This window comes from Actinomycetospora aurantiaca (assembly GCF_037401875.1).
GTDB classification, from domain to species: domain Bacteria; phylum Actinomycetota; class Actinomycetes; order Mycobacteriales; family Pseudonocardiaceae; genus Actinomycetospora; species Actinomycetospora aurantiaca.
In genome coordinates, this window is record NZ_JBBEGN010000002.1 from 169,138 (window position 1) to 224,950 (window position 55,813).

General features: G+C 74.3%; 59 protein-coding genes (2 of these 59 running past the window's edge). 40 read left to right on the forward strand and 19 right to left on the reverse strand.

Features of this window, described 5'->3' with window-relative positions:
* The 5 genes from WCD74_RS05335 to WCD74_RS05355 form a co-directional block, all read left to right on the forward strand.
* On the forward strand, nucleotides 1–294 hold the 3' portion of the coding sequence (locus WCD74_RS05335; RefSeq protein WP_337693800.1) for an acyl-CoA dehydrogenase family protein. Its footprint begins 1,734 nt before the window's first position; only the last 294 of its 2,028 coding nucleotides appear in the window; its start codon lies off the left edge, out of view; its stop codon occupies nucleotides 292–294.
* 153 nt (nucleotides 295–447) lie between these two features.
* Complete coding sequence (locus tag WCD74_RS05340; RefSeq protein ID WP_337693801.1) at nucleotides 448–909, forward strand: DUF4190 domain-containing protein; 462 nt, start codon at nucleotides 448–450, stop codon at nucleotides 907–909.
* Between the two features lie 413 nt (nucleotides 910–1,322).
* A complete protein-coding gene (locus tag WCD74_RS05345) occupies nucleotides 1,323–2,426 on the forward strand; it encodes a TerC family protein (protein WP_337693802.1) in 1,104 nt (367 codons plus the stop codon).
* 95 nt (nucleotides 2,427–2,521) lie between these two features.
* On the forward strand, nucleotides 2,522–2,995 hold the full coding sequence (locus WCD74_RS05350; protein WP_337693803.1) for a DUF309 domain-containing protein: 474 nt from the start codon (nucleotides 2,522–2,524) through the stop codon (nucleotides 2,993–2,995).
* 69 nt (nucleotides 2,996–3,064) lie between these two features.
* Complete coding sequence (locus tag WCD74_RS05355; protein WP_337693804.1) at nucleotides 3,065–3,604, forward strand: type 1 glutamine amidotransferase domain-containing protein; 540 nt, start codon at nucleotides 3,065–3,067, stop codon at nucleotides 3,602–3,604.
* Here the strand turns inward: WCD74_RS05355 and WCD74_RS05360 are convergent.
* Nucleotides 3,601–4,212, reverse strand: a complete 612-nt coding sequence (locus WCD74_RS05360; protein ID WP_337693805.1) for a TIGR03086 family metal-binding protein — start codon at nucleotides 4,210–4,212, stop codon at nucleotides 3,601–3,603. The genes WCD74_RS05355 and WCD74_RS05360 overlap by 4 nt on opposite strands.
* Before the next feature lie 87 nt (nucleotides 4,213–4,299).
* On the opposite strand from WCD74_RS05360, the gene WCD74_RS05365 reads away from it, so the two are divergent.
* The 5 genes from WCD74_RS05365 (at nucleotide 4,300) to WCD74_RS05385 (ending at nucleotide 8,915) form a co-directional block, all read left to right on the forward strand.
* Nucleotides 4,300–5,310 carry a helix-turn-helix transcriptional regulator gene (locus tag WCD74_RS05365; RefSeq protein ID WP_337693806.1) on the forward strand — a complete coding sequence of 337 codons (1,011 nt, stop codon included), beginning with the start codon at nucleotides 4,300–4,302 and terminating at the stop codon, nucleotides 5,308–5,310.
* A 7-nt stretch (nucleotides 5,311–5,317) separates the two neighbouring features.
* Complete coding sequence (locus WCD74_RS05370) at nucleotides 5,318–6,664, forward strand: lyase family protein (protein WP_337693807.1); 1,347 nt, start codon at nucleotides 5,318–5,320, stop codon at nucleotides 6,662–6,664.
* Nucleotides 6,661–7,062: a 4-carboxymuconolactone decarboxylase gene (gene pcaC, locus WCD74_RS05375; protein ID WP_337693808.1), complete on the forward strand. Its 402-nt coding sequence runs from the start codon at nucleotides 6,661–6,663 to the stop codon at nucleotides 7,060–7,062. Before WCD74_RS05370 ends, pcaC begins: the two co-directional genes overlap by 4 nt.
* A gap of 60 nt (nucleotides 7,063–7,122) precedes the next feature.
* Nucleotides 7,123–7,764 carry a hypothetical protein gene (locus WCD74_RS05380; protein WP_337693809.1) on the forward strand — a complete coding sequence of 214 codons (642 nt, stop codon included), beginning with the start codon at nucleotides 7,123–7,125 and terminating at the stop codon, nucleotides 7,762–7,764.
* An 86-nt stretch (nucleotides 7,765–7,850) separates the two neighbouring features.
* Nucleotides 7,851–8,915, forward strand: coding sequence for a DUF1275 family protein (locus WCD74_RS05385; RefSeq protein ID WP_337693810.1), 1,065 nt, complete (start codon nucleotides 7,851–7,853; stop codon nucleotides 8,913–8,915).
* Between the two features lie 68 nt (nucleotides 8,916–8,983).
* Here the strand turns inward: WCD74_RS05385 and WCD74_RS05390 are convergent, their stop codons facing one another.
* Both WCD74_RS05390 and WCD74_RS05395 read right to left on the reverse strand, forming a co-directional pair.
* The gene (locus WCD74_RS05390; protein WP_337693811.1) at nucleotides 8,984–9,805 is read right to left on the reverse strand and encodes a YceI family protein; all 822 of its coding nucleotides are present in this window, start codon (nucleotides 9,803–9,805) and stop codon (nucleotides 8,984–8,986) included.
* Nucleotides 9,802–10,755 carry an MSCRAMM family protein gene (locus tag WCD74_RS05395; RefSeq protein ID WP_337693812.1) on the reverse strand — a complete coding sequence of 318 codons (954 nt, stop codon included), beginning with the start codon at nucleotides 10,753–10,755 and terminating at the stop codon, nucleotides 9,802–9,804. Before WCD74_RS05395 ends, WCD74_RS05390 begins: the two co-directional genes overlap by 4 nt.
* A 231-nt stretch (nucleotides 10,756–10,986) precedes the next feature.
* Between WCD74_RS05395 and WCD74_RS05400 the strand changes: the two genes are divergently transcribed.
* Complete coding sequence (locus WCD74_RS05400) at nucleotides 10,987–12,288, forward strand: acyl-CoA dehydrogenase family protein (protein ID WP_337693813.1); 1,302 nt, start codon at nucleotides 10,987–10,989, stop codon at nucleotides 12,286–12,288.
* On the opposite strand, the gene WCD74_RS05405 is transcribed toward WCD74_RS05400, so the two are convergent.
* Nucleotides 12,281–13,189, reverse strand: a complete 909-nt coding sequence (locus WCD74_RS05405; protein WP_337693814.1) for a LysR family transcriptional regulator — start codon at nucleotides 13,187–13,189, stop codon at nucleotides 12,281–12,283. The two genes, WCD74_RS05400 and WCD74_RS05405, sit on opposite strands and share 8 nt — an antisense overlap.
* 71 nt (nucleotides 13,190–13,260) lie before the next feature.
* On the opposite strand from WCD74_RS05405, the gene WCD74_RS05410 reads away from it, so the two are divergent.
* Nucleotides 13,261–14,421 carry a TDT family transporter gene (locus WCD74_RS05410; protein ID WP_337693815.1) on the forward strand — a complete coding sequence of 387 codons (1,161 nt, stop codon included), beginning with the start codon at nucleotides 13,261–13,263 and terminating at the stop codon, nucleotides 14,419–14,421.
* A gap of 12 nt (nucleotides 14,422–14,433) precedes the next feature.
* Here WCD74_RS05410 and WCD74_RS05415 read toward each other — a convergent pair whose 3' ends face one another.
* The 7 genes from WCD74_RS05415 to WCD74_RS05445 form a co-directional block, all read right to left on the reverse strand.
* A complete protein-coding gene (locus WCD74_RS05415) occupies nucleotides 14,434–14,829 on the reverse strand; it encodes a type II toxin-antitoxin system VapC family toxin (RefSeq protein ID WP_337693816.1) in 396 nt (131 codons plus the stop codon).
* Entirely contained in the window at nucleotides 14,829–15,098 is a 270-nt protein-coding gene (locus tag WCD74_RS05420) for a type II toxin-antitoxin system Phd/YefM family antitoxin (protein ID WP_337693817.1), read from the reverse strand. The genes WCD74_RS05415 and WCD74_RS05420 overlap by 1 nt, the downstream gene beginning before the upstream one ends.
* Before the next feature lie 34 nt (nucleotides 15,099–15,132).
* Complete coding sequence (locus WCD74_RS05425; RefSeq protein ID WP_337693818.1) at nucleotides 15,133–15,450, reverse strand: DUF202 domain-containing protein; 318 nt, start codon at nucleotides 15,448–15,450, stop codon at nucleotides 15,133–15,135.
* A complete protein-coding gene (locus WCD74_RS05430) occupies nucleotides 15,447–15,824 on the reverse strand; it encodes a YidH family protein (protein ID WP_337693819.1) in 378 nt (125 codons plus the stop codon). Before WCD74_RS05430 ends, WCD74_RS05425 begins: the two co-directional genes overlap by 4 nt.
* A 59-nt stretch (nucleotides 15,825–15,883) precedes the next feature.
* On the reverse strand, nucleotides 15,884–16,459 hold the full coding sequence (locus tag WCD74_RS05435) for a DUF305 domain-containing protein (protein ID WP_337693820.1): 576 nt from the start codon (nucleotides 16,457–16,459) through the stop codon (nucleotides 15,884–15,886).
* A gap of 92 nt (nucleotides 16,460–16,551) precedes the next feature.
* Complete coding sequence (locus WCD74_RS05440; RefSeq protein ID WP_337693821.1) at nucleotides 16,552–16,968, reverse strand: DUF6153 family protein; 417 nt, start codon at nucleotides 16,966–16,968, stop codon at nucleotides 16,552–16,554.
* Nucleotides 16,969–17,011: 43 nt separating this feature from the next.
* Complete coding sequence (locus WCD74_RS05445; protein WP_337693822.1) at nucleotides 17,012–18,070, reverse strand: sulfite oxidase; 1,059 nt, start codon at nucleotides 18,068–18,070, stop codon at nucleotides 17,012–17,014.
* 463 nt (nucleotides 18,071–18,533) lie between these two features.
* Between WCD74_RS05445 and WCD74_RS05450 the strand changes: the two genes are divergently transcribed.
* Together WCD74_RS05450 and WCD74_RS05455 are read left to right on the forward strand one after the other, a co-directional pair.
* Nucleotides 18,534–19,193 (forward strand): hypothetical protein, encoded by a 660-nt coding sequence (locus tag WCD74_RS05450; RefSeq protein WP_337693823.1) that lies wholly within the window; start codon nucleotides 18,534–18,536, stop codon nucleotides 19,191–19,193.
* 24 nt (nucleotides 19,194–19,217) lie between these two features.
* Entirely contained in the window at nucleotides 19,218–19,829 is a 612-nt protein-coding gene (locus WCD74_RS05455) for a flavin reductase family protein (RefSeq protein WP_337693824.1), read from the forward strand.
* On the opposite strand, the gene WCD74_RS05460 is transcribed toward WCD74_RS05455, so the two are convergent.
* On the reverse strand, nucleotides 19,814–20,260 hold the full coding sequence (locus WCD74_RS05460; RefSeq protein WP_337693825.1) for an acyl-CoA thioesterase: 447 nt from the start codon (nucleotides 20,258–20,260) through the stop codon (nucleotides 19,814–19,816). The genes WCD74_RS05455 and WCD74_RS05460 overlap by 16 nt on opposite strands.
* A gap of 30 nt (nucleotides 20,261–20,290) precedes the next feature.
* Between WCD74_RS05460 and WCD74_RS05465 the strand changes: the two genes are divergently transcribed.
* The 3 genes from WCD74_RS05465 (at nucleotide 20,291) to WCD74_RS05475 (ending at nucleotide 23,105) form a co-directional block, all read left to right on the forward strand.
* Nucleotides 20,291–21,346 carry an LLM class F420-dependent oxidoreductase gene (locus WCD74_RS05465; protein WP_337693826.1) on the forward strand — a complete coding sequence of 352 codons (1,056 nt, stop codon included), beginning with the start codon at nucleotides 20,291–20,293 and terminating at the stop codon, nucleotides 21,344–21,346.
* 31 nt (nucleotides 21,347–21,377) lie between these two features.
* Nucleotides 21,378–21,830: a MaoC family dehydratase gene (locus WCD74_RS05470; protein WP_337693827.1), complete on the forward strand. Its 453-nt coding sequence runs from the start codon at nucleotides 21,378–21,380 to the stop codon at nucleotides 21,828–21,830.
* A 63-nt stretch (nucleotides 21,831–21,893) separates the two neighbouring features.
* The gene (locus tag WCD74_RS05475; protein ID WP_337693828.1) at nucleotides 21,894–23,105 is read left to right on the forward strand and encodes an acetyl-CoA C-acetyltransferase; all 1,212 of its coding nucleotides are present in this window, start codon (nucleotides 21,894–21,896) and stop codon (nucleotides 23,103–23,105) included.
* A gap of 154 nt (nucleotides 23,106–23,259) precedes the next feature.
* Here the strand turns inward: WCD74_RS05475 and WCD74_RS05480 are convergent, their stop codons facing one another.
* Nucleotides 23,260–24,057 carry an enoyl-CoA hydratase/isomerase family protein gene (locus WCD74_RS05480; protein WP_337693829.1) on the reverse strand — a complete coding sequence of 266 codons (798 nt, stop codon included), beginning with the start codon at nucleotides 24,055–24,057 and terminating at the stop codon, nucleotides 23,260–23,262.
* Between the two features lie 101 nt (nucleotides 24,058–24,158).
* Here WCD74_RS05480 and WCD74_RS05485 point away from each other — a divergent pair, with 101 nt between their 5' ends.
* Entirely contained in the window at nucleotides 24,159–24,671 is a 513-nt protein-coding gene (locus WCD74_RS05485; protein ID WP_337693830.1) for a MarR family winged helix-turn-helix transcriptional regulator, read from the forward strand.
* Nucleotides 24,668–27,415 carry an MFS transporter gene (locus WCD74_RS05490; RefSeq protein WP_337693831.1) on the forward strand — a complete coding sequence of 916 codons (2,748 nt, stop codon included), beginning with the start codon at nucleotides 24,668–24,670 and terminating at the stop codon, nucleotides 27,413–27,415. The genes WCD74_RS05485 and WCD74_RS05490 overlap by 4 nt, the downstream gene beginning before the upstream one ends.
* Before the next feature lie 51 nt (nucleotides 27,416–27,466).
* On the opposite strand, the gene WCD74_RS05495 is transcribed toward WCD74_RS05490, so the two are convergent.
* Both WCD74_RS05495 and WCD74_RS05500 read right to left on the reverse strand, forming a co-directional pair.
* A complete protein-coding gene (locus WCD74_RS05495) occupies nucleotides 27,467–27,778 on the reverse strand; it encodes a hypothetical protein (protein WP_337693832.1) in 312 nt (103 codons plus the stop codon).
* On the reverse strand, nucleotides 27,775–28,086 hold the full coding sequence (locus WCD74_RS05500; protein WP_337693833.1) for an AbrB/MazE/SpoVT family DNA-binding domain-containing protein: 312 nt from the start codon (nucleotides 28,084–28,086) through the stop codon (nucleotides 27,775–27,777). The genes WCD74_RS05495 and WCD74_RS05500 overlap by 4 nt, the downstream gene beginning before the upstream one ends.
* A 207-nt stretch (nucleotides 28,087–28,293) precedes the next feature.
* Here WCD74_RS05500 and uraD point away from each other — a divergent pair, with 207 nt between their 5' ends.
* Nucleotides 28,294–30,207, forward strand: a complete 1,914-nt coding sequence (gene uraD, locus WCD74_RS05505) for a 2-oxo-4-hydroxy-4-carboxy-5-ureidoimidazoline decarboxylase (RefSeq protein ID WP_337693834.1) — start codon at nucleotides 28,294–28,296, stop codon at nucleotides 30,205–30,207.
* Between the two features lie 2 nt (nucleotides 30,208–30,209).
* Here uraD and WCD74_RS05510 read toward each other — a convergent pair whose 3' ends face one another.
* On the reverse strand, nucleotides 30,210–31,757 hold the full coding sequence (locus WCD74_RS05510) for a PucR family transcriptional regulator (protein WP_337693835.1): 1,548 nt from the start codon (nucleotides 31,755–31,757) through the stop codon (nucleotides 30,210–30,212).
* Between the two features lie 94 nt (nucleotides 31,758–31,851).
* On the opposite strand from WCD74_RS05510, the gene WCD74_RS05515 reads away from it, so the two are divergent.
* Genes WCD74_RS05515 through pucD form a run of 4 tightly spaced genes read left to right on the forward strand, consistent with a single transcriptional unit; the run spans nucleotide 31,852 to nucleotide 36,834 of the window.
* Nucleotides 31,852–32,736: an FAD binding domain-containing protein gene (locus WCD74_RS05515; RefSeq protein ID WP_337693836.1), complete on the forward strand. Its 885-nt coding sequence runs from the start codon at nucleotides 31,852–31,854 to the stop codon at nucleotides 32,734–32,736.
* On the forward strand, nucleotides 32,736–33,212 hold the full coding sequence (locus WCD74_RS05520; protein ID WP_337693837.1) for a (2Fe-2S)-binding protein: 477 nt from the start codon (nucleotides 32,736–32,738) through the stop codon (nucleotides 33,210–33,212). The genes WCD74_RS05515 and WCD74_RS05520 overlap by 1 nt, the downstream gene beginning before the upstream one ends.
* A complete protein-coding gene (locus WCD74_RS05525) occupies nucleotides 33,209–34,549 on the forward strand; it encodes an 8-oxoguanine deaminase (protein ID WP_337693838.1) in 1,341 nt (446 codons plus the stop codon). The genes WCD74_RS05520 and WCD74_RS05525 overlap by 4 nt, the downstream gene beginning before the upstream one ends.
* Nucleotides 34,546–36,834 carry a xanthine dehydrogenase subunit D gene (gene pucD / locus WCD74_RS05530; RefSeq protein WP_337693839.1) on the forward strand — a complete coding sequence of 763 codons (2,289 nt, stop codon included), beginning with the start codon at nucleotides 34,546–34,548 and terminating at the stop codon, nucleotides 36,832–36,834. Before WCD74_RS05525 ends, pucD begins: the two co-directional genes overlap by 4 nt.
* A 16-nt stretch (nucleotides 36,835–36,850) precedes the next feature.
* On the opposite strand, the gene WCD74_RS05535 is transcribed toward pucD, so the two are convergent.
* Nucleotides 36,851–37,342, reverse strand: a complete 492-nt coding sequence (locus WCD74_RS05535) for an inorganic diphosphatase (protein ID WP_337693840.1) — start codon at nucleotides 37,340–37,342, stop codon at nucleotides 36,851–36,853.
* A 144-nt stretch (nucleotides 37,343–37,486) separates the two neighbouring features.
* On the opposite strand from WCD74_RS05535, the gene dacB reads away from it, so the two are divergent.
* The 9 genes from dacB (at nucleotide 37,487) to WCD74_RS05580 (ending at nucleotide 47,092) form a co-directional block, all read left to right on the forward strand.
* Nucleotides 37,487–38,935, forward strand: a complete 1,449-nt coding sequence (gene dacB / locus WCD74_RS05540) for a D-alanyl-D-alanine carboxypeptidase/D-alanyl-D-alanine endopeptidase (protein ID WP_337693841.1) — start codon at nucleotides 37,487–37,489, stop codon at nucleotides 38,933–38,935.
* A gap of 92 nt (nucleotides 38,936–39,027) precedes the next feature.
* Entirely contained in the window at nucleotides 39,028–40,104 is a 1,077-nt protein-coding gene (locus tag WCD74_RS05545) for an Rv3626c family coenzyme F420 biosynthesis-associated protein (protein ID WP_337693842.1), read from the forward strand.
* Nucleotides 40,101–41,063 carry a tRNA lysidine(34) synthetase TilS gene (gene tilS / locus WCD74_RS05550; RefSeq protein ID WP_337693843.1) on the forward strand — a complete coding sequence of 321 codons (963 nt, stop codon included), beginning with the start codon at nucleotides 40,101–40,103 and terminating at the stop codon, nucleotides 41,061–41,063. Before WCD74_RS05545 ends, tilS begins: the two co-directional genes overlap by 4 nt.
* A gap of 21 nt (nucleotides 41,064–41,084) precedes the next feature.
* Nucleotides 41,085–41,639, forward strand: coding sequence for a hypoxanthine phosphoribosyltransferase (hpt, locus tag WCD74_RS05555; protein WP_337693844.1), 555 nt, complete (start codon nucleotides 41,085–41,087; stop codon nucleotides 41,637–41,639).
* A gap of 93 nt (nucleotides 41,640–41,732) precedes the next feature.
* Nucleotides 41,733–43,421: an efflux RND transporter periplasmic adaptor subunit gene (locus tag WCD74_RS05560; RefSeq protein ID WP_337693845.1), complete on the forward strand. Its 1,689-nt coding sequence runs from the start codon at nucleotides 41,733–41,735 to the stop codon at nucleotides 43,419–43,421.
* Between the two features lie 35 nt (nucleotides 43,422–43,456).
* Nucleotides 43,457–44,152 (forward strand): ABC transporter ATP-binding protein, encoded by a 696-nt coding sequence (locus tag WCD74_RS05565; protein WP_337694255.1) that lies wholly within the window; start codon nucleotides 43,457–43,459, stop codon nucleotides 44,150–44,152.
* Complete coding sequence (locus WCD74_RS05570; RefSeq protein WP_337693846.1) at nucleotides 44,149–45,369, forward strand: ABC transporter permease; 1,221 nt, start codon at nucleotides 44,149–44,151, stop codon at nucleotides 45,367–45,369. Before WCD74_RS05565 ends, WCD74_RS05570 begins: the two co-directional genes overlap by 4 nt.
* Nucleotides 45,370–45,381: 12 nt before the next feature.
* Complete coding sequence (locus tag WCD74_RS05575) at nucleotides 45,382–45,975, forward strand: hypothetical protein (protein WP_337693847.1); 594 nt, start codon at nucleotides 45,382–45,384, stop codon at nucleotides 45,973–45,975.
* A 1-nt stretch (nucleotide 45,976) separates the two neighbouring features.
* Nucleotides 45,977–47,092 (forward strand): glycosyltransferase, encoded by a 1,116-nt coding sequence (locus WCD74_RS05580; RefSeq protein ID WP_337693848.1) that lies wholly within the window; start codon nucleotides 45,977–45,979, stop codon nucleotides 47,090–47,092.
* Here the strand turns inward: WCD74_RS05580 and WCD74_RS05585 are convergent.
* Together WCD74_RS05585 and WCD74_RS05590 are read right to left on the reverse strand one after the other, a co-directional pair.
* Entirely contained in the window at nucleotides 47,068–47,844 is a 777-nt protein-coding gene (locus tag WCD74_RS05585; RefSeq protein WP_337693849.1) for a class I SAM-dependent methyltransferase, read from the reverse strand. The two genes, WCD74_RS05580 and WCD74_RS05585, sit on opposite strands and share 25 nt — an antisense overlap.
* 24 nt (nucleotides 47,845–47,868) lie before the next feature.
* A complete protein-coding gene (locus WCD74_RS05590) occupies nucleotides 47,869–48,453 on the reverse strand; it encodes a Clp protease N-terminal domain-containing protein (RefSeq protein ID WP_337693850.1) in 585 nt (194 codons plus the stop codon).
* A 245-nt stretch (nucleotides 48,454–48,698) separates the two neighbouring features.
* On the opposite strand from WCD74_RS05590, the gene WCD74_RS05595 reads away from it, so the two are divergent.
* The 7 genes from WCD74_RS05595 to WCD74_RS05625 form a co-directional block, all read left to right on the forward strand.
* A complete protein-coding gene (locus WCD74_RS05595; protein ID WP_337693851.1) occupies nucleotides 48,699–50,270 on the forward strand; it encodes a helicase HerA-like domain-containing protein in 1,572 nt (523 codons plus the stop codon).
* 135 nt (nucleotides 50,271–50,405) lie between these two features.
* Complete coding sequence (gene ftsH, locus WCD74_RS05600; protein ID WP_337693852.1) at nucleotides 50,406–52,946, forward strand: ATP-dependent zinc metalloprotease FtsH; 2,541 nt, start codon at nucleotides 50,406–50,408, stop codon at nucleotides 52,944–52,946.
* A 122-nt stretch (nucleotides 52,947–53,068) separates the two neighbouring features.
* The gene (folE, locus tag WCD74_RS05605) at nucleotides 53,069–53,659 is read left to right on the forward strand and encodes a GTP cyclohydrolase I FolE (protein WP_337694256.1); all 591 of its coding nucleotides are present in this window, start codon (nucleotides 53,069–53,071) and stop codon (nucleotides 53,657–53,659) included.
* A gap of 45 nt (nucleotides 53,660–53,704) precedes the next feature.
* Nucleotides 53,705–54,526, forward strand: a complete 822-nt coding sequence (folP, locus tag WCD74_RS05610) for a dihydropteroate synthase (RefSeq protein WP_337694257.1) — start codon at nucleotides 53,705–53,707, stop codon at nucleotides 54,524–54,526.
* Nucleotides 54,523–54,933 (forward strand): dihydroneopterin aldolase, encoded by a 411-nt coding sequence (gene folB, locus WCD74_RS05615; protein WP_337693853.1) that lies wholly within the window; start codon nucleotides 54,523–54,525, stop codon nucleotides 54,931–54,933. Before folP ends, folB begins: the two co-directional genes overlap by 4 nt.
* Nucleotides 54,930–55,445, forward strand: coding sequence for a 2-amino-4-hydroxy-6-hydroxymethyldihydropteridine diphosphokinase (gene folK / locus WCD74_RS05620; RefSeq protein WP_337693854.1), 516 nt, complete (start codon nucleotides 54,930–54,932; stop codon nucleotides 55,443–55,445). Before folB ends, folK begins: the two co-directional genes overlap by 4 nt.
* Nucleotides 55,442–55,813: the 5' portion of a DUF3180 domain-containing protein gene (locus WCD74_RS05625; protein ID WP_337693855.1), read on the forward strand. 99 nt of this gene lie beyond the right edge of the window; the window shows 372 of its 471 coding nt (coding positions 1–372); its start codon is at nucleotides 55,442–55,444; its stop codon lies beyond the right edge, outside the window. Before folK ends, WCD74_RS05625 begins: the two co-directional genes overlap by 4 nt.

Below are 55,813 nucleotides of genomic sequence, written 5' to 3' on the forward strand. Positions count from 1 at the left end.
GAGCGCGAGACCGACCCGACGGCGAAGCAGCTCATGCGGTCGGTGTGCGACCTCTACGCCCTGTCGGTCATCGAGGACGACAAGGGGTGGTTCCTCGAGCACGGCCGGATCTCCGCCGCCCGGTCGAAGGCGATCACCGCCGAGATCAACAAGCTGTGCCGGACGCTGCGGCCGCACGCGCGGACGCTGATCGACGCGTTCGGGATCCCGGAGCACTGGATCGGCGCGCCGATCGCCACCGGTGAGGAGACCCGCCGTCAGGACGAGGCGATGGCGCACGCCGACTCGCTGTAGCTCCGGGCCGCTCCGGCCGGTCCATCGCGAGGACGACTGGGCCGGATGGCTCGGACGGGTGGTCCCGGTGGGCCCCCGTCGGGCGGGAACGGTGTGAATCAGGCGTGGCCGGGTAGAAGGTGGGCACCCATCCGACGTGAGAGGACGCCCGACGTGACCGACCCCTACGGCCAGTGGGACTCCGGCGCCCAGGTGATGCCGCCGAAGCCCAAGAACGGGATGGGCACCGCCGCGCTGGTGTTCGGCATCCTCGCCCTGATCACCTGCTGGGTGCCGGTGGTCGGCCTGGTGCTCGGCCTGCTCGCGATCATCTTCGGTGTCATCGGACGCGGCCGGGTCCGCCGCCAGCAGGCCACGAACGGTGGCGTCGCCTTGACCGGACTCTGGCTCGGTGTGATCAGCTTCGTCCTGAACATCATCGCGACGGTGGTCCTGGGCGGGCTGTTCCTCGCCTTCCTCGGGATCGGCGGGGGTGCGACGCTGCAGCAGTACCAGGACTGCGTCGCGAACGCCCCGAACGCGGGCACGCCCGCCCAGGTCCAGGAGGCCTTCGCGCAGTGCCAGCAGCAGTTCAGCTCGCAGCTGCCGAACCTCGGCGGCGGCGAGGGCCAGTAGCTCCCACGCACGTCGACGGGCCCCGGCACCTGGTGGTGCCGGGGCCCGTCGTGTGTCTGGGGTCCGAGCCGGACGATGAGCCGCCTCGCGGCGCGTGGCACACCAGGGCTTCAGCCGAACGATCGTCCCTGGCGGCTCTTATTATTGAGACCCGGGGGCACATGGCGCCCGGCCCGGACACCCGATCCAACCACGACCCGGGACCCGATGTTCCCGGGCCGGACGAGAAATCTCGGCGCCCGGCGTTCCGGTCGGCCCTCCCCGATCGGTGAGGCGTGCAGGTGCGCGCAGGCGGGGGAGCGGGGACAGTTCCCCTCGACGGGTGGCGTGGCGGGCCTCACGGGGTAAAGGGAACTCAAAAGCTTCCCCATCACGTTGGATGAGGGAACTGACTGTGGCCGGAGGAGGCTGAGGTGACCGTCCCGCTTTGGGTCTGGGCTGCGACGGTCGGCGGGATCGCCGTCCTCGTGGCCATCGACATCTGGCACGCGCGCTCACCGCACGAGGTGAGCTTCCGCGAGGCCACCCTGTGGTCGGTCATCTACATCGTCGTGGCCCTGGTCTTCGGCGCCGGCCTGTGGTTCTTCATGGGCGCGCAGTCCGGCATTGAGTACATCTCGGGCTGGCTGGTCGAGAAGAGCCTGTCGGTCGACAACCTCTTCATCTTCGCGGTGATCCTCGCGCAGTTCGCGGTGCCCAAGCGTCACCAGCAGAAGGTGCTGCTGTGGGGCGTCATCGGTGCGCTGGTGATGCGCGCGATCTTCATCCTCATCGGCGCCGCCGTCATCAACGCGTTCAGCTTCGCGTTCGTGATCTTCGGGGCGTTCCTCGTCTACACCGCGATCGGCCTGATCCGGTCGCACGGCGAGGAGCCGAAGGACATGAGCGACAACGTCGCCGTGCGGCTGACACGGCGGTTCGTCACGGTCCACGAGGAGGACACCAAGCCGGGCGACAAGCACGACGGCCAGCTCTGGCGCAAGGTCGGCGGCAAGCTCGGCGTCACGCCGCTGTTCATCACGGTCGCGGTGATCCTCTCGGTCGACCTCGTGTTCGCGCTCGACTCCATCCCGGCGATCTTCGGGATCACGCAGAACTCCTACATCGTCTTCACGGCGAACGCGTTCGCGCTGCTCGGTCTGCGCGCCCTGTACTTCCTGCTGGTCGGCCTGCTGGAGCGGCTGGTCCACCTGTCCTACGGGCTGGCCTTCATCCTCGCCTTCATCGGCGTGAAGCTGGTCCTGCACTGGCTGCACGTCGACATCAACCCGGCGATCCCCGAGGTGCCGACGTGGCTCTCGCTGATCGTCATCGTGGTGACGCTGACGGTCGTGACGATCACCAGCCTCTACTCCACCCGCGGGCTGCCGCCGAAGTCCTCCGAGCAGTCGGAGGAGTCGTCGGACTCCCCGGAGTCCGGGCGGTCCGAGGGCACGACGGAGACCGGGACCTCGGCGGACGGGACCTCGGCGGACGCCGGCGCGGACCTCCCGGCGGACGCCTCCCGGCGCACCTGACGCCACCGACCCACGACCGGGCCGTTCGTCACGCATCACCGTGACGGACGGCCCGCTCGTGTCTCCCCCACCGTCCGGCGTGCCACGGTGGAGGCATGACTGCGAGGGACCGGGACGACGCGGGACGCGCCCGCAACGCACGGCCGCGCGACGCGTCCGGACGACCCCTCCCGCCGGGTGCGGCGGGGGTCGAGCGGGTCGACGAGGACGTGGTCCTCCCGCCGGGCGAGTCGCTCGCGGAGGCGCAGCGCCTGCTCGACGGCGGGTTCCCCTTCCACGCCCACGAGGTGCTGGAGGGGGCGTGGAAATCCGGTCCGGACGACGAGCGCGCCCTCTGGCAGGGGCTCGCCCAGCTCGCGGTGGGGCTGACGCACGCGCAGCGCGACAACCGCCGGGGCGCGGTGTCGCTGCTGCGGCGCGGGGCCGGCAACGTCGTCACGGGGGCGTCCGTGGCCGGCCGCCACGGCGTCGACGCGGAGGGTGTCGTGGCGTGGGCGCAGTCCCGCGCGGACGCCATCGAGGCGGGCGGGGACCTCGTCGCCGGGACGCCCCCACGCCTGGTCCGCTGACCCGTTTCCGGTCCGGCGCGCTCCGGGCACCCGCCGCCGCACATGCTCGAGCGACGATGGAGGAGCCTGATGGCGAACGAACTCTCCGGCAAGCGGATCGCGGTCCTCGCGGCCAGCGGCGTGGAGCAGGTCGAGCTGGAGCAGCCGCGCCGGGTGGCCGAGGACGCGGGTGCGACGACCACGCTGGTCTCGGTGGACACCGGCGAGATCCAGGCGATGAACTCGGACATCAACCCGGCCGACACGTTCTCGGTGGACCGGGCGATCGCTGACGTCTCCGCCGACGACTTCGACGCCCTGATCCTGCCCGGCGGCACCTGCAACCCGGACACGTTGCGCCAGAACGGCGACGTGATCTCCTTCGTGCAGGCGATCGCGGCCGCCGGCAAGCCGATCGCCGCGATCTGCCACGCCCCGTGGACCCTCGTCGAGGCCGACCTGGTGCGCGGCAAGCGGCTCACGTCCTTCCCCAGCCTGCGCACCGACATCCGGAACGCGGGCGGCACGGTGGTCGACGAGGAGGTCGTCGTCGACCAGGGGCTGATCACCAGCCGCAACCCGCACGACCTGGACGCGTTCTGCTCGGCGATCCTGAAGGAGTTCGCCTAGGAGACACGCTCCGGGGCCGTGAACGAGGGCTCGCGGCCCAGCCACCCCACGAGCCGGGCATAGGGCCCGGCGTCGTCGGTGGTGGCGACGGGCGGCCCGAACGGGATCGGGCCGCCCCGCGGCTCGGCGGGCAGCACGCGGCGCGCGGTCTCCTCGACCGCCTCGGCGAGGACCGGGTCGAGCCCCTCGGTGCGCCCGGTGGCCACGGCGAGGTCCCACGCGTGGACCGTGAGCTCCTGGACGTACCCGAACGCGGCGAAGCGGCCCGGCATCGCGCCCCAGGGCACCGTCAGCTCCCGGTCCAGCACGGAGTCGTCCGCACCGTCGAGACCCCACACGCGGTCGACCTCTGCGCGGGCCCGGGCCACCTCGTCGGCGTGCGCGCCCACCGGCACCGAGAGATTCGGGTCGACGTCGGCGAAGTGACCGCCCGCCCCGACGTGGGCGACGCGGCGGTGGACCCCGACGAGGTGGTCGAGAAGGGCGCGGACGTCCCAGTCGGCGCACGGCGTCGGCCGGGCGAGGGCGTCCGGACCGGTGGCGGCCACGAGGTCGCCGATCTGGTCGAGTGCGCGGGTGAGCAGCGGGCGGGGGTCGGGAGCGGACATCGGGGGCCTCCTCGGTTCGGGAACTGCGGGCAGCGTGCACCCCCATACCGGACACCCGCTGTCGGGTTTTCCTGACATCCTCGACGCGTGCGCTCGGACCGACTCCTCGCGATGCTGCTGCTCCTGCAGACGCACGGCCGCCTGCCCGCGCCGGAGATCGCCCGGCGTCTCGAGGTCTCCACGCGCACGGTGCAGCGTGACGTCGAGGCCCTGTCGTCGGCCGGCGTGCCGGTGTACTGCGAGCGGGGCCGCCTGGGCGGGGTGGCGCTGCTCGAGGGCTATCGCACGGACGTGACCGGCATGACCGACGACGAGCTGCGGGCCCTCGTCGCCCTCGGGACGTCCGCGGACGGGGGCGCGCTGGGGCCGGCCCTGGCCTCGGCGTCGCGCAAGCTGCTGGCCGCCCTCCCGGACGCGCGCAGAGACGACGTCGACCGGGCGCGCCGGCGCCTGCTCGTCGAGCACCAGGGGTGGCGCCGGGCCCCGGAGGACCTCCCCGCGCTGCCCGCGCTCGACGCCGCCCTGGTCGCCGACGAACGCGTCCGCCTGCACTACGCCACCGGCGACGCGGAGGTCGCGACGTGGCGCACGGTCGACCCGTACGGCCTCGTCAGCAAGGCCGGCACCTGGTACCTGGTCGCCGCGCACCGGGGACGGCCGAAGATGTACCGCGTCAGCCGGGTGCGGGACGTGGAGCGCACCGGGACCCCGGCCCGCCGTCCGGACGACCGCGACCTGGCCGAGGTGTGGGGCGAGCTGCGCGACCGCCTGCAGGAGCCGACCGACGAGGTGGAGGTCCGGCTCCTCGTCGACCCCGCCTGGGCGCCGACACTGCGCCGGGTGCCGCTCGCGGTGCTGGCCGGCCCGTGGCGGCAGGAGGGCGCCGCGCCGGACGGCCGGGAGCTCCTGGTCGCGCCCTTCCGCTCGGTCATCGCCGCCCGGGCCGGGCTGCTGGGCTACGGCGAGGCGGTCGAGGTGCTGGAGCCCGCGGCGCTGCGCGCGGAGATCGCGGCGGCGGCCGCCCGCGTCGTGGCGATGTACGCCGGCTTCCCGTCAGCGGAAGCACCCTCGCGGGCCGGTCCGGGACGCGCGGGATGATGCGGCCGTGACCGGACCGGGCCTGTTCGACGAGATCCTCGCGCGCGGCGCGACCCGGGAGGCCGTGTCGGACCCGGCCTGGCTCGCGGCCCTGCTCGAGGTCGAGGCGGCGCTCGCGCTCGCGTCGGCCGACGCGGGGGTGCTCGACGATGCGGTCGCCGGGACGATCGCGGCCGCCTGCGCGCCGGACCGGGTCGACGCCGCGGCGCTCGCCGTGGACGCCGCCGCGTCCGGGAACCCGGTCGTGCCGCTGGTCGCGGGGCTCCGCGCCGCTCTGCGTTCCGACGGCGCGGACGACGCGGCCGCGGCCGTGCACCGCGGCGCCACCAGCCAGGACGTGCTGGACACGGCCGCGATGCTCGTCGCCCGGCGGGCGGTCGGGGCCGTGGCTGCCGACCTCGCCGCGGCCGCCGGGTCCGCCGCCGCGCTCGCCGCCGCCCACCGGGACACGCCCGCCGCCGGCCGGACGTTGCTGCAGCAGGCCGCCCCGGTGACCGTCGGCCTGCGGGCCGCCGGGTGGGCTGCCGGCCTGGACGGCGCGGTGGCCGCCCTGCGGCGGTGGCGGCCGGCGGTGCAGCTCGGCGGGGCGGTCGGGACGCTCGCGGCGTTCGCCGGCCACGGCGTCGCCGTCCGCGCCGCGCTCGCCCGGCGGTTGGACCTCGACGAGCCGACCCTCGCGTGGCACACCGAGCGCGGCCGGGTCGCCGAGCTCGCCGGGGTGCTCGGCCGGGCCGGCGCGGCCGTCGGGTCGGTGGCGACGGACCTGGTGCTGCTCGCGCAGACCGAGGTCGGTGAGGTGCGGGAGGACGTGCCCGGCCGCGGCGGGTCGTCGACGCTGCCGCACAAGCGCAACCCCGTGGGCGCCGTGTCGGCGCGGGCCGCCTCGGTCGCCGCGCCGGGCCTGGTGGCGTCCGTGCTCACGGCCGCGTCCGGCCACGAGTACGAGCGCGCCGCCGGACCCTGGCACGCCGAGTGGGCGCCGCTGCGCGAGCTGATCCGGACGACGGGATCGGGCGCGGCGTGGCTCGCGGACTCCCTGGCGAACCTCGTGGTGGAGCCGGGCGCGGTCCGGGCCGCGCTCGACGTCACGAACGGTCTGCTGCTCGCCGAGAACGTCACCACCGCGCTGCGGGGACGGGTGCCGGACCCGAAGACCCTGGTCACCGACGCCGCGTCGGCGGCCCTCGACCGGGGCCGCCCGTTCGCGGAGGTGCTCGCCGAGGCCCTGGAGGGCACCGACGTCACCCGCGCGGAGATCGACGCCGCGCTCGACCCCGCGGCCCACACCGGCGAGTCGGCGGCCCTCGTCGACGCGTTCCTGGCCGCACGATCCGCAACGGAGGACACCCCGTGAGTGCAGAACTCGACCCCGCCGGGCTCGCGACCCGCCGGGAGGTCCTCGGCGACGAGCACGTCGACCGGGCGATCGCGAACACCGACGGGACCACCGAGGAGTTCCAGGCGTTCATCACCCGCTACGCCTGGGACGGCATCTGGAACCGGCCGGGCCTGGACCGCCGGCAGCGCAGCATCGTCACCCTGTCCGTGCTCGCGGCACTGCACCACGACGGCGAGCTGGCGATGCACGTCCGCGCGGCGGTGCGCAACGGGCTGACCCGGGAGGAGATCCGCGAGGTCCTGCTCCAGGTCGGGGTGTACGCCGGGGTCCCGGCCGCGAACCGGGCGTTCGCCGTGGCGCAGCGGGTGCTCGCCGAGATCGGGGACGTCCCGGAGTCCGACGCCCGGTCCTGACGCGGGGGCGAGGCCGACCCCGATACCGTGGGCGGTCACGGCGTGGTCGAGGGGACGAGGGTGCGGGGACTTCTGGCGCGGGTCGCGGTGGCGGCGGCCCTGGTGGTGCTCGCCGCGGGCTGCTCGTCGGACGACACGCTCGCGACGCCCCCGATCCCGACGTTCCCCGGTCCGGGCGCCGCGGCGCCGACCTCGGCCCCGCCGTCGCGCTCGACCCTGGTGCCGACCGACTGCAACCAGATCCTGTCCAAGGACGACCTGCCGAACCTCCTGGGCCTCCCGCTGGGGACCGTCGACGTCCGGTCGCTGCGCGACGTGGCCGCCCCGTCCGTCGGGCGCCTCGAGCGGGTCACGTGCACGTACACCTCGACCGGCGGCGCGGGCGCCGCACCCCAGGGCCAGCAGGTGCTCCGGCTCCTGACCAGCGGCTACAGCACCCCGGACCAGGCGCTCGCGCAGGTGGCGGTGAACAACCAGGTGCTGCAGGGCCAGGGGGTCGCCCCGGTCGCCACCCCGATCGGGGCCGCGCAGGGGACCTTCTTCGCCGACCCGGACGGCCCGATCCTCGTCGTCGCCTACCGGCAGGTGACCGTCAGCCTGACGCTGACCCGCGGCGGCGGGATGTCGACCGACCAGCAGCGCTCGCTGCTCGTCGACCTGGCCCAGCGGGTGCTGCCCGTCCTGGTGCCGTCCGGCTCCTGACCCCGCTCGGTTGCGCGCTACTCCATGACGATACTCACGGTCCCGGGTAACACGGTGTTCAAGAACGATCCGGATGCTCGGGAGGCGTGACCGGATTCGACCATCCCGAACGCCGTCCCGGCCTGCTCTCCGCGGTGACGGTCGTGCTCACGGCCGCGGCCGGGGCCATCGACGTCGTGACGTTCTTCGCCTTCAACCAGGTCTTCGCGTCCACGATGACCGGCAACCTGGTGCTGCTCGGTCTCGGCATCGGCCAGGGTGACTGGTTCCAGTCGCTGGACAACGTCGTCGCGATCACGGGCTACTGCTCCGGGCTCGTCGTCGGGACCCTCGTCTGCGGGGTCGCGATGCGGCGGCTGCCCTGGCGCAACGCGGTGGGGGTCGCGCTGACCGTGGAGCTCGCGCTGCTCGTGGTGCTGGGCGCGTACTGGTACGGCGTCGACGACGAGTCCGCGCCCGGGGAGGTGCGGGTGGTGGTGCTCGTGCTGGGCGCCGGGCTCGCGATGGGGATCCAGGCGGCGGCGATGCGCTACATCGGGCCCGCCGGCACCCCGACGAGCTTCCTGTCCGGCACGGTGACGAACTGGGTCTCGAGCCTCGTCGAGCTGCACAAGCCGTTCTCGTGGAACTGGAACTCGCCGTTGCGCATCGGGATCATCGTCGTGGCGGCGGCCGGGAACGCCGTGGTCCAGGCCGAGTTCCCGGCGTTGGCCTTCGCCGTGCCGGTGCTCCTCGTCGCGGTCGCGATCGTGCTGATGGCCCTCGTGACCCGCGCCAACCACGGCGGGTTGACGGCGGGCGAGCCCGAGTTCGCGCCGGACCCGCGCACCGAGGTCCCCGACGCCGCCGCGACCGAGGACTCCGACACCGCCCTGGACGGCATCGGCCGCCTCTCCGGCCGCGTGATCGACCCGGACGGCGCGCCCAGCCCGGCGGCGGTGACGCTGGTCGACATGGAGGGCCGGCAGGTCGGGCGGGCCCACACCGACCCGGACGGCACCTTCGACGTGGCCCCGCCCGAGGCGGGCGAGTTCGTGCTGATCTGCACGCCGCACCGGATGGGCGGCGGCGCGGCCCGGCCGCGAGCCGTGGTGATCTCCGTCGACGGCCACCCCGTGTCGCACGACGTGGTGCTGGACCCGACCTCGTAGACCCGAGTGCTGCATCCGGCAGGTTCCCGGGCCTCGGACGCTGCCGGGTGTCGCACTCGACGCGGGGGTCAGCCCGGAGCCCGGACCGCCTCGATGTCGATCTCGATCCGGAGCGTGCGGCCGATCGCGAAGATGCCCGCGATCACCGACTGGTTCCACGAGATGTCGAAGTCGTCGCGCGAGAGCTGGGTGGTGGCGGAGAACCCGGCGCGCTCGCCGCCCCACAGGTCGGGGCCGGCGCCGTGGTAGACGACGTCCAGGGCGACCCGGTTGCGGACGCCCTTGAGCGCGAGGTCGCCGATCATCGTCCAGTGGTCCGGGGTGTGCCGCACGATCTCGGTCGAGGTGAAGCCGATGTCGGTGAAGCGCAGCACGTCCAGGAAGTCCGGCGACCGCAGGTGCTCGTCGCGGCGCTCGTCGTCGGTCTCGACGCTGCCCGACTCGATGGCCGCGACCACGTGGGTGTCCTCGAGCGTCGGGCCCATGTCGATGTGCCCGGTGAAGCGACGCAGCCGACCGTGGACCTTCGTGATGCCGAGGTGGAACGCCGAGGCGGCGATGCGCGAGTGCACCGGGTCGATGTCCCAGCGCCCCGGTGCGGGCAGCTCCAGCGCACCGGTGCGGGTGAGCACGACGCGGCCGAGGTCGCCCGCGCCGGGACCGGCCACGGGGCGCGCCGACGGCGTGTGCCCGACCGCCGAGGTGATGACCGTGCACGGACCGGCGGGCAGGTCGTCCATCACGAACCGGCCGTCGTCCGCGACCCCGGTGCCGCCGATCTGCTGACCGGCGGCGTCGATCACGGTGACGACGGCGAACGGGACCGGCCAGCCGTCACTGGTGACGGCGATCCCGCGGACGCGCTGCACCCCGGCCTGCGTGGCGGTCACCGCCGCCCGCCGTCGGCGTCGAACCCGCGGCGATCGGCGGGTCCGTCGGCGCTCGTCGAGTGCCGGCCGTTGTGCCCGTTGGTGTAGGCCCCGGCCGGCACCGCGTCGGCGCCGAAGTCGTCGGAGAACGAGCGGGTGCCGTCGGTCCAGTCGTCGACGGGGCCGAGGGCCGGCGGCGTCAGGGTCAGGGTGACCTCCGTCGGGCGCCCGGTGCCGACCTCGATCTCGCTGGCCACCGGCGCGTAGCCGCTGGCGGTGATCGTGTACGTGCCCGGGGCGACCTCGGGGAAGTCGAACGAGCCGTCCTGGCCGGTCACGGCGGCCCCGACGACGTTGCCGTCCGCGCCGACCAGCGTGGCCAGGGCCTCGGCGACCGGGCGACCACCGGAGGCCGAGCGCACCACGCCGGACAGGCGCAGCTGGCTGACCAGGGCGATGTCGCGGGTGACCCGGCCCTCGCCGGGGACCTGCACGGTCTCGGCGACCGGCGTGGTGTCCGGGGCAGCGGCGGTGAGCGTGTAGGTGCCCTCGTCGAGATCGGCGAAGCGGTACCCGCCGTCGGCGTCGGAGCGGGCGACCGCCACGACCGTGCCGCGCACGTCGGTCAGGGTCAGCACGACGCCCGCGGTCCCGACCAGCCCGCCGTCCCGCGACGCGCCGACGGTGCCCACGAGGGAGGCGCCGCCGCCGGACAGCGACACGTCGTGGCGCAGCGGCCGGTCCGACACCGCCACCAGCGACGCCTTCGGCTGGTGGGTGGACGACGAGCAGATGACGAGGTACGTCCCGCCGGTCGACGGGGTGAGGCGGTAGTCGCCGGACTCGTCGGTGGTGGTGCGGTCGAGCTGGTCGCCCGCGAGGTCGCACAGCGTCAGCGCCGCCCCGGGGAGCGGCCCGCCGTCCCCGCGCGTGATCCGTCCGAAGATCATGATCGGCTGCTGTCCGTCCACCGTCGCACTCCTCAACGCTGCGTCTCCCGGGCGCCCCGACCGCGCTGCGCGCGGCCGCCCCGCCCAACTGTCCCGAAGGCCGTCGGCACCAGCCACACGGATCCCCGAGGACCACCGAGATTTCACTTTCATCGTACAAGCATCTAGCGGAGGACGCCCGGCGTGATCACCGATGGTGTGGACCACGCGCCCGCGTGGCGCAGGGGCGGGCGTCGGAGCACGCTGGTCGACATGGCCGTGACGACACCCGGGACCGACGACCGCTCCGCCATCGCCCCCGCGACCGCCGGGGCCCCGACCGGGACGGCGGACCCGTTCGCGGACCTGCCGCGCCCGCACCTCGAGCTGGACCCGGACGCGCCGCACCTGGCGGACTTCTACTCCTACGGCGAGCTGCTGACCGACGACGAGCGCGCGATCCTGCGCCGGCTCCGGGGCTACCTCGCGAGTGACGTGGCCCCCGTCGTCGATGCCGCGTGGGAGGCCGCGGAGTTCCCGGAGCAGTTCCGCCGCGGCTTCGCCGAGCTCGACCTCGCCGGCCTGCCCTACGGCCTCTCGAAACTCTCCGACCAGCCGGCCCGCCGGGTGCTCATGGGCTTCGTGCACGCCGAGATCGCCCGGGTCGACGCCTCGACGAACAGCTTCTTCGGCGTCCAGTCCGGGCTCGCGATGGGCTCGATCGACGCCTGCGGCACCCCGGAGCAGCGGGAGCGCTGGCTGCCGCCCATGGCGCGCCTCGACCTGGTCGGCGCCTTCGGGCTGACCGAGCCGCACGGCGGATCCGACGTCGCGGGCGGCATGGAGACCACGGCGCGCCGCGAGGGCGACGAGTGGGTGATCGACGGCCACAAGCGCTGGATCGGCAACGGCACCTTCGCCGACGTCCTCGTCATCTGGGCCCGCGACGGCGAGGCGGTGCGCGGCTTCGTCGTCGACCGGGACACCCCCGGGGTGAGCACGGCCAAGATCGAGGGCAAGACGGCGCTGCGGATCACCCAGAACGCCGACATCACGCTCGACGGCGTCCGGGTCCCCGAGGACCGCCGGCTCTCCGGCGGGCAGGGCACGTTCGCCGACACCGGCGGCGTGTTGCGGCGCACCCGCGGCAACGCGTCGTGGGCCTGCGTCGGCGTGCAGATGGCCGCCTACGAGCTCGCCCTGACCTACGCACAGCAGCGCGAGCAGTTCGGCCGGCCGATCGCGGGCTTCCAGATGATCCAGGACGCGCTGGTGCAGATGCTGGGCAACACGACGGCCTCCCTCGGCATGGCCGCCCGCAACGCCCAGCTGATCGACGGCGGGGGCGGCTCCGACGCGCACTCGGCGCTGGCCAAGCAGTTCTGTGCCGACCGCATGCGCGAGTCGGTGGCGCTCGGGCGCCAGATCGTCGGCGGCAACGGGACGATCCTCGCCAACGGCATCGCCCGGTACTTCAACGACGCCGAGGCCCTCTACTCCTACGAGGGGACGCGCGAGATGAACACGCTGATCGTCGGGAAGAAGATCACCGGCCACAGCGCGTTCGTCAGGTAGCTCCTTCCCGACGGCGGGACGCGAGGCGGACGAGCTCGGCCGCCGGTCCGGCGAGCGGGCGACCGCGCGGCCAGACCGCGGCCAGCCGCCGGTCCAGCGACGCCCCGGTGACCGGCACGGCGACCAGGGTGCCCGCGGCGAGCTCGGCGGCCACCGCCAGCGAGCTCAGCACGGCGGGCGCCATGTCGTCGGCGACGGCCGCCTTGATCGCGGTCGTCGACGACAGCTCCAGCACGGGCTCGGCGAGCTCCCCCAGGGCGCGCTCGAGGAACGACCGGGTGCCGGACCCCTGCTCGCGGGACACCAGCGGCGTGGCCGCGAGCCGTGCGGCGTCGACGCCGCGGCGCCGGCGGGCCCAGGGGTGGCCGGGAGCGACGACGAGCGTGAGCCGGTCCCGGGCGACCACCTGTGCGTCCAGTTCGTCCGGTACCGCGGGGCCCTCGACGAACCCGACGTCGGCGCGGTCGGCGAGGACGTCGTCCGCGACGTCGGTGGAGTTGTGCGAGGTCAGCGACACCGAGGTGCCCGGCAGCTCCGAGCGCAGCGCCACCAGCCACCGGGGGAGGAGGTACTCGGCGACGGTGAGGCTCGCGGCGACCCGCAGCCGGCTGGCCTGCTCCGCGCGCAGGGAGGCGACGCCGGCCTCCAGGGCCTCCGCCGCGTCCACGGCGACCCGGGCCCAGTCCGCCACGAGCGCGCCGGTCGCGGTGAGTCGGGTCCCGCGGGGTGAGCGCTCCAGCAGGGTCACGCCGAGCGCCCCCTCCAGGGCGCGGATGCGGGCGGAGACCGCCGCCTGCGAGACGCCGTGGGCCGTCGCCGCCCGCCCCATGCTGCCGAGCGCGGCGACCGACAGCAGGACGTCGTAGGGGCCGAGATCGACCACGCGCGGGCTCAGGGGCACAACCGCAGATTGTGACTCGACGAGGTCGGCGCGCCTACTCGACCACCGCTCGGCGGCGCACGCTCGGAACCATGACAGCGATCGACGAGCGTCCGACGACGACCCGCCCGGTCCCCGGGCGCCCGGCCCACCGGCTCGCCCGGTTCGGGCTGCTCCGGGACCTCGAGCGGCCCCGCGACATGGTCGCGAACCTGGGGCCGAACTGGTACTCGTCGATCATGGGCACCGGCATCGTCGGCGGTGCCGCCGCCACGCTGCCGATTCGGTTCCCCGGGCTGCGCGTCTTCGGCACGGTCGTGTGGGGCCTGGCGGCCGTGCTGCTGGTCCTGCTGACCGCGGCGTGGGCCGTGCACTGGATCCGGCACACCGAGACCGCCCGCGGCCACGCGGCGAACCCGGTGATGGGGCAGTTCTGGGGCGCGGTGGCGATGGGCGTCATGACGGTCGGCGCGGGCGCCGGGTCGCTCGGCGGACCGGTGCTCGGGGAGGGCACCGCGGTCGCCGTCGACTGGGTGCTCTGGAGCGTCGGCACGGCGATCGGGCTCGTGACGACGGCGGCGATCCCCTACCTCATGATCACCCGCGGCGAGGTCGCGGCCGACGGAGCCTTCGGGGGCTGGCTGATGCCCGTCGTGCCCCCGATGGTCTCGGCCGCGAACGGCGCGCTGCTCGTCGGGCACCTCCCGGCCGGCACCGGCAAGGAGACGATGCTCCTGGCCTGCTACGCGATGTTCGGGATCAGCCTCTTCGCGACCCTGGCGATCCTCCCGCAGATCTGGAACAAGCTCGTGGTCCACGGCCAGGGGCCGGCCGCGACCGTGCCGACCATGTGGATCGTCCTCGGCCCGCTCGGGCAGTCGGTGACCGCCGCCAATCTCCTCGGCACCCAGGCCCGGGGCGTCCTGCCCGAGCCCTACGCCACCGGCGCCGAGGTGTTCGGCCTGCTCTATGGCGTGCCGACCTGGGGCTTCGCGATGGTGTGGATGGCGCTCGCCGTGGCGGTCACGGTGCGGACCGCGCGGCAGGGGATGCCGTTCGCGCTGACCTGGTGGAGCTTCACGTTCCCCGTCGGCACCTGCGTCACCGGCACCAGCGCCCTCGCCGCCCGCACGCACCTGCCGGCCTTCGCCTGGGGTGCCCTCGCGCTCTACGTCCTGCTGGTCCTCGCGTGGGCCGTGGTCGCGGCCCGGACCGCGCACGGCAGCGTCGTCCGAGGACACCTGTTCGCGTGACGGGACGCGCGCTCAGTCCGGCGCGGCGACGACGAGACCGTGGGCCCGCGCGTGCTCGGCGAGTCGACGGTCGTACGTCACGAATGCCTGCAGGGCCGGCCCCGCGATCACGGTGGCCGTCGCGAGATGGATCGCGTCGAGGCTCCGGAGATGGTCGCCCTGGAGTGCGGCGGCCGTGGCGCGCACGACGTCGTCGACCTCGCAGCGGTGGAGACGTGCCAGCAGGGCCGGGACGGCGCTGAGGGCGCCCGGGGCGGTCCGCCGGAGTGCTCGGGCGAGTTCGACCTCCGCGATGACCGACGTCAGCCACGGCACCGACGTCCGCTCCGAGAGCCAGTCGCCGAGAGCGTCCGACTCCTGTTCCCGGTGCACCAGCTTCACGAGGGCCGCGGTGTCCAGGTAGAGCATCAGTAGCGCTCGTCCTCGCGCTCGGTCTCGAGGAGTGCGCCGACGTCGGTCGAGGAGATCGGACCCGACGGACGGGGGACGGGACCCGCGAGCGTCGGCGGACGGACCCGTCCGGCCGCGATGAGCTCGGCGAGCTCCGGAGGAGCGACGGGCGAGAGGTGGGCGATCACCCGGCCCCGCTCGGTGACTGCAAGATGTTCTCCGGCCTTCACCCGGCCCAGGATGCCGGACGTGTCCTGGTTGAGCGCTCGGACCGGGACCTCGTTCACGCCATCAATGTACTACGCGAGTAGTACCTTCCTCCTAGACGATCAGCGCGATCCCGCTGAGCACCGCCAGCACCGCCACCGACCACCCGAGCAGCGGCACGGCACGCGACGGCGCGAGCGGCACCGGGAGCGGCGAGTGCCGCAGCGCCCGTGTCCGGCGGCGCCCGTAGACCGCGGTCGCGATCGCGATGAGCAGGGCGAGGGAGGCCGGGATCAGTGCGAGCGTCAGCTGGGCCTGCTGGAGCTCCCGGAACGCGAGCAGCGCCGCGTTGCCCGCCACTCCGAGGGAGGTCCGGCTCCAGGCCAGCCCGGTCCGCTCGGCCTGCAACCCGGCGTCGGACGGCGAGGTCACGTCGCTCCGCGCAGCACGATCAGCACCAGTCCGAAGAGCGCGAGCACCACGAGACCGGCGGCGAGCACCCAGGGAACCCGTTGCACGGGCAGGGGACGGTCACGGCGGATGGCGTTCTCCACGCTGCGCCAGCGCAGCACCCCGGAGGCCGCGGCGACCACGGCCAGCGCCGCGAGCAGGCCGCCGGTCACCGGGCGGGCGCCCGGGATGGTGAACGCCGGCACCAGCTGCACCACCGCCACGCCGGCCGCCAGCAGCGACAGCGACGTCCGCAGCCAGGCGAGGAAGGTCCGCTCGTTGGCGAGCGTGAACCGGTAGTCCGGCTCCCGCTCGTCGTCCGGTCCATCGCTGTGGTCCGCTCCGGCCTCCGCCATGGGGTCTCCTCCGCTCGCGTCGCGGCGGAGTCCACCACCTCGGCGGAGGCCGGGCGCGGTCAGCCCTGCCCGAGCAACGTCTGCATCTGCCCGATCTCGGCCTGCTGGGACGTCACGATGTCCGTGGCGAGCGCCCTGGCACCGGAGTCCTGCCCCTGGGCGAGCTCGACCCGGGACATCTCCACCGCCCCGGTGTGGTGCTCGATCATCATGCCGAGCCAGGCCCGGTCGAACGCGGGACCGGCGAGGGTCTGCAGCTGCTGCATCTGCTGCGGGCCCATCATCCCGCTCATCCCGCTCATCGAGCCTCCCGGAGCGACTCCCCAGGTGCTCAGCATCCGGGTCATCTGCTCGATCTCCGGGCCCTGGGCGCCGCTGATCGAGGCCGCCAGCTGCGTGATCTCCGGGGACGCGGATCGGGTCGCGACGAGATCGGACATCATGATCGCCTGCTGGTGGTGCGGGATCATTCCCTGGACGAACGCCACGTCAGCCGCGTTGTGCGAGCCGTCCGCGACAGCACCGGCCGTCGACGCCGGGGGCGCCGCGGCGGGAATTCCCGGGCCGGAGCAGCCCGCGAGGCCGGCGACGAGAGCGGTGGCGGCCACGAGGCCGCCGAGGACACGGTTGTTCACGATGCGAAGGATCCTTCGAACGCACGCCGGAGCACCCGGCGTGTGGTGGGCGTGGGTCGGCGCCACCGCGCAGAGCACGGCGGTGGGTCGGCCTACAGCCGGAGGACCTGCAGCTGAGCCAGGCGCAGAGGGACGCCGGGTGGTGGTGCACGGTCCGTCGGGACCGCCACGGCACGGGACGTGGCTGCCGGGGTCGCCGCGAGGAGCCGGACGGCGAGTCCGAGGACGAGGGCCAGGGCGGCTGCAGCGAGGACCGCCAGGCACGCGTGCAGCAGGTCGGCGACGCCGTGCCCGTCTCCGCCCTGGTGGACGTGCAGCGGCGCCGTCCCGGACGACCCGGTGTCCGTGTCCGCCGCGACGTGAGCCGTCGCGGCTCCGGGCGTCTCGGGCGCCGACCCCCGGTGCTGGTGGGCCCCCACGAGGTGGTGCATCAGGACGAGGGTGAGGGCGAGCAGGAGGAAGGCCGTCCGGATGCACCATCCTCGCCCGCTCGCGCCTCGACCGGTCACGACGGCGACGGTACCCCCGAGGGGTATGTCGGACCGCATCGTCCTACACGCCGTGCAGCCGCAGCCGCGCCCACGAGTTGTTGACGTAGCCCTTCGGGTTCCAGACCTGCTCGGGGCGCTCGGGCTGCAGGGCAGCCGAGGAGTCCCACGCGCGGGCGAGCAGTTCGACGTCGCCCTGCGGTACCTCGACGGATGCGTGCCAGTGCCGCCACGCCCAGGTGCTCGCCTGCTCGGCGAGGTCGGCCTGGGTCCAGGTCGCCCCGCCGTCGGCGGAGACGTCGACGCGGACGACGGTCCGGTCGCCGCCGGCGAACGCGTAGCCGGACACCCGCGTCGGGCCGGCCGGGACCTCCGACCCGTCGTCGGGGGCCAGGAAGTCGCTGTTGACCGCGACCAGGCCCAGCTCGACCCCCTCGCCCGGGGTGGCCGTCACCTCGGCGTCGGGCGGGAGCAGGCGGTAGGTCGAGGCCTGGAAGAAGTTCGACGACGGGGCGTCGGTCACCCGGACGCGGTGCACCCACTTGACGCTGCGGGCCCCGATGTAGCCCGGGACCACCACACGCAGCGGCGCGCCGTGCACCGCGGGCAGCGCCTCGCCGTTCATCGCCCAGGCGAGCAGGACCTCGGGCATGCCGGCCTTGCGCAGCGGCACCGAGCCGCCGAACTCCTGGGGCGGGTCGGCCTGGTCGCTGACGTCCGCGCCGAGGAACTCGACGTCCGTCGCCGCGTCCTGCACACCCGCGGCCGCCAGCACGTCCGCCAGGGCGACCCCGGTCCACGACGCGGTCGCCGTCGCGGTGGGGCCCCAGGGAGCCTCGCCGGGGATGTCCCGCACGGCGGCCAGCCCCTCGCGGCGGTTGCCCGCGCACTGCAGGGTCGCGGTCTCGGTGCGCTCGGCGAAGCGGTCGCGCAGGTCGTCCAGGGACAGCGAGAGCGGGGTCGAGACCAGCCCGTCCACGCGCAGCCGCCAGGTGCGGGCGTCCACGTCGGGGACCGGCCCGTGGTTGCGGCTGTAGAACGCGTCGACCGGGGTCAGTTCGGAGGTGGCCAGGGCCGACCGCGGCGGTTCCGCGTTGAACGGTTCGACCTCATGGACGGTCATGTCCGCGCGTTTGCCGTACAAGGAACCCTCTCGTGACTCACGGTGTCTGCTAGGTCACAAAGTTCGTCCGATGGCGTGGACTCGGACGGAGCGGGGGAACTCTCCGGGCTCGGATCAGCCCTCCACACCCCCCACACAGGCTCGTTTGCCCAGGTCAGCGAACTCGGAAACGCCCTGTCCGGGTGGGCAGGGCCGCCCGGATCGCCGTGGATGGCCGTCGTAGGGTCTGGCGCCATGACCCAGACGCCGATTTACGACGAAGTCAGGCGTTCCCTCGGTCGGGCCGACCGCTTCTCCGAGCGGCGCTCCTTCCGCGGAGACGACGGCGGCGCCGGCCCGGAGCGGGCCTCCCGGCCGGTCATGCTCCGCGGCTCCGGTGGACGTCATCGACGCTCGGGGGACTGAGCCCGGACCCGGCCCGGCCCGGCGCCGCCCGGGACCGCCGGCCGACGAGCAGGCCACGGTGGTGCTCAGCGAGCGCGCCGGAGCGCCGCCTGCGGAGAAGGGCGGGATGCTGTCGGGTGTCCGGGTCACCGGCGGGGCGTTCGCGGCCACCACGACGGCGGCGGCCGGTGGGTTCCTCGGCGGCGCCGCCGGCACGGTCGTCGGCGCGGCGGTCGCCTCCGTCGTCACGACCGTGGGCGAGGCGGTCTACCAGCGGTCCCTCGAGCGGACCCGGGACCACGTGCGCGGCCGGCTCGACGCGCGTCGCGGCCCGGCGCCCGCCCCCACCGCGGTCCTGCCCGACGGGCCGCCCCCGGACGACTCCCCGACCACGGTGATCAAGCCGGTCGGGGCCGCCCGCAGCCGCGCGAAGATCGCGGCGCTCGTGGCGAGCGGTCTGCTGGTGTTCCTCGTCGCGATGGTGGTGGTCACCGGGATCGAGCGGGTGAAGGGCTCCCCGCTCTCCGGCGGCACCGGGACGAGCGTCGGCGAGGTCATCGGCACCGCGCCCACGACCTCGGCCTCGGCCGCCGAGGACACCGACGGGAACGAGTCCGGCGCGACCACCACCACGACGGCCCCGGAGCGGAGCACCACGACGAGTGCCCCGTCACGGACGACCACGTCCCGCTCGCGCGAGCCCGCGACGACCACCACGCTGGAACCGCCCGCGAACTGACCACCGCAGGAGGACCACGCCGTCGTGCGCACCGACTTCGATCCCGACGAGCTCGGCCCCGGCGCGTTCTACAAGTTCCTCACCGGGGTGGTGGTGCCGCGGCCGATCGCCTGGGTCGCGACCACCTCGGCGGACGGCGTGCACAACCTCGCGCCGCACTCGTTCTTCACCGTGGCCTGCGTGACCCCGCCGATCGTGCAGTTCACGTCGGTCGGCCGGAAGGACTCGCTCGCGAACGTCGAGGCCACCGGCGAGATGACCGTCTCGCTCACCCCGGAGTGGCTGGTCGACGAGGTCAACGCGACCGCGACGAACTTCGAGCACGGCCGCGACGAGTTCGCCGAGGTCGGCCTGGAGCCCGAGCCGGCGCTCCGCGTCCGGCCGCCGCGGGTGGCCCGCTCGCCGGTCGCGCTGGAGTGCGTCCTGCACTCGACGGTGGGGCTGGGTGACTCGACGGTCGTGTTCGGCCGGGTCGTGCACGCCGTGGTCTCCGACGACGTCCTCGTCGACGGCCGGCCCGACGTCGGCCGGCTGAAGCCGCTCGCGCGGCTCGGCGGGTCCCAGTGGTCGACGATCGGCGAGGTGCTCGAGCGGCGCCGGATCGACGTCCGCGACTGGGACTACCCCGGCGACTGAACGATCCGGTCGAAGGCGTCCGGGTCGGCGGCGACCGCGCGCAGCCGGCCGTGCGGGTCGGCGGCGAGCCGGCGGGTGGCGTGGTCGAGCAGGCCCATGACGCCGGTGAGCGTGGCGGCCGTCGCCCCGTCGCGGAGCCGGACGAGCTCGGTGTCCATCCGGAACGACTTCCCGGACCCGAAGCTCGTCGTCGTGACGACCTCGACCTCGTCCCCGACGACCAGCTCGGCGAGGAACCGCACCGTCGTCTCCAGGATCACCGGTCCGATCCCGGCCGCGGACAGCGCGGTGATGTCGACGCCGGCCGACCGCAGCGTCTCCTCCCGGCCGTGCTCGCCGTACTGGTGGTACACGGCGTGGTTGAGGTGGCGGTTGGCGTCGGTCTCGTAGCCGCGCACGGTGATGGTGACTCGATGGCCGGGAGTGCTCACGGGGCCGTGATCGTGGCAGGCTGCCGGATCGTGCGCATCGGGATGGGGATCAACTACGCCGGCGGGTTCGAGGAGACGGTCGCCGAGCTGGCCGAGCACGAGAAGGCCGGTCTCGACATCGTGTTCGTCCCGGAGGCCTACAGCTTCGACGCCGTGAGCCAGCTCGGGTTCATCGCGGCCCGCACGGAACGGGTCGAGATCGCGTCCGGGATCCTGCAGATCTACACCCGGACGCCGACGCTGACCGCGATGACGGCGGCCGGGCTGGACTACGTCTCGGGCGGGCGGTTCACGCTCGGGATCGGGGCCAGCGGCCCGCAGGTGATCGAGGGCTTCCACGGCGTGCCCTACGACGCCCCGCTCGGCCGCACCCGGGAGATCATCGACATCTGCCGGCAGGTGTGGCGCCGCGAGCGCGTCGAGCACCAGGGGAAGCACTACGCGATCCCGCTGCCCGAGGGGGAGGGCACCGGGCTCGGCAAGCCGCTCAAGCTGATCAACCACCCGGTGCGCTCGGAGATCCCGATCCTGGTCGCCGCGCTCGGCCCGAAGAACGTCACGCTCGTGGCCGAGAAGGCGGACGGCTGGCAGCCGATCTTCTTCGTGCCGGAGAAGGCGCACGAGGTGTGGGGCGAGTCCCTCGAGGCCGGGAAGGCGAAGCGGGACCCGTCGTTGGGACCCCTCCAGGTCTTCCTGCAGACCTCGTTCTTCGTCACCGAGGACGACGACGTCGCCTCGCAGATGCTCGACGGGATGCGGAACATGGTCGCCCTCTACGTCGGCGGCATGGGGGCGAAGGGCAAGAACTTCTACAACGACGTCGCCCGCCGCTACGGCTACGACGACGAGGCCGAGACCATCCAGGACCTGTACCTGTCCGGGAAGAAGGACGAGGCGGCGAAGGAGGTCCCCGAGGAGCTGCTGCGGGCGATCTCGCTGATCGGCCCGCGCTCCTACGTCGCGGAGCGGATGGCGGCCTTCGCCGAGGCGGGCGTGACGACGCTGAACATCACACCGCTGGGCGGCACGACGGCGGAGCGGGTCGCGTTGGTCGGGCAGGCCAAGGAGATCGCGGCCGACCTGTAGGCCCCGGACCCACCCCGAGCGAGGAGCACGCATGCGGAAGTTCGCCGACGTCGAGGAGCTGCGGGCGGCGGTGGGGGAGGACCTCGGCACCAGCGAGTGGGTCCTCGTCGATCAGGAGCGGATCAACGTCTTCGCGGACGCCACGGACGACCACCAGTGGATCCACACCGACCCGGATCGCGCGGCGGACGGCCCGTTCGGCCGGACCGTGGCGCACGGGTTCCTGACGGTGGCCCTCATGCCGAAGTTCGGCTGGGACACCTTCGAGGTCAGCGGCGTGTCCATGACGGTGAACTACGGGCTGAACAAGGTCCGCTTCCCCGCGCCCGTGCCGGTGGGCAGCCGCGTCCGGGGGCACTGCCGGCTGGTCGACGTGACCGACGTGGCGAACGGCGTCCAGGCGACGATCGGCGGCACCGTCGAGATCGAGGGCTGGCCGAAGCCGGCCTGCGTCGCCGAGGTGATCCTGCGGTATGTGCTGTAGCTCGTGAGCACTCGTGGTCGCGATGGGCGACCGCAAGTGCTCACGAGCCGGAGGCACAATGGCGTGGTGGATGCCGTCGTCTGTGAACCGGTCCGTACTCCCGTCGGTGGCTTCGGGGGGTCGCTGCGCGACGTCCCGGTGCAGGAGCTGGGGGCGACGGTGATCCGGGAGCTGGTGCGCCGCACCGGGATCACGGCCGAGCAGATCGACGACGTGGTGTTCGGGCACTGCTACCCGACGATGGACGCGCCGGCGATCGGGCGGGTCGCGGCGCTGGACGCCGGGCTGGACGTGACGGTGCCGGGCATCCAGGTCGACCGGCGCTGCGGGTCGGGGCTGCAGGCGGTGCTCTACGCGGCCATGGCGGTCTCGTCGGGCGCGAACGACCTGGTGCTCGCTGGCGGCGCGGAGTCGATGTCGGGCGCGTCGTACTTCACCGACAAGGTCCGGTGGGGCACCAAGGCCGGTGGGTTCGAGATGAAGGACTCGCTGGCCCAGGGTCGGGTGCACGCGGGCGGGGTGAACCACCCGGTGCCCGGCGGGATGATCGAGACCGCGGAGAACGTCCGCAAGAAGTACTCGATTCCTCGCGAGGAGCAGGACCGGCTCGCGGTGCGCAGCCACGAGAAGGCCACGGCGGCGGTCAAGGAGGGTCGCTACGCCGACGAGCTGGTGCCGGTGACGATCCACGGCCGCAAGGGCGACACCGTGGTCGATCAGGACGAGCACATCCGCCCGGACGCGAACCTCGAGTCCCTGGCCAAGCTGCGCCCGATCATGGGCAAGCAGGACCCGGAGGCCACGGTCACCGCGGGGAACGCGTCGGGGCAGAACGACGGCGCGGCGGTCTGCATCGTCACCACCTCGGAGAAGGCGGCCGAGCTGGGGCTGCGGCCGCTGGCGCGGCTGGTGTCGTGGGGTGTGGCGGGGTGCGGTCCGGAGATCATGGGGATCGGCCCGGTCCCGGCGACCGAGAAGGCGCTCGGGCAGGCGGGGCTGTCGCTGGCGGACCTGGACGTCATCGAGCTGAACGAGGCGTTCGCCGCGCAGGCTCTCGGCGTGGGCCGCGAGTGGGGGATCGACCTCGTCGACGACGAGCGGGTCAACCCGAACGGCTCCGGGATCTCGCTGGGTCACCCGGTCGGCGCCACCGGGGTGCGGATCCTGACCACGATGCTGCGCGAGATGGACCGCCGCGAGGCCCGCTACGGGCTGGAGACGATGTGCATCGGCGGTGGTCAGGGGCTCGCGGCGGTGTTCGAGCGGCTGTCGTAGGCCCTGCGCCGGTGCCAGCAATGGACCGTTGCTGACACCTGACGTCAGAAGGGCGCCCCTCGCACATCCTCCGGTGGCGGGCGCCGATGCGTGAGTGGCGCCGTTCGCACACCTGACGTCAGCAACGGTCCATCGCTGACACGGCGGGACGAGGTCAGCGCCCCTGCCACCGCGGCGGACGCTTCTCCCGCGCGGCGAGCCCGCCCTCCGTGGCGTCCTCCGTCGCCCCGGCGACCCGCCGCATCGTCTCGCCGAAGCGGATGGCGTCGGTCTGCGACATCTCCGGGCCCCGGCGCGCGACCTCCTTGATCGCCCGCTGGGCCAGCGGGGCCCCGGCGAGCAGGCGCTGCGCGAAGGCGTCGACGGCCGCGTTCAGCTCCTCGTGCGGCACCACCTGCAGTGCCAGCCCGATCTCCTTCGCCCGGGCGGCCGAGATGGTCTCCCCGGTGAGCAGCAGCTCCATCGCGGGCTGCCAGCCGACGCGGCCGGGCAGCCGCAGTGCGCCGACGATCGTCGGGACGCCGAGCTTGACCTCCGGGTAGCCGAAGGTCGCGCGGTCGGAGGCGATCACGAAGTCGCACCACGTCACCAGCGTCAGCCCGTAGCCCAGGCACAGGCCGTTGACGGCGGCGATCACCGGCTTGTGGATCTCCCACCCCGACTCGAAGGAGTTCACCGTCGGGCGCTCCCAGTACGACCCGGGGAACTCGCCCGCCGGGTTGCGCTCGGAGCCGAAGTCCGCGCCTGCGCTGAAGGCCCGCCCGGCACCCGTCACGACCCCGACCCACGCCTCGTCGTCGGCGGTGAACCGGGCGAACGCCGCGTTCAGCCCGTCACGCATCGCGCCGTCGATCGCGTTCAGCTTGTCGGGACGGTCGTAGGTGATCGTCGCGACGTGCCCGGTGCGGGCGTAGCGGACCCGGTCGTGGAGGCGTTCGTCGACGTCGGCCATGCGCGGGAGCACATCACATCCCCGAACGGGTAGCCCGCGTTGGCGGCGCTGGTGCCCCGGGTGCATAGTTGTACCGAACAAGCGATTGTACGGAGCACGCAATGAATGCACCGATCGGCGAGCGGCCGGTCGCGCCCCTCCCCGCGGGGGTCGACGAACGCTGGAAGCTCTCGGACCGGCTCGGCCTGCAACTGATCCGGCTGATCCGGCACGTCGAGCGCAAGCGCATGACCAAGCCCAAGGACGACGGCGTCGAGCGCGCCGCCTACGTCCTGCTCGCCCGCTTGGTCATCGCCGGGCCGCACCGCTCGAACGCCCTCGCCGAGGCCGTGCACTCCGACCCCTCGACGGTCAGCCGGCAGATCGCCGCGCTGGTCCGGATCGGCTACGTCGAGCGCCGCCCCGACCCCGCCGACGGCCGGGCCTGCCTGCTCGCCGCCACCGACGAGGGCCACCGCGTCTTCGAGGCCAACCGCGATCTCCGCAACCGCTGGATCTCCGACGTCACGAGCGACTGGGACGAAGCCGAGCGCGAGCAGCTCGCCGCCCTGCTCGACCGCTTCACGACGGCGCTCGAGAACCACCACCACGACGCGTCCCAGGAGGACCGATGAGCACGCCGACGGAGACGCAGCGCAGCGGAGCTCGACCATCGAGCTCCGAGGCACAGGCGGCGTCGTCCGCGCCGCCGGGAACGGCGGGCGGGTCCTTCACCCACCGCCAGATCCTGACGATCCTCTCCGGGCTGCTGCTCGGCATGTTCCTGGCCGCGCTGGACCAGAACATCGTCTCCACCTCGATCCGCACCATCGCCGACGACCTCAACGGGCTGAACCTGCAGGCGTGGGCGACGACGGCGTACCTGATCACCGCGACGATCTCCACGCCGCTCTACGGCAAGCTCTCCGACCTCTACGGGCGCAAGCCGTTCTTCCTGTTCGCCATCGGCGTGTTCGTCATCGGGTCGGTGCTGTGCACGATCTCGACGTCGATGTACGAGCTGGCGATCTTCCGCGCCGTCCAGGGTGCGGGCGCGGGTGGCCTGATGAGCCTCGCGCTGACGATCATCGGCGACATCGTTCCGCCGCGGGAGCGGGCCCGCTACCAGGGCTACTTCCTCGCCGTCTTCGGCACGTCCAGCGTCATCGGCCCGGTAGTCGGCGGGTTCTTCGCCGGCGCCGACTCGATCGTCGGGATCACCGGCTGGCGCTGGGTCTTCCTGGTCAACGTGCCGATCGGCATCATCGCCTTCACCGTCGTGTGGCGGGTGCTGAACCTGCCGCACACCCGCCGCGAGCACCGGATCGACTGGCCCGGCGCCTCGGCGCTCGCCGTCGCCCTCGTGCCGCTGCTGATCGTGGCCGAGCAGGGCCAGAGCTGGGGCTGGGGCTCCACCTGGGCGATCGTCTGCTACGTCGTCGGCGCGGTCGGGATCGTCGCGTTCGTGCTGGCCGAGCGGGCCTACGGCGACGACGCCCTGCTCCCGCTGCGGCTGTTCCGCAACGGCGTGTTCAGCCTGACCACGGTCATCGCGATCATCACCGGCGTCGGGATGTTCGGCGGCATCGCGATCGTCCCGCAGTACCTGCAGATCGTCGGCGGCTCCAGCCCGACCGAGGCCGGCCTGGAGATGATCCCGCTGGTCGGCGGCATCATGGTCGCGTCGATCATCTCCGGTCAGCTCACGAGCCGGACCGGGCGCTACAAGGTCTTCCCCGTGATCGGCCTCGGGCTGATGACCCTGGGCATGGTGCTGTTCCACTTCCTGCTGCACGCGGACACGCCGTACTGGCAGGTCGCGATCCTCATGGTCGTCTTCGGCCTCGGGCTCGGGAACTGCATGCAGACCCTGGTGCTGGCCGTGCAGAACGCGGTCCCGGCCTCCGACATGGGCGTCGCGACGGCCTCGGCCACGTTCTTCCGCCAGATGGGCGGGACGCTGGGCGTCTCGGTGTTCCTGTCGATCCTGTTCTCGACGGTCAGCGGCAACATCGCCACGGCCTTCCGGTCCGCCGCCGGCTCGCCGGACTTCCAGGCGGCCCTGGCCGACCCCGCCGTGGCCTCGAACCCGGTGAACGCGGCCGCGGTGAACCCCGCGACGGGTGCCGCGCAGATCACCCAGGACTCGTCGATCCTGCAGCAGATGGACCCGCGCCTGGCGCGGCCCTTCTTCGAGGGCTTCGCGTCCTCGATGGACCTGGTCTTCCTCGTCGCGGCCTGCGTCATCGCGGTCGGCTTCGTGCTGATCTGGTTCCTCAAGGAGGTCCCGCTGCGCACGACGTCGGGCATCCAGGCCCGGCAGGCCGAGGAGTCCGGGCGCGCCGCAGGGCCCGGGAGCGTCGACTCGGCCGCGGAGGTCGACGGACCCGCGCGGGGTGCGCTCGACGTCCCGGCTTCCACCCCGCCGGTCGGTGCCGCCGGCGCGGCGGGCAGCGAGCGGGTGCTGCGGCCCTCGCCCGTCCCCCGGGGCCACGGTCGCCACGAGGCGCCGAGCCCGCGCGGCGACTCGGTCGTCCTCGGACAGCTCTCCGACGGCCCTCTTCCCGACGACCGGTCGGTGCGCTTCTCGGACGACGTCGCCGGCGTCCCCATGGCGCTGCACGCCCTCGACGGCACCGTCGTCGACCGGACGTTCTCCGCCGCCGACGGCTCGTACCGGCTGCACGCCCCGCTGCCCGGGAACTACGTCGTGGTCGCGAACCCGAGCACGTTCAAGCCGCACGCGGAGCTGGTCTCGCTCGACGGCGTCCCGGTGCACCGGCCGCTGGCACTGCGCCGGGCGACGCCGGTGGGCGGCTCCGTCCGGGACACGGTGGACATCCCGGTGGTCGGCGCGACCGTGACGGTGACCGACGCGAGCGGGGGCGTCCGCGCCGTCCGCCGCACCGGCGCCGACGGCTCGTGGGAGTGCCCGGAGCTCGAACCCGGCACCTACACCGTCGCCGTCCTCGCGCCCGGGCGTGAGCCGGTCGCCGAGCGGCTCGTCGTCGCCGAGGCCACCCCGGCCGGGCGGCGCAGCACGCGCCACGACGTCCGCGTACCGGTCGCCCGGCACGCCGTGCGCGGCTGCGTGCGCTCGTCCTCGGGCGCGGCGGTCCCGGAGTCGCTCGTGGTGCTGATGGGCGCCGACGGACGGGTCGTCGCCTCGACGGTGACCGACGGGTCCGGACGCTTCGCGGTGGAGGACCTCGCCGAGGGTCGCTACCTGCTCACCGCGAGCGGGTTCGCGCCGGTGTCCGAGCAGGTCACCGTCGGCGCCGGCCACCCGACCACGGTCGAGCTCGCCGTCGAGCCACCGCGGCCGGCGAGCACGGAGCCCGTCGACGACGCGACCGCCCCGCTGCCCGTGGTGCGCTGACCCCGTCGAGCCGGACGGCCCTCCCGCCATGCGGGAGGGCCGTTCGTCATGTCAGGGGGATCGGAAGACGTCGTGGCCGCCGACGCGTCGCCAACGACACCGGAGCTCACCGTCCACCGTCACGAGTTCGAAGGTGGCCCGGCCGTCCGGGCTGGCGAACGACCACGTCATCTCGAGGACGCCCGGGGCTCCCCGCACGGGCTTGATCCGGAGCGACGCCGGCCAGGGCCGCGACGGGTCCTCGAGATACGCGTCGCACGCGCGGGCGAACTTCTCCTCGACGATCTGGCGGAAGACGGCGAGGTGCACCGGCTTCAACCGACGGACGTCGGCGTCGAAGGCCGGGGTGGTCTCGAACGTCACCCGGTGCCGTCGGCGACCGCGTCGACGTGCGCGAGGAAGTCATCGGTCGACGCGTGCACGGTGACGCGACCGGAGGTCACGTGCTCGTCGACCTCGCGCTCCCGGTTCTGCCAGTGTTCGGTCCAGAACCAGGCCTGGTCGGCGGGGACCGGCAGCGCCGGCCGGAGTTCGAGGACCCCGTCCCCGCGCTCGGTGATCTCCACCTGGGCGCCGGGCTCGTCGAGGTGCAGTCGCTGCCGCAGCTCGGCCGGCAGCGCGATCACGCCGCGGCGCTGCACGCCGACATAGCCGTGCCAGGTCTCCTCCATGGGGTCATGGTACGGCGCAGAGCCGCAGAGCCGCAGAGCCGCAGAGCCGCACAACGGCTCTGCAGCTCACGGATCCGCACGACTGTCGGATCCTCCAGAACGACGGCCGCCGTCGGCACGCGGTTCGTCGCTCCCGCGCCTTACCGGTCCACACCGGCCGGGGCGATCGTGGCCTGGTTCACAGCTGCGCCACGAAGAGGTGACCCGGTGCCCGGTCCAGTCAGACGACGTCCCCACCCCGTCGACGAGGTGCTCCCCGTCCCGAAGCTCGCCGTGTACGGGTTCCAGCACGTGCTCGCGTTCTACGCCGGCGCGGTGATCGTGCCGATCCTGCTGGCCGGGGCCATCGGGCTGTCCGAGCGCGACCTCATCCACCTCATCAACGCCGACCTGTTCACGTGCGGTATCGCGTCGATCATCCAGTCCGTCGGGTTCTGGAAGGTCGGGGTGCGGCTGCCGCTGCTGCAGGGCGTCACCTTCACGGCGGTGTCGCCGATGATCGCGATCGGGCTCGCCGCGGGCGGCGGGACCCAGGGCCTGCTCGTGATCTACGGGGCGGTGATCGTCGCCGGGCTGGCCACGTTCTTCATCGCGCCGTTCTTCGGCCGGCTCCTGCGCTTCTTCCCGCCGGTCGTCACGGGCTCGGTCATCACGATCATCGGGATCGCCCTGCTGCCGGTGGCCGCGGCGGACGCCGTCGGGGGCGCGGACAACCCGCAGCCGGGCGACCCGCGCAACCTCGCCTACGCGCTGGGCACGCTCGCCGTCATCGTGCTCATGCAGCGGCTGTTCCGCGGCTTCATGGCGACCGTCGCGGTGCTCGTCGGGCTGGTGCTCGGCACGCTCGTCGCGTGGTTCCTCGGCGACGCGACCTTCTCCGCCGTCGGGGACTCGGCCTGGTTCGGCGTCACGACGCCGTTCTGGTTCGGCTGGCCGCAGTTCAGCGCGGCCGCGATCGTGTCCATGATCGTCGTCATGCTGATCACGGCCGTGGAGACGACCGGCGACGTGGTCGCGACCGGGGAGATCGTGGACAAGCGGGTGGGCCGCGAGGACATCTCCCGGGCCCTGCGCGCGGACGGCCTGGCGACGACGATCGGCGGCGTCCTGAACTCGTTCCCGTACACCTGCTTCGCCGAGAACGTCGGGCTCGTGCGGCTCACCCGGGTCAAGAGCCGCTACGTCGTCGCGACCGCCGGCCTCATCATGATCGTGATCGGGCTGCTCCCGAAGGCCGGCGCGATCGTCGCGGGGATCCCGCACCCGGTGCTCGGCGGCGCCGCCCTGGCGATGTTCGCGACGGTGGCCGTGGTCGGCATCCAGACGCTGTCCCGCGTCGACTTCCACGACCACCGCAACGTCGTCATCGTCGCCTCCAGCCTCGGCCTGGCGGTCTTCGTCACGGTCGAGCCCGACGTGGCCCAGGCCGTGCCGCAGTGGGCGCAGATCGTCCTGGGCTCCGGGATCACGATCGGCAGTCTCACCGCGATCGTGCTGAACCTCGTGTTCCACCACCTCGGGCGGCCCCGCGGCCCGGCGGTCGCCGGCGCGCCCGGGGCGGGCACCGTCCGGCTCGAGGAGGTCAACGCCATGGGCCGCGCCGAGTTCGTCGCGACCTTCGGGCCGCTCTTCCAGGGCGCCGACGACGTCGTCGGACGTGCGCACGACCGCCGCCCGTTCGCGGACACCGCGAACCTGCGGGCGGCGTTCCAGGAGGCGCTGTTCGCGGCGCCGCCGGACGAGCAGCGGGCGGTGATGGCCGCCTACCCCGACCTCGGCGGTGCCGCGGTGCTCGACGGCGAGGCCGGCGGGGCGTCCGAGGAGGACCAGGCCGCGGCCGGGCTGACCCGGCTCGACGAGGACGGCCGCGCCGAGCTCGACGAGCTGGTCACCGCGTACCGCGAACGCTTCGGCATCCCGCTGATCGTCTGCGTCCGCGACGCGGCCGGGCGCGAGGGCGTGCTCCGCGACGGGCACCGCCGGTTGGAGAACTCCGCCACCCAGGAGCACGCGGCGGCGCTGATCGAGATCGCGAAGATCGCCAACCACCGGTTCGGACGGCTGGTCGCCGAGGCCAACCCCATCCACCCCGCGCGGGTCCGCTCCTCCGGGCGCGGCTGAGATCACCCCAGCGAGCGCAGCGCGAGGAACACGTCGACCCGGTCGGCGAAGCGGCCCAGGTCCCGGCCGGTCAGTTCCTCGACCCGGCCGATGCGGTAGCGCACGGTGTTGACGTGCAGGTGGAGCCGGGTGGCGACCCGGCTCCACGACCCGGAGCACTCCAGGAACGCCTCCAGGGTCTCGCGCAGGCTCGCGCCGGTCCGCTCGTCGTGCTCGAGCACCGGCGCGAGCGTGCGTGCGGCGAAGGCGCGGCGCATGTCGTCGGGGACGGCCGCGAGCAGCGCCACGTGCGAGGTCAGCTCCGCCCCGGTGACGACCGGCAGCGTCCCCTCCCGGGTCCGCGCCAGGTCGCGGGCGTGCCGCGCCTCCTGCATCGCCCCGGACAGCGCGGCGGCGCCGTAGGGCACGCTCACCCCGACGGTCAGGCGCAGGGTCCCCAGCGCCGGGGCCAGCCGCCGCAGCGCGGGGACGACCGACGCCGTGTCCCCGGGCAGCACGGCCACCGCCACGCCGTCGCGCACCCCGACCACCGGCGGGTCGCCGTCCCGGCTCGCGTGCGAGGCCGCGTCCACGAGCACGGCCCGGGCCGCCTCCCGCAGGTCCGGGCGGTCCCGGTCGGCCTCCACGAAGCCCGCGACCGCGACGACCAGCGGCTCGTCCGGGTCCAGCCCGGCCTGGCGCAGCCGCACGGCGGTCTCCGGCCTGTCCGCGGCCCCGTCGGCGATGAGCCCGATCGCCTCGTCCGCGATCTCCCGCGCCACCCGGAGGCCCTCGCCGCGGCGCGCCCGGTCGAGCGCCGCGATCGCGACCAGCCCGCCCACCCCGTCCGCGGTCTCGGTGTCCCACTCCGCGTGCGTACCCCCGGCCGCGACGAACCACGACGTCATCCGCTGCTCCGAGGCCGGCCCGACGGAGAACACGGAGTACGCCCCCGGCCCGCGGCCGCTGACCGCGGGCAGGCGCGCCGCCGTCAGGAAGGTCGTGACGACGCCGTCGAGCACCTCGGGCGGCAGCGGCCCGCCGGCCACGACCCGCCCGGTCGCGCTGAGGACGTGGCACGCGCGGCCCGTGCTCGCCGTGATGCGCCCGGCGACCTCGTCCAGCCCGAGCCCGCCCGCCACGGCCGTGAGCAGCTCGCGCTGCCGGCTCAGCGACAGCGCGAGCCGGTCCCCCCGCGCCGCGGCCAGCGCCCCCACGACCAGCTCGGTGACGTCGGAGAACGACGTGGGCTCCGGCACCGACAGCAACGGCAGGTCGTGCCGGCGGCAGGCCTCGACGACGTCGGCGGGCACCTCCCCGAACACGGCGGCGCCCGCCGCGAGAGCCGCGGCGCCGGCCCCGGCGACGGCCGCGACGAAGCGCTCGCTGTCCTCCGGGGCGTTCCGCCAGACCAGGCCGCTGATCACCAGCTCGCCGCCGGAGAGGTAGCGGGACGGGTCGATGAGGTCGGTGGTGTAGACCCAGCGCACCGACCGCTCCAGCGCCGCGTCGTCGCCGTGCAGCACCGTGAGCCCCAGGCGGGGGTGCGCGACGAGCTCGGCCAGGAGCATTGGAGGAACGTACAAGCCCGCGGGCGGCCCCGGGGTCGCGATTCGGCAGCGACGTGGCTACCTGGGCGGACGCGGCGTCGGTGTACTCCTCGGCATGGACTTCCTGACGCCGACGACCTGGGCCGACGCCCTCGCGGCGAAGGCCGAGCAGCCCGACGCCGTGCCGGTGTCCGGCGGGACCGACGTCATGGTCGAGATCAACTTCGACCGCCGCCGTCCGCCCGCCCTGCTCGACCTGACCCGCGTCCCCGACCTGCGCGAGTGGACCCACGACGACGGCCGCGTCCGGCTCGGTGCCGGCGTGACCTACGCGCGCATCATCACCGAGCTCGGCCGCACGCTGCCCGGGCTCGCGATGGCGGCCCGCACCGTCGGGTCGCCGCAGATCCGCCACCGCGGCACGGTCGGGGGCAACCTCGGGGCGGCGTCGCCGGCGGGCGACAGCCACCCCGCGCTGCTCGCGGCGGACGCGGTCGTCGAGGTCGCCTCCGTGCGCGGCCCCCGTCACGTGCCCATCGCCGAGTTCTACACCGGCGTCAAGCGCAACACCCTGGCCCCCGACGAGCTGATCGCCGCCGTGCTCATCGCCCCGGCGACCGGGCCGCAACAGTTCTGCAAGATCGGCACGCGCAACGCCATGGTGATCTCGGTGTCCGCGTTCGGTCTGGCGCTGCACCCCGAGCGGCGCTCGGTGGGCACCGGCATCGGGTCCGCCGCCCCCACCCCGCGCCGGGCCGACGACGCCGCGGGATTCCTCGCGGGTGAGCTGGACGCGGCCGGGCTGTGGGAGTCGCGCGGGCCGCTGCCCGAGGGACTGGCCACCGAGTTCGGCCACCGGGTGCGCGCCGCCGCCGCGCCGATCGACGACGTCCGCGGCACCGCCGCGTATCGCCTGCACACGCTCTCGGTCATGGCCCGCCGGGCCGCGACCTGGGCGTGGGACGACCACCGCGGAGCCGACGCCCGGAGGGCTGCCTGATGAGGATCGCACTGACCGTGAACGGCACGCGCCGCGAGGTCGACGACGTCTGGGAGGGCGAGAGCCTGCTCTACGCGCTGCGCGAGCGGCTCGGCCTGGCCGGCGCCAAGAACGCCTGCGAGCAGGGCGAGTGCGGCTCGTGCACCGTCTACCTCGACGGGCTGCCGGTGTGCTCCTGCCTGGTCGCCGCCGGGCAGGCGCGGGACCGGGAGGTCACCACCGTGGAGGGGCTGTCGTCCGGCGACGACGAGGCGGAGCTGGACCCGGTCCAGCAGGCCTTCGTGCGCTGTGGGGCCGTGCAGTGCGGGTTCTGCACGCCGGGCCTCGTCGTCAGCACCCACGACCTGATCCGGCGCAACCCCGACCCGTCCGACCCGGAGATCCGGGAGGCCCTGGCCGGCAACCTCTGCCGCTGCACCGGCTACGAGAAGATCCTCGACGCCGTCCGCTGCGCCGCGACGGAGGCCCGGTCGTGATCGTCGAGGGCGCCCACGTCGTCACCGTGACCGGCGAGGAGCACCCGGACGGCCACGTCGTCGTCGAGGGGGACCGGATCGTCGCGGTCGGGTCCGGGCCGGCGCCGGATCGCGTCGGGCACGACGTCGTCGACGGCCGCGGCTGCCTGCTCACGCCCGGTTTCGTCAACACCCACCAGCACCTCTACCAGTGGGTCACGCGCGGGCTGGCGGTCGACGCGACGCTGTTCGAGTGGCTCACCGCGCTCTACCCGGTGTGGGCCGGCATCGACGAGGACGCGGTCCGCACCGGCGCGACCGGTGCCCTCGCCCAGCTCGCGCTCACCGGCTGCACGACGGCCGCCGACCACCACTACGTCTTCCCGCGCGACGGCGGCGACGTGCTCGCCGCCGAGATCCACGCGGCCGCGGACGTCGGGCTGCGCTTCCACGCCACGCGGGGGTCGATGGACCTCGGACGGCGCGACGGCGGCCTGCCGCCCGACCACGTCGTCGAGGACCGCGAGGACATCCTCGTCGCCTCCGAGGCGGCGATCGACCGCTGGCACGACCCGGCGCCGGACGCGATGCTGCGGATCGCCCTCGCCCCGTGCTCGCCGTTCTCGGTGACCGGCGACCTCATGCGGGAGTCCGCGGAGCTCGCGCGGCGCCGCGGGGTGCTGCTGCACACCCACCTCGCCGAGACCCTCGACGAGGAGGACTTCTGCCGCGAGCGCTTCGGCTGCTCGCCGCTGGAGTACGTCGAGTCGCTCGGGTGGACCGGCGAGGACGTCTGGTTCGCCCACGGCATCCACTTCGACGACGGCGAGGTGAAGCGGATCGGGGCCACCGGCACCGGGGTCGCGCACTGCCCGTCGTCCAATGCGCGGCTCGGCGCGGGCATCGCCCGCACCCGCGTCCTGCGCGACGCCGGCGCCCGCGTCGGCCTCGGCGTCGACGGCGCCGCCAGCAACGAGGCGGGCAGCCTGCTCGAGGAGGCACGCCACGCGGTGCTGTTCGCCCGGGCCGTCGGCGGCCCGACCGCGCTGACCGTCCGCGACGGCCTCGCGCTCGCCACCCTCGGCGGCGCCGCCGTCCTCGGGCGCGCGGCCGAGATCGGCTCGATCGAGCCGGGCAAGCTCGCCGACCTCGCCCTCTGGCGCCTCGACGGCCTCGGCCACGCCGACGTCGCCGACCCGGTCGCCGCGCTCGTGCTGGGCGCCCCGCCGCCCCTGGACCTGCTGCTGGTCGGCGGCCGACCCGTCGTCGAGCGGGGCCGGGTGGTCACCGTCGACACCGACACCGTCGCCCGCGCCTGCCGCACCGTGCACCGCACCCTCCTGGAGAAGGCCCAGTGACCACCACCGAGACCACCACCGAGACCAGCACCCGCACCTCCGGCCGCATCGGCGAGAGCCCGCTGCGCCCCGACGGCCGCCTCAAGGTCACCGGCCGGTTCGCGTACTCCAGCGACCTCTGGCACGAGGACATGGTCTGGGGCGTGACGCTGCGCAGCCCGCACCCGCACGCCCGCATCGTCGCGATCGACACCACCGCGGCGCTGGCCGTCCCCGGGGTGGACGCGGTGCTCACGGCCGCGGACGTCCCCGGCCGCAACGCCACCGGCCTGGAGCACCTGGACACGCCGGCGCTGGCACAGGACGTGGTGCGCTACGAGGGCGAACCGGTCGCCCTCGTCGCGGCGGACCACCCGGAGACCGCGCGCCGTGCCGCCGCGCGCATCGTCGTGACCTACGAGCAGCTCCCGGCGCTGACCGACCCGCGGCGCGCGCTCGACCACGACGCCCCGCAGGTGCACGAGCAGGGGAACCTGGTGCGCGAGATGCACATCCGGCGCGGGGATCCCGAGCCGACCGCGCCCGTCGTCGTGAGCCTGGAGTTCGAGGTCGGCATGCAGGACCAGGCGTTCCTCGGCCCGGAGTCCGGGCTCTCGGTCCCCGACGGCGAGGGCGGGCTCGACCTGCACGTCGCCACCCAGTGGCTGCACGTCGACCAGCAGCAGGTCCAGCGCGTCCTGGGGCTCGGGCCCGAGCAGGTGCGACTGCACCTCGCCGGGGTCGGCGGGGCCTTCGGCGGTCGCGAGGACCTGTCCATGCACGTCCACGCCAGCCTGCTCGCCCTGCACACCGGGCGGCCGGTGAAGATGAGCTACTCCCGCGAGGAGTCGTTCTTCGGCCACGTGCACCGCCACCCCGCCTGGCTGCGCTACGAGTTCGGCGCCGAGCACGACGGCCGGCTGGTCTACGCGAGCGCGGACATCCTGTTCGACGGCGGGGCGTACGCCTCGTCGACCGGGGCCGTCGTCGGGAACGGCGGGACGCTCGGCCTCGGGCCGTACGCCATCCCGAACGTGCGGGTGGACGCCCGCGGCGTCTACACGAACAACCCGCCGTGCGGGGCCATGCGCGGGTTCGGCTGCGTGCAGGCGGCGTTCGCGCACGAGGCGCTCATGGACGAGCTCGCGGACACCCTCGGCATGGACCGGGTGGCGATCCGGGCCCTGAACGGGATGCGCGAGGGCGACCGGAACATCACCGGCCAGCTCATCGATTCCGCCGCGCCGGTCGCCGAGCTGATCGGCATCGTCCGGGACCTGCCGATGCCCGCCGACCGGACGGGGACGGACCTCCGCGAGCTGCCCGGCGGCGTCGCCAACTCGACCCACGGGGAGGGCGTGGTGCGTGGCGTGGGCTACGCCGTGACCTACAAGAACGTCGGGTTCTCGGAGGGCTTCGACGACTACTCGACCGCCCGCGTGCGTCTCGAGCTGACCGGCGGAGAACCGGTGGCGACGGTGCACACCGCGGCCGCGGAGGTCGGGCAGGGGCTGATCACCGTGGAGCAGCAGATCTGTCGGACCGAGCTCGGCGTCGAGCGCGTCGTGGTGCACCCGAAGGACACGACCGTCGGCTCCGGCGGGTCCACCTCGGCCTCCCGGCAGACCTACGTCACCGGCGGCGCGGTGAAGGCGGCCTGCGAGGCGGTCCGCGCGACGGTGCTCACACGCGCGACCGAGCTCCTCGGCCGGACCGGGCTGCACCTGGACGGGGACAAGATCGTCTCCGCGACCGGCGAGGTCGTCGCGGGCCTGGCCGAGGTGCTCGCCGACGGCGGCGTCGAGGAGACCGTCGAGTGGCGGCACCGCCCGACCCACCCGATCGACCCGGAGACCGGCCAGGGCGACGCCCACGTGCAGTACGCGTTCTCGGCGCACCGGGCGGTCGTGGACGTCGACGTCGAGCTGGGCCTGGTCAAGGTGGTGGCCCTGGACACCGCGCAGGACGTCGGGAAGGCGATCAACCCCGACGCCGTCGTCGGGCAGATCCACGGCGGCAGCGCCCAGGGCATGGGGCTAGCGCTGATGGAGGAGATCGTCGTGACCGACGGGCACGTGCGGAACCCGTCCTTCACCGACTACCTCATCCCGACGATCCTCGACATGCCGCCGATGCAGGTCGAGGTCCTCGAGTACGCCGACCCGCACGCCCCGTACGGCGTCCGTGGTGTGGGGGAGCCGCCGACGATCTCGTCGGGTCCGGCCGTCGCCGCGGCCGTCCGCGCGGCCACAGGGAAGGCGCTGCGGCGGGTGCCGCTGCGCCCGGAGGCCATCACCGGGGTGTGAGGGGCCTCAGTGAGTCTCAGTGCGCGCCGTGCTCCTCGGCGCGCTTGTAGGACTCGCGGATCTCCTGCTCGGCGTCCGCGCGGCCGACCCAGGAGGCGCCCTCGACGCTCTTGCCGGGCTCGAGGTCCTTGTAGACCTCGAAGAAGTGCTGGATCTCGAGCCGGTCGTACTCGGAGAGGTGGTGGATGTCGCGCAGGTGCTCCTGGCGGGGGTCGCCCGCGGGCACGCAGAGCAGCTTGTCGTCGCCGCCCTTCTCGTCGGTCATGCGGAACATGCCGATGGTGCGCGCGAGGATCAGGCAGCCGGGGAAGGTCGGCTCCTGGACGAGGACGAGCGCGTCGAGCGGGTCGCCGTCGAGCCCGAGGGTGTTCTCCACGTAGCCGTAGTCCGCCGGGTACTGGGTGGCGGTGAAGAGCGTGCGGTCCAGGCGCATGCGGCCGGACTCGTGGTCCATCTCGTACTTGTTCCGGTTCCCCTTGGGGATCTCGATCAGAACGTCGAACTCCACGGCGCGTCCTCACTGCTGCTCGGGGGGCGGGCCGGACGACTCGACCGGACCTTCGAACCCGTCGTCGGGCACATCTAGTGTGTCTCATCGCGACGGCGCGGCCACCAGGACGGGGCGTGGGGCTGGTCGCACGGAGGGGGTGGCGTGACCGCGAGCGAGGTCGACCACCGCCCGGCGGGCCACCGCGCCGAGGTGCCGCGGTCGCGCCGCGTCGTCACCCGTCTGCTCGTCGTCGCGGTGGTCCTGGCGCTGCTCGGCGGCCTCGGCGCCGCGGCGGTCCTGACGGCCCCCGGGCTGGCCCGGGCGATCGGCCTGCCGGTGAGCGCGGCGGTCGACCCGCCCGAGCCGGTGGCGTTCACCCCGCAGCTCGCCGGGTTGCCCGCGTCGGCCCCGGCGCCCACGCCCGCCGGTGTCGCCGCCGCCCTCGAGGGCCGTACGGCGGGCCTGGGCGATCTCACCGGCGTCGTCCTCGACCCCGCGTCGCCGCAGACGCCGCTCTGGTCGCGCAACCCCGGCGAGGCCCAGGTCCCGGCCTCGTCGACGAAGCTCCTGACGGCGGCCGCGGCCCTGCTGGTGCTCGACCCCGCGACCCGCCTGACCACCACGGTGACGGCGGGTCCGACGCCCGACTCGGTCGTGCTCGTCGGGGGCGGCGACGTGACGCTGTCGTCGCTGCCCGAGGGCCGGGAGTCGGTCTACCCCGGCGCCGCGCACCTCGACGACCTCGTCGCGCAGGTGCGGGCCGCCCGCGGCGACGCGCCGCTGCGCACCGTCTACCTCGACACCACGCGCTACACCGGTCCCGCGCTGGCGCCGGGCTGGGACCCGGTGGACATCGAGGGCGGCAACCTCGCCCCGATGGTCCCGACGATGCTCGACGGCGCGCGGAAGGACCCGACGGCGCTGGACGGCGCCCGGACGGCCACGCCCGGCCAGGACGTCGCGACGGAGCTCGGCCGGCGGCTCGGGGGCACCGTGACCGTGCAGGACGGGACCCCCGCGCCGGGAGCGGCCACGCTCGGCCGGGTGGACTCCCCGCCCCTGCCCGAGCTGGTCCACACGGCGATGACCAACTCCGACAACCTGCTCGCCGAGGCCCTCGGCCGGGAGGTCGCCCGGCACGAGAACGCCCCGGCGTCGTTCGAGGGCGCAGCGTCGTCGGTGCGGTCGGTGCTGGCCGGGCGCGGGATCGACACCGCGGCCGTCCGGACCTCCGACACCTCCGGGCTCTCCACCGAGAACCGCATCCCCGCCTCGGTGCTGGCCGCCGTGCTCACCCCGGCGGCCGCCCCGGGCACCGAGGACCCGCGCACCGCGGCGCTGCGGCCGCTGCTGGACGGGCTGCCGATCGCGGCGGGCACCGGGACCCTCGTCGACCGCTACACGGTCGGCTCGCCCAACGCCGCCGGCCGCGGCTGGGTGCGCGCCAAGACCGGCACGCTCACCGGCACGAACGCCCTCGCCGGGGTGGTCTCCGACACCGACGGCCGGCTGCTGGTGTTCGCCTTCATGTCCAACGGCCCCGACCCGGTGGGCGCCCGGCCCCGCCTGGACGCGCTCGCGACGACGCTGCGGGGCTGCGGCTGCCGGTGACGTGCGGGGACGTCAGCCGTGGCCCACGCCTGACGTCCGGTGTGCACCGTGTGCCACGGCTGACGTCGTGGCGCCGGCCGTACGGTGGGGGAGTGACCGCCACCGACGAGCGCCCCGCGACCGGACTGCCCGTGCGCTGGGACCTCGCCGTCGCCACCGGGTCCCGCCTCGTGCCGCCCGGCCCGGCGGTGGGTCCCGAGGAGGCCGCGGCCGAGGTCGCCCGGCTCGCCGAGGGCGCCCGCGTCGGCGAGGGGCACGTGCGCGAGCTGACCGGGCTCGGCGCCGGCCACGACATCCCCGCCGCGGCGGTGGTCGACCGGCCCGGCTGGATCGCCTCCGGCGTCGACGGCATCCGCACCCTCACGTCCGGGGTCGCGCTGCCCGCCGCCGCGCGCACCCCGTCGCCGGGTCTGCTCGCCCGTGTCGCCGGCGGGGTGACCGCGACCGTCGCCGGCGCGCAGATGGGCGGGCTGCTGGCGTTCCTGTCGACGAAGGTCCTGGGCCAGTACGACCCGTTCGCCGGCCCCGACCACGCCGGCCGTCTGCTGCTGGTCGCGCCGAACGTCACCGCCGCGCGCCAGGCCCTCGACGTCGACGCCGAGGACTTCGCGTTGTGGGTCTGCGTCCACGAGGCCACCCACCGGCTGCAGTTCACCGCCGTCCCGTGGCTGCGCGAGCACTTCCGTGACGAGGTCACCGCCTTCGCGTCCGGGATGGAGAGCGGGGTGTCCGCCGCGCTCGAGCGGCTGCCGGAGATCACGCGGGCGCTGCGCTCCCGGTCCGGCGACGTCTCGATGCTCGAGCTGCTCCAGGGTCCCGAACAGGGCGCGATCCTCGACCGGCTGCTCGCGCTGACCACGTTGCTCGAGGGGCACGCCGAGCACGTCATGGACGAGGTCGGGCCCGCCGTCATCCCGTCCGTGTCCACCATCCGCGGCCGCTTCACCGCCCGCCGCCGCGGCGGGGGACCGGTCGACCGGCTGCTGCGCGTGCTGCTCGGCGTGCAGGCCAAGGTCAAGCAGTACGAGCAGGGCCGCGTGTTCGTCGACGAGGTCGTCGGCACGATCGGCATGGAGGGGTTCAACGCGGTCTGGACCTCCCCCGACACCCTGCCCCGCCGCTCGGAGATCACCGATCCGTCGGCGTGGATGGACCGCGTCCACGGATGACCCGGGTACCGCCGGCGACCGCCGAGGTGCGCCGTGCGGTCCGCCGGATCCTTCCTGACGTCGGGTCGGGTCCGGTCCTCGTCGCGTGCTCCGGGGGCGCGGACTCGCTCGCGCTCGCCGCCGCCGCGGCGTTCCTGGTCGACGAGGTGCACGCCGTCGTCGTGGACCACGGCCTGCAGGCGGGGTCGGACGTCGTCGCCGCCGGGGTCCGTGACCGCCTCGGCACGCTGGGGATCGTGGCGGTGGTCGCGCCGGTCGCGGTGGAGCGGCGGTCGGGGCCCGAGGCGGACGCCCGGTCGGCCCGGTACGCCGCGCTGCGGGTCACGTCCGACGGGCTCGGCGGGGCACCGGTCCTGCTCGGCCACACCCTCGACGACCAGGCCGAGACGGTGCTGCTCGGTCTCGGCCGCGGGTCGGGGGCGCGGTCGCTGAGCGGGATGCGGACCTGGGACCCGCCGTGGTGCCGTCCCCTGCTCGGGGTGCGCCGCGCGACGACCCGGGCGGCGTGCGTCGAGGCGGGGCTCGAGCCGTGGGACGACCCCCACAACGCCGACCCCCGCTACACCCGCGTCCGGCTGCGCCACGAGGTGCTGCCGCTGCTCGAGGACGTGCTCGCGGGCGGCGTGGCGCCCGCGCTGGTCCGGACCGCCGCCCAGCTGGCCGACGACGACGCCGCCCTCACCGACCTCGCCGAGGACCTGCGACGCGAGGCCTCCGACGACGACGGCGGCCTCGCCGCACCCGTCGTCGGGAAGGCCCCGGCGGCCGTGCGACGGCGGGTGCTGCGGGCGTGGCTGGTCGCCCGCGGGGTGCGGGGCGCGGACGACGCGCAGCTCCGGGCGGTCGACGACCTCGTCGCCCGGTGGCACGGGCAGGGGCCGTCGTCACTCCCCGGCGGCTTGGAGGTGATCCGCACGCGTGGCAGGCTGAGCGTGCGTTCAGCCCCTACCGCGACGTAGCGACGAAGGAGTCCGCCCGAGGTGTACGACGGCGACATCGCGTCCGTGCTCATCGACTCCGAGGAGATCCAGGCCAAGATCGGGGAACTCGCGGACCGGATCGCCGCCGACTACGGGACGCCCGGACCCGGCGAGCCGGACCTGCTCCTGGTCGGGGTCCTCAAGGGCGCGGTCATGTTCATGACCGACCTCGCGCGGCGCCTGCCGGTGCCCACCCAGCTCGAGTTCATGGCGATCAGCTCGTACGGGTCGGCGACCTCGTCGTCGGGCGTGGTGCGCATCCTCAAGGACCTCGACCGGGACATCTCCGGGCGCCACGTCCTGATCGTCGAGGACATCATCGACTCCGGGCTGACCCTGTCGTGGCTGCGCAAGAACCTCGAGTCGCGCGGCCCGGCCTCGCTGCATGTCGTCACGCTGCTGCGCAAGCCCGAGGCCGCGAAGCTGGACGTGGACGTCAGCTACATCGGCTTCGACATCCCGAACGAGTTCGTGGTCGGTTTCGGGCTGGACTACGCCGAGCGGTACCGCGACCTCCCCTACATCGGGACCCTCGATCCCTCGGTGTACGCCTGAGCGTCACCCCGCCGTCACACAGGCGGGAGTGCCCTGCCGGATCGTCACCCCCCGGGCGCAATCCGAGTGGTGCATACCCCTAGTCTGCGCCGCATGGCGGCGGGTGGATCACGGCGACTCTGGATCGTGAACGGGCTCGTCGTGCTGCTCGTGCTGCTGGCGGTCGGGGGGACGGTCTACGGGCTCACCCGGACCTCGTCCGACGCCGACCCGGGCCTGCGGACGACCCCGCTCGGCCGCGGGACGGTCGCCGAGACCGTCACCGCGTCCGGGACCGTCACGAGCGCGACCAGCGCCACGCTGAACTTCTCCTCCAGCGGACGGATCGCCGACGTCCGCGTCCGGCTCGGCGACCGCGTCACCAAGGGCCAGGTCGTGGCCGTCCTCGACGGCGAGTACGCGCGGGCCAACCTCGACGCCGCCGACGCCCAGGTCGCCACCGCGGAGCAGCAGCTCGACGACGCGCGCTACGCGAAGGACAACCCGCAGACGCAGCAGCCGCAGGCCCAGCAGCAGGCGGCGCCGGCAGCCCCCGCGCCGGCTGCCCAGCAGCCGGCGGCAGTGCCGGCTGCGCCTGCTGCTCCCGCCATGTCCGCGCCTGTCATGCCCAATCCGGTGCCCGGCGGCTCGGGGTCGTCCGGCGGCTCCGAGCACCCGAGGAGCCAGCCGCGACAGCAGCAGCGCTCGGGCGAGTCAGTGAACAACTGGTCCGGCTCGTCGCAGGGCGTCGAGGCGGTCGGTCCCGTCGCCGCGCAGCAGACGCCATCGCCGAGTCCTGGCGGCGGCACCGGATCCACGGCGTCGACGTCGGGCACGTGCCAGAGCGGCGCGACCCAGCAGACCTCCGAGGACCCCGGCGAGCTCGGGGTCCGGCAGGCCGAGCAGGCCCTGGCGACGGCCCGGGCAAACCGGATCTCGGCGTTCGAGTCCACCGAGAACCTCGACCTGGTCGCGCCGCAGGCGGGCACCGTCGTGAGCCTGGACGGTGTCGAGGGGCAGCTCGCCGGCCCGCAGGGCATCGTCGTGAGCTCCACGGGCACCGGGAACCCCGCCGGCGGTCGCCTGCCGGACGGGTCGGCGATCTCCAGCGGCGCCGGGTCGGGCCAGTCGGCGTCCTCGGGCGCGGCGTCCGGGGCAGCCGCCGGCGGTGCGGCCGCCGCCGGGGGTGCCACCGGCGGAGGTGGTGGGACGGGCGTGACCGCGGCCCCGACCGCACCCGCCGTCATGACCATCGCGGACCTGGCCTCCATGCAGGTCCTGGCGCAGATTCCCGAGCTGGACGTCGGCCGCGTGACCGGCGGGCAGGCCGTGGACGTGTCGGTCAACGCGCTGCCGGGCGATCGCATCCCGGGCGCGGTCTCGACGGTCAACGTCCTGCCCGGCTCGGGTGCGACCGTGCAGTACGGGACGGCGGTCGCACTCGGCAACCCGACCGCGCCGCCCCCGCTGGGGCTGCGCCCCGGGATGTCGGCCAGCGTCGCGATCACGGTGCGCCAGGCGAACAACGTGACGTTCCTGCCGTCGGTGGCGGTCACGCCGGTGGGCGGCCCGAACTCCGGGGCCGCGACGGTGAACGTGCTGGCGGCGGACGGCACCGTCCAGCCTCGCCAGATCGGCACCGGGCTCTCCTCGGACACGGTGACCCAGGTGACGTCGGGGCTGTCCATGGGCGAGCTCGTGGTGCTGCCCGACCCGAACACGCCGAACGTCTTCGGGCAGGGCGGTCCGCCGCCCGAGACGGGCGGCGGCAACGGTGGCGGCGGCCAGGGCGGCGGCGGGTGACCGAGGCCGACGTCCCGGTCCTCGACGTGCGGGCCATGTCCAAGGTCTACGGCGAGGGCGAGACCGCGGTCCACGCGCTGCGCGAGGTCGACCTGCTCGTGCGGCGCGGCGAGTACGTCGCCGTGATCGGGCAGTCCGGGTCGGGCAAGTCGACCCTGCTGAACATCCTGGGGTGCCTGGACGCGCCGTCGTCGGGGCGCTATCTGCTCGAGGGGCTCGACGTCGCCGACCTCGACGAGCGCCAGCAGTCGATCCTGCGCAACCGGCAGATCGGCTTCATCTTCCAGTCGTTCAACCTCATCCCCCGCACGACGGCGCTCGCGAACGTCGAGCTGCCGCTGGTGTACGCGGGGGTGTCGCGGCGGCGGCGCCACGAGCGGGCCCGTGCCGCGCTCGAGCTGGTCGGGCTCGGGCAGCGGGAGGACCACCGCCCCAACGAGCTCTCGGGCGGCCAGCAGCAGCGCGTGGCGGTGGCCCGCGCCCTGGTGACGACCCCGGCCCTGCTGCTCGCCGACGAACCGACCGGCAACCTGGACTCCGCGAGCACCGCCGACGTCCTGGAGCTCTTCGACGGGCTCCACCGCGCGGGGCGCACGATCGTGCTGATCACCCACGACGACGAGGTGGCGGAGCGGGCCGACCGGGTCGTCGTGGTCACGGACGGGGTGCTCACCGAGCGGGTGGGAGACGGAGCGCAGCGGAGTTCGACCCGGAGCGGGGTGGCGACGTGAACGTCGTCGAGGTCGTCCGCTTCGCGGTCGCGGGCCTCGTCGCGAATCGGCTGCGCTCGTTGCTGACGATGCTCGGGATCATCATCGGCATCGCGGCGGTGATCCTGCTGACCGCGCTCGGCAACGGGGCCGCGCAGTACATCCAGGGCCAGATCACCGGTCTGGGCGCCAACAGCATCACGATCATCCCACGGACCGCGGGCGGCGCCGCCGGCTCCACCTCCGGGGCCTCCGCGCGGCCGCTGACCGCGGAGGACGCCCGGGCGATCGCCGACCCGCAGGGCGCGCCGGACGTGGCCTTCGTGGCCCCCGTCGTGCAGACCTCCGCGGACGCCGCCTCGGGGCGGAGCACGACCTCGGCGACGGTGGTCGGGTCGACCCCGGACTACTTCCCCGGCTCGAACACGAAGATCGCGGCCGGGCGCGCGTACGACCGGGCCGACCTCGACGGCGCGCGCAAGGTCGCAGTGATCGGCCGGACCGTCGCCGACGACGTGTTCGGGGCGGGCTCGACGCCGCTCGGGCAGCAGGTCCTGATCGACAACGTGCCGTTCCAGGTGATCGGCGTGCTCGAGGCCCGCGGCCAGGGCGGCGGGCTCGGCAACCCGGACTCGAACGTGCTGGCCCCGGTGACGGCGGTGCAGAGCTCGCTGACCGGCTACGGGGACCTGTCGCAGATCGTCGTGGGCGCGCGCAGCACCGACGCGCAGGCCGCCGCCGAGTCGGAGATCAACTCGATCCTCGACCGCCGGCACGGCATCGACAACCCGGACGACCGCGACTACCAGGTGATCAGCTCCCGTCAGCTCGCGCAGGTGCTGGACCAGACGTTGTCCGCGTTCTCCCTGCTGCTGGCCGCGATCGCCGCGATCTCGCTGGTGGTCGGCGGGATCGGCATCACCAACATCATGCTGGTGTCGGTCACCGAGCGGACGCGCGAGATCGGCATCCGCAAGGCGCTGGGGGCGCCCCCGTCGGCGATCCTGGGCCAGTTCCTGGTGGAGTCGGTGATCCTGTCGGTCCTCGGTGGTCTCATCGGCGTGGCGGTCGGGATCGGGGGCACCTTCATCCCGCTCGGCGACTTCCAGCCGGTCGTCCTGCCCTCGGCCGTGGTGCTGGCGGTGGGGGTGTCGATCGCGATCGGCGTGTTCTTCGGTGGCTATCCGGCCCGGCGCGCGTCCCGGCTGCGCCCGATCGAGGCCCTGCGTCGTGAGTAGAGGAGAGACCTGGTGACCGATTCGAAGGACGAGCCGACCCGGACGGAGAGCACGACGCCGGAGGGGCACGACGACACCGGGCCGATCATGTCCCCGAGCCCGCAGCCGGCGTTCGGTCCGAGCCCGGACGACCGCGGCGGCCGTCGGGACGGCGGGCCCGCGGCCGGCTGGGAGTCCGAGCAGCCCACGCAGGTGGGCGTGCTCGACCGGCCGGTGGACGACGTCCCGCTGCGCGACCGGCTGAGCCGGCCCGGGATGGCGCGCTCCACCCGGATCCTGCTCCTGGTCCTGGGCGCGATCGTGTTCCTCGCGATCGGGCTGTTCATCGGCCGGGCCACCGCACCCGCCACCGGGCCGGGGTCGGTCCCGCCGGTCCTCGGCACCGTGGAGTCGGTGGACATCACGCCCAGCGGCTTCCCCGTGCTGACGATCCGGGCGTCCGACGGGACGCTGACGCCGCTGCAGACCACGCCCGGCACGATCGTCGCGGTCCCGGAGGCCACCGGCGTGGCCCGCGTCCGGCCCGGCCAGCAGGTGACGATCACCGGCGAGCGCGACCAGCGCGGTCAGATCATCGCCACGCGGGTCGACCTGCCCGGTCGCTGAGGTGCGCCTGGTCTGGCTCGACGACGTCCAGGCGCCGTACCGGGAGCCCGTGCTCGAGGAGCTCGCCCGACGCGTCGAGTTCCGCGTGCTGTTCCTGTTCGACGACGAGCCGGAGCGCCGCCTGGTCTTCCGGCCCCACCCCGGCTACGCCGCCGAGCTGCTCCGGGCCTGGCGGCTGCCGCGCGTGGGCCCGCTGCGCGCCCTGGACTCCTACCAGGGCGTGCTCCGGCCGGGGTCGGTGCGCCGCATCCTGGACGCCGACGTCGTCGTCACCACCGCCTGGGCCCAGCTGGCCACGGTGACGGCGGTGCTGGTCGCGCGCCGCCGGGGCGTCCCCTACGTCGTCTTCTCCGAGAGCACCCTGGACAGCCGCCGCATCGCGAGCGGCCCGGTGGACCGGGTCCGCCGGTGGTTCCTCGGGGGCGCGGGCGCCGTCGTCGTACCGGGACCCGCCGCCCGCGACGCCGTGCTCGCGGACGGCGTGGCGCCGGAGCGGGTGGTCGAGACGGTCAACGCGGTCGACCACACGGTCTTCGCCGAGCGGCCCCGCGCGCTGCGGGCCGGTCGGGACCCGGGCGGCGAGCACCGCTTCGTCGTCGTCGGGCAGTTGATCCCGCGGAAGAACGTGGCCGCGCTCCTGCACGCCCTCGCCGCCCTGGACGGGGCGCCGCGGCTGGACGTGGTGGGCGACGGCGCCGAGGCCGGTGCGCTCCGGGCACTCGCCGCGGAGCTCGGGCTCGCCGACCGGGTCACCTTCCACGGCTTCCTCGACGAGCAGGACGTGGCGGGCGTGCTCGCCGGGACGCACACGCTGGTGCTGCCCTCGACCGAGGAGGTCTACGGCTTCACCGCGGTCGAGGCACGTACGGCCGGGCTGCAGGTCGTCGTCTCCGAGGTCGCCGGGGTGGCCGCCTCGCTGCGCGGCGCCGGCGGCGTGTGGACGGTGCCACCGGACGTCGACGGCCTCCGGGCGGGGCTGGCGGCCGCCCGGGCGGCGTGGACCGGCTGGCGCGACGAGGTTCCCGACGACGCCGGGTCCCCGAGCCGCACCGCGGCCGACCTGGTCGCGGCCGCGGAGCTCGCACTCGTGGGTCAGCGGCGGCGCAGCAGCAGGTAGGCGTAGCGCTCGTCCAGGTCGTTCTCGGGGACGAGCGTCATCGCCAGCGGCTCCAGTCCCACCGTCCCGGCCGCGGTCCAGAACTCGTCGAGGCGGTAGGTCGTCATGTTCGCCGAGTTCCGGCGGTAGTTGCGCCGGCGGGAACGGGTCCGCAGCCGCCCGGTGTCGTACTTGATCTGCACGAACGCGAGCCCGTCGGGCGCGAGCGCGTCCGCGAGGACCCCCAGCACCCGCAGCCCGTAGGCCGGCGTGGGCACCAGCTCGAGGACGTAGAGGCACACCGCGACGTCGACCGGCCGCGGGATCGTCCCGAGCGCGGACTCCGGCGCCGCGAGATCCACGAGGATCTCGACGACGGGGGTGTCGCACACGGCGCGGACCTGCCGCGCGCACTCCGGCAGGGACGCCGCGGCGACGTCGACCGCGACGAACTCGTCCGCCCGCGGCGCGAACGCGACGGCGTTGGCGCCGCCGCCGGCGCCCCACTCCAGCACGCGCCCCAGGTGCTGCCGCCCGCCGACCGTCCCCGCGAGCCGGTCGAAGAGGGCGAGGTGCTCGGCGCCGATGGCGGCGAAGCGGTCGTCGTCGATGCGGCCGCCCCCACGCCAGTGCGAGTCCTCCGCCCAGGAGTCGGAGGAGTCGTCGGACCACACGCGGGCGGCGTCCGCCACGAGCCGCGGGCCGCGCTGCGGCACCCCGAACGCCAGCACCGAGTCCCGCACGTTCCGCAGCCGCTGCCGCACGTCACCCACGGGGGTGAAGTGTGGCGCGGATGATCAGGCGGAGCGAGCCCCCTCGTGCCAGGCGGACGAGAGGAGACCGCCCGGGTCCCGGGGGACGAGGCGCCGCGCCGGGACCGCCGGCGCGGTGAGCGCGTCGAGCCCCTCGAGAGCGTCCAGGAGCTGCCCCGGGGCCGCCCCGAGGGTCGCGAGCATGTCGGCGGCCTGGTCGCCGCCGTGCCGGAGCAGGGCGGTCATCAGGTCGGACACGGTCACCGCGTCGTGGGCGAGGTCGTCCGCACGGGCGTGGGCGGCGTCGAGGACCTCGTGGGTCGCGGTGTTCGCGACCGGCGGGCCGGGGGGACCGGACGGGTCGTGCTCTCCCGCCGTGGACCACACCGCGAGGGTGAGGGCCGTGTCGCTGCCGCGGTCGGTGACCCCGGCCGCGGCGAGCAGGCCGGCCTCCGGGCCGTCGGCGCGGACGAGCGCCCGCAGCAGGTGCGCGGTGCCGATCCGGCGGTGCCCCCGTACGGCGGCCTCGAGGCGGGCGAGGTCGAGCACCCGGGCGACGTCGGCCGAGACGGGACGCCGCGGGGGTGCCCCGTCCCCGGGGGCCGGGGGCGGTGCGGTGGGGAGCGACATGACCGCAGCGTGGCAGGTCCCGGGCGCGCGTCGCCCCGGAGCTCGGCCGGGCGGGTGATCGGACGTACCGACCGTGCGCGCACAGGGTGCTCGTGTGGGCTGTGCGCCCGAAGTGCGTGGGACGAGTGGGGGAACCCGCGTGTTCGGCTGTCGTCGGCGGTCCGATGACGGACGGTCCGGATCGCCCGATGGGTGGGAATCGCGTCGGGCGCGGCGTGTCGGGAGGGGGCGCTAGTCTCCCCGCCGTGACCGGGAACGAGGCCGCGACGGAGATCGCCGCCGGGTACGCGACCGAGGGCGCCGCGCTCGAGCTCGGGGCGGTGGTGATCGACGGGGCCACCGATCCGGGCGCCCGGGTCCGCATCCCCTTCGCCACGCTGAACCGGCACGGCCTCGTCGCGGGCGCCACCGGCACCGGCAAGACGAAGACGCTGCAGAACCTGGCCGAGCAGTGCTCCGCGGCAGGCGTCCCGGTGATGCTCGCGGACGTCAAGGGCGACCTGTCCGGGCTGGCCCGGGCCGGGGAGCCCGGCGACCGGATCACGCAGCGGGCCACCGAGACGGGGGACGACTGGACCCCGACCGCGTACCCGGTGCGCTTCCTGTCGTTGGGGGCGTCCGGGATCGGCGTGCCCGTCCGCGCGACGATCACCGCCTTCGGCCCGATCCTGCTCTCGAAGGTCCTGGGGCTCAACGCCACCCAGGAGTCGACGCTCGGGCTGATCTTCCACTGGGCCGACCAGCAGCAGCTGGCCCTGCTGGACACCAAGGACCTGCGGTCGGTGATCCAGCACCTGCTCTCCGACGAGGGCAAGGCCGAACTCAAGGGCATCGGCGGCGTCTCGGCGGCGACGGCGGGGGTCATCCTGCGGGCGCTGGTCAACCTGGAGGCCCGGGGCGGCGACGAGTTCTTCGGGGAGCCGGAGTTCGACCCCGCGGACCTGCTGGCCGTCTCGGACGGCAAGGGCCTCGTCACGCTGCTGGAGCTGGCCGACCAGCAGGCCGACCCGACGCTGTTCTCCACCTTCCTGATGTGGCTGCTCGCGGAGCTCTTCGAGGAACTGCCCGAGGCGGGCGACGTCGACAAGCCCAAGCTCGTGTTCTTCTTCGACGAGGCCCACCTGCTCTTCGCGGACGCGTCGAAGGCGTTCCTCGACCGCATCGAGCAGACCGTGAAGCTCATCCGGTCCAAGGGCGTCGGCGTGTTCTTCTGCACCCAGCTGCCCACCGACATCCCGAACGACGTCCTCTCCCAGCTCGGCGCCCGGGTGCAGCACGCGCTGCGCGCGTTCACCCCGGACGACCAGAAGGCGCTGACGCGGACGGCCCGGACCTACCCGAGGTCGGAGGTCTACGACATCGAGACGTCGCTGACCTCGCTGGGCACCGGCGAGGCGATCGTCACGGTGCTCTCCGAGCGGGGTGCCCCCACGCCGGTCGCCTGGACGCGGCTGCGGGCTCCGCGCTCGCTGATGGCGGCCATCGGGGAGCAGGCGGTCACGGAGTCGGCGAAGGCGTCGCCGTTGTGGGCGCGCTACGGGGAGACGGTCGACCGCGAGTCGGCCTACGAGCGGCTCGCGGCCCGCACCGGCGCCACGGCGGCCCCGCAGACCCCGCCCGCCGCGCCGGTGCCGCCGGACCAGCCCCCGCAGGCCGCGCCGCCCCAGGCCCCGCCGCCCGCCGAGGACGAGGGTCCGGGGTTCATCGAGAAGGCGATGTCGAACCCCGTGTTCAAGTCGTTCCTGCGGTCGGCGGCCAGCGCCGCGGGCCGGGAGATCACCCGCGGGCTCTTCGGGACCGCGCGCCGCCGTCGCTGACGTCGCGCAGCTCACGCCGCGCGCGGCCCGGTGTCGGTGCTCCGGGGTACATTGAGCAGATCAGGGCTTCCCTGGAACGTCCCAGACGGCAGCAGTCAACCCGGGGAGGGTCGAGGCCGGACCGGCCGCCACCGCATGGACCGCAAGCGCCTGCTCCGCAATCCACTGATCTGGATCGTGGTGCTCTTCGTCGTCTATCTCGCCGTGTCGTCGCTGTTCAGCGACACCCGCGGCTACACGCAGGCCTCGACGTCCCTCGCCCTCCAGCAGGTCGACCAGCGCAACGTCGCCGAGGTCACGCTGGAGGACAAGGAACAGCGTCTGCGGATGACGCTGGTCAACCCGATCGACGTCCCGCCGGCCGACGGCACCAGCGGCAACCCGGTGCGGACCACGCAGATCTACGCGCAGTACCCGGCGGCTGCCGGGAACCAGATCTTCACCGAGCTGCGGGAGAACCCGGCCCGCAACGGGTTCGACACCCAGGTGACCCAGGAGTCGCTGCTCGGCCAGATGCTGATCTACCTCATCCCGCTGGGGCTCGTCCTGGTCCTGCTGTTCTGGATGATGAACGCGCAGGGCGGCGGCAACCGCGTCCTGTCGTTCGGCAAGTCCAAGGCCAAGCAGCTCAACAAGGACATGCCCAAGACGACGTTCGCCGACGTGGCGGGCGCCAACGAGGCGGTCGAGGAGCTCTACGAGATCAAGGACTTCCTCCAGAACCCCACGCGCTACCAGGCGCTCGGGGCGAAGATCCCGAAGGGTGTCCTGCTCTACGGCCCGCCCGGCACCGGCAAGACGCTGCTGGCGCGCGCCGTCGCCGGTGAGGCCGGCGTGCCGTTCTACACGATCTCCGGCTCGGACTTCGTCGAGATGTTCGTCGGTGTCGGTGCCTCCCGCGTGCGTGACCTGTTCGAGCAGGCCAAGCAGAACTCGCCGTGCATCGTGTTCGTCGACGAGATCGACGCCGTCGGCCGCCACCGCGGTGCCGGCATGGGCGGCGGGCACGACGAGCGCGAGCAGACGCTGAACCAGCTGCTGGTCGAGATGGACGGCTTCGACGCCCGCGGCGGGATCATCCTCATCGCGGCCACCAACCGGCCCGACATCCTCGACCCGGCCCTGCTGCGGCCCGGCCGCTTCGACCGCCAGATCCCGGTCGCGGCGCCCGACCTCGCGGGCCGCCGCCAGATCCTGGCGGTGCACTCCAAGGGCAAGCCGCTCGCGCCCGACGCCGACCTCGACGGGCTGGCCAAGCGCACCGTCGGCTTCTCCGGCGCCGACCTGGCGAACGTCATCAACGAGGCGGCGCTGCTCACCGCGCGGCTCGACCAGCAGCAGATCACCGGCTCGTCGCTCGAGGAGTCGGTCGACCGTGTGATCGGCGGCCCGGCCCGCAAGAGCCGGATCATCTCCGAGCAGGAGAAGAAGGTCGCCGCCTACCACGAGGCGGGGCACGCTCTCGCCGCCTGGGCGATGCCCGACATCGAGCCGGTCTACAAGGTGACGATCCTGCCGCGCGGGCGCACCGGCGGGCACGCCCTCGTCGTCCCCGAGGACGACAAGGAGCTCATGACCCGCTCGGAGATGATCGCGCGCCTGGTGTTCGCGATGGGCGGGCGCTCGGCTGAGGAGCTCGTGTTCCACGAGCCGACCACCGGGGCGTCCTCGGACATCGAGCAGGCGACGAAGATCGCGCGGGCGATGGTCACCGAGTACGGCATGAGCGCGAAGCTCGGCGCGGTGAAGTACGGCCAGGAGCAGGGCGAGCCCTTCCTCGGCCGCACCGCGGGCCGGCAGTCGGACTACTCACTCGAGGTCGCCCACGAGATCGACGAGGAGGTGCGCAAGCTCATCGAGGCGGCGCACACCGAGGCGTGGGAGATCCTCAGCACGCACCGCGACGCGCTCGACGCGCTCACCGGTGAGCTGATCGAGCACGAGACGCTGCAGCGCAAGGACCTCGAGCGCGTCTTCGCGTCGGTCACCAAGCGCCCGCGCATCACCGCGTTCAACGACTTCGGGGAACGCACGCCGTCCGACCGTCCGCCGATCAAGACGCGGCGCGAGATCGCCACGGAGCGCGGCGAGCCGTGGCCGCCGGAGGACGAGCGCCGGGAGCCGGCGCGGGTCGGCGCCGGTGCCAACGGGCACGGCAACGGCCAGGCGCAGAACGGGCAGCCGCAGAACGGCCAGGCCACGGCGCCCGGTCAGAACGGCCAGAGCGGCCAGAACGGTCACGGGTGGGGCGCTCCGACCACGCCGCCCGTCGGCACGCCGGCCGTCGGCCAGGGCGAGCGCCAGGGCCCGCCGACCTCGGGCTGGGGCATCCCGGACGTGTACCGCACCGGGGGCTCGTCGCAGCCCCCGTCGGCGGTGCCGCCGAACTACGGCGCGCCGCCCGGGTGGACGCCCGGCACCACCCCGCGGGGCACCTCGTGGGACCCGAACACCCGGCCGTACGGCCAGCACGGGTCGGGCAGCTCGGCCGCGGGCCGCGGCGGCTCCGGCGGACAGCACGCTGCTCCGGACGACGCCTCGTCGTCGGGCGGACGGCGCAGCGCTCCCGACACCGACCCGTCGGGCGGGACGTCGTTCACACCGCCGGGCGAGAGCGGGCCGAACCCGTACGGTGACCCGGACGGCCGTCGGAGTGACGGCCGGCCGGAGAGCTGACCAGCGGCGGACCGCCCTCCTCGAGCAGGAGGGCGGGTCCGCCTGCGCACCCGAGGACGGGGCGAGGAGACGTGACGACCAGCCAGGAGACGGAACGACCCGTCGAGAACGGGGCCGCGCCGGTGGACACCACCGCCGACGGGGCCGGCACGTTCGACGCGGTGCGGGTCGAGTCCGCGGTGCGGGAGATGCTGATCGGCATCGGGGAGGACCCCGACCGGGAGGGCCTGCGCGACACCCCGGCCCGCGTGGCCCGCGCCTACCGCGAGCTGTTCGCCGGTCTGTGGACCGACCCGGCCGAGGTCCTCGAGCGCACGTTCTCCGAGGACCACGACGAGCTCGTGCTCGTCCGCGACATCCCGCTGTTCTCCATGTGCGAGCACCACCTGCTGCCCTTCCACGGCGTCGCCCACGTCGCGTACCTGCCCGGGTCCGACGGCCGGGTCACCGGGCTGTCGAAGCTGGCCCGACTGGTGGACCTCTACGCCCGCCGCCCGCAGGTGCAGGAGCGGCTCACGACGCAGGTCGCGGACGCGCTCGAGGGCACCCTCGGGGCGCGGGGCGTGCTGGTCGTCATCGACGCCGAGCACCAGTGCATGTCCGCGCGCGGGGTCCGCAAGCCGGGCTCCCGCACCACGACCTCGGCGGTGCGGGGCGTACTCAAGTCGTCGGCGAGCACCCGGGCCGAGGCGCTCGGGCTCATCCGGCACTGACCCGTGGCGTCCGTCCCGCTCCCCCGCCCGAACCACTGCCTGGTGATGGGCGTCCTCAACGTCACCCCGGACTCGTTCTCCGACGGCGGCCGCTGGCTCGACCGGGACGATGCCGTCGCCCACGGCGTCGACATGGCACGCCGCGGCGCGACCTACGTCGACGTCGGCGGGGAGTCCACCCGTCCCGGCGCGCAGCGCGTGGATGCCGCCACCGAGATCGAGCGGGTCGTGCCCGTCGTCGCGCAGCTGGTCGCCGAGGGCGTCCGGGTCAGCGTCGACACGACGCGCGCCGAGGTCGCGGGCAAGGCGCTGGAGGCCGGCGCCGAGCTGGTCAACGACGTGTCCGGCGGTCTGGCCGACCCGGCGATGGCCCGCGTGGTCGCGGAGGCGCAGTGCGGGTGGGTCCTCATGCACTGGCGGGGCCACTCCGAGGGCATGCAGAACCTCGCGACCTACGAGGACGTCGTCGGCGAGGTCCTCGCCGAGATGATCGAGCAGATCGACCGCGCCGTGCTCGCCGGCGTCGACCCTGCGCGGCTCGTGCTCGACCCGGGCCTCGGGTTCGCGAAGACGGCGGCCCACAACTGGCAGCTGCTGCGCAAGCTCGACGTGTTCACCTCGCTCGGCTTCCCGGTGCTCGTCGGGGCCTCCCGCAAGCGGTTCCTCGGCGCGCTGCTGGCCGACGACGACGGCACCCCGCGCCCGCCCGACGGCCGCGAGCACGCGACCGCCGCGGTCTCCGCGCTCGCCGCGAACGCCGGGGCGTGGGGCGTCCGGGTGCACGAGGTCGGGGCGTCGCTGGACGCGGTCGCGGTCGCGGCGGCGTGGCACTGGGGCACCTCGCGGGCGGCGCGGGCCGAGTCGTGAGCCCGGGTCCTACGGATACGATCGAGCTGCGCGGCCTGCGGGTCCACGGCCGCCACGGGGTGTTCGACCACGAACGCCGCGACGGCCAGGACTTCGTGCTCGACCTCGTCCTGCACGTCGACCTCGCACCGGCCGGCGCGAGCGACGACCTGACCGAGACGGTGGACTACGGCGCGCTCGCCGAGGCGGCGGCCACGGTCGTGGCGGGGCCGCCGCGCTCCCTGATCGAGGCGGTGGCCGCCGACGTCGCCGCCGTGGTGCTCGACGACCCGCGGGTCGCCGAGGTCGAGGTGACGCTGCACAAGCCGCAGGCACCGATCGAACGGCCCTTCGACGACGTGGCGGTGCGCATCCGCCGGAGACGGAGCGAAGCGGAGCTCGACCCGAGCGCTCGGAGCCGCGCGTGACCCGCGCGGTGCTGTCGGTGGGGTCCAACGTCGGCGACCGCCGCGCGCACCTCGCCGCCGTGCTCGCCGCGCTGGGCCCGTGGACCGAAGCGGTGTCCTCGACCTACCGCACCGCGCCGTGGGGCGGGGTCGACCAGGAGGACTTCCTCAACCTCGTCGTCGTCGTCGACGACCCCGCCGCGGACGCCCGCACCTGGCTGGGCCGGGCGCAGGACTGCGAGCGGGAGCGGGCCCGCGACCGGTCGGACGCCGCCGTCCGCTGGGGGCCGCGGACGCTGGACGTCGACGTCCTCGCCGTCACCGCGGCGGACGGAGGGCCCGTCGTCAGCGACGACCCCGACCTCCTGCTGCCGCACCCGCGGCTGCACGAGCGTGCGTTCGTCCTCGTGCCGTGGGCGGAGATCGCGCCCGACGACGACGTCCCGGGCCGCGGCCGGGTCGCGGACCTGCTCGCGGCCCTGCCCGGGGACGAGCGGGCCGGCGTCGTCGTGGAGGCGGACGCATCGTCATGACCACGCGCACCAGCCCGTCGGTCCTGCTCGTGCTCGCCGTGGCCGCCGGCCTCGCGACGAACCTCGTCCTCGGACTGTTCTACGGCTCGATCCCGCCGCTGCCGGTCCCGGCGGGCCTGACCTTCCTGGTCTTGGCCCTCATCGAGGGCGGGGCCGCCGTCGTGCTCTACCGCCGGATCCGGCGCCGACCGGGCGCGCGGCCGGTCGACGCGCTCTCCGCCGCCCGCGCGGTCGCCCTGGCGAAGGCGTCGGCGCTGGCCGGGGCGCTGATCGGCGGGGCGTGGTGCGGGGTGCTCGCCCATGTCCTGCCCCGACGCGCCGAGATCGCCGCGGCCGCGTCGGACACCGGCGCGGCGATCGTCGGGATC

Bases quoted from the DNA above. Each gene is read 5' to 3' on its own strand.
- WCD74_RS05350 (WP_337693803.1), top strand. From the start codon at position 2,522: ATGACTGCGAGGGACCGGGACGACGCGGGACGCGCCCGCAACGCACGG.
- WCD74_RS05500 (WP_337693833.1), bottom strand. From the start codon at position 28,086: ATGGAGGAGACCTGGCACGGCTATGTCGGCGTGCAGCGCCGCGGCGTG.
- WCD74_RS05515 (WP_337693836.1), top strand. From the start codon at position 31,852: ATGGACTTCCTGACGCCGACGACCTGGGCCGACGCCCTCGCGGCGAAG.
- WCD74_RS05490 (WP_337693831.1), top strand. From the start codon at position 24,668: ATGAGCACGCCGACGGAGACGCAGCGCAGCGGAGCTCGACCATCGAGC.
- WCD74_RS05415 (WP_337693816.1), bottom strand. From the start codon at position 14,829: ATGCTCTACCTGGACACCGCGGCCCTCGTGAAGCTGGTGCACCGGGAA.
- ftsH (WP_337693852.1), top strand. From the start codon at position 50,406: ATGGACCGCAAGCGCCTGCTCCGCAATCCACTGATCTGGATCGTGGTG.
- WCD74_RS05445 (WP_337693822.1), bottom strand. From the start codon at position 18,070: ATGACCGTCCATGAGGTCGAACCGTTCAACGCGGAACCGCCGCGGTCG.
- WCD74_RS05430 (WP_337693819.1), bottom strand. From the start codon at position 15,824: ATGGCGGAGGCCGGAGCGGACCACAGCGATGGACCGGACGACGAGCGG.
- WCD74_RS05470 (WP_337693827.1), top strand. From the start codon at position 21,378: ATGCGGAAGTTCGCCGACGTCGAGGAGCTGCGGGCGGCGGTGGGGGAG.
- WCD74_RS05520 (WP_337693837.1), top strand. From the start codon at position 32,736: ATGAGGATCGCACTGACCGTGAACGGCACGCGCCGCGAGGTCGACGAC.
- WCD74_RS05510 (WP_337693835.1), bottom strand. From the start codon at position 31,757: ATGCTCCTGGCCGAGCTCGTCGCGCACCCCCGCCTGGGGCTCACGGTG.
- folP (WP_337694257.1), top strand. From the start codon at position 53,705: ATGGGCGTCCTCAACGTCACCCCGGACTCGTTCTCCGACGGCGGCCGC.
- WCD74_RS05480 (WP_337693829.1), bottom strand. From the start codon at position 24,057: ATGGCCGACGTCGACGAACGCCTCCACGACCGGGTCCGCTACGCCCGC.
- WCD74_RS05590 (WP_337693850.1), bottom strand. From the start codon at position 48,453: ATGTCGCTCCCCACCGCACCGCCCCCGGCCCCCGGGGACGGGGCACCC.
- WCD74_RS05360 (WP_337693805.1), bottom strand. From the start codon at position 4,212: ATGTCCGCTCCCGACCCCCGCCCGCTGCTCACCCGCGCACTCGACCAG.
- WCD74_RS05565 (WP_337694255.1), top strand. From the start codon at position 43,457: ATGTCCAAGGTCTACGGCGAGGGCGAGACCGCGGTCCACGCGCTGCGC.
- WCD74_RS05355 (WP_337693804.1), top strand. From the start codon at position 3,065: ATGGCGAACGAACTCTCCGGCAAGCGGATCGCGGTCCTCGCGGCCAGC.
- WCD74_RS05400 (WP_337693813.1), top strand. From the start codon at position 10,987: ATGGCCGTGACGACACCCGGGACCGACGACCGCTCCGCCATCGCCCCC.
- WCD74_RS05485 (WP_337693830.1), top strand. From the start codon at position 24,159: ATGAATGCACCGATCGGCGAGCGGCCGGTCGCGCCCCTCCCCGCGGGG.
- WCD74_RS05410 (WP_337693815.1), top strand. From the start codon at position 13,261: ATGACAGCGATCGACGAGCGTCCGACGACGACCCGCCCGGTCCCCGGG.
- tilS (WP_337693843.1), top strand. From the start codon at position 40,101: ATGACCCGGGTACCGCCGGCGACCGCCGAGGTGCGCCGTGCGGTCCGC.
- WCD74_RS05560 (WP_337693845.1), top strand. From the start codon at position 41,733: ATGGCGGCGGGTGGATCACGGCGACTCTGGATCGTGAACGGGCTCGTC.